The 51,632-nt window shown below is 65.7% G+C and carries 74 protein-coding genes and 1 tRNA gene (2 of these 75 cut by a window edge); 55 read left to right on the top strand and 20 right to left on the bottom strand.

Going from position 1 to position 51,632, the window contains the following annotated elements; all coding sequences use genetic code 11:
* Window positions 1–56, bottom strand: the 5' end (the start) of a protein-coding gene (locus RM463_RS01190; protein ID WP_311428643.1) for a CIA30 family protein. 457 nt of this gene lie to the left of the window's left edge; only the first 56 of its 513 coding nucleotides appear in the window; its start codon is at window positions 54–56; its stop codon lies off the left edge, out of view.
* A gap of 459 nt (window positions 57–515) precedes the next feature.
* On the opposite strand from RM463_RS01190, the gene RM463_RS01185 reads away from it, so the two are divergent.
* Window positions 516–752 (top strand): hypothetical protein, encoded by a 237-nt coding sequence (locus tag RM463_RS01185; protein ID WP_195687121.1) that lies wholly within the window; start codon window positions 516–518, stop codon window positions 750–752.
* A gap of 305 nt (window positions 753–1,057) precedes the next feature.
* Here the strand turns inward: RM463_RS01185 and RM463_RS01180 are convergent, their stop codons facing one another.
* The 6 genes from RM463_RS01180 to RM463_RS01155 all read right to left on the bottom strand — a co-directional run bounded on the left by RM463_RS01180 (window position 1,058) and on the right by RM463_RS01155 (window position 3,820).
* On the bottom strand, window positions 1,058–2,191 hold the full coding sequence (locus RM463_RS01180) for a phage integrase Arm DNA-binding domain-containing protein (RefSeq protein ID WP_311428642.1): 1,134 nt from the start codon (window positions 2,189–2,191) through the stop codon (window positions 1,058–1,060).
* A gap of 4 nt (window positions 2,192–2,195) precedes the next feature.
* On the bottom strand, window positions 2,196–2,393 hold the full coding sequence (locus tag RM463_RS01175; RefSeq protein ID WP_311428641.1) for an excisionase: 198 nt from the start codon (window positions 2,391–2,393) through the stop codon (window positions 2,196–2,198).
* Between the two features lie 2 nt (window positions 2,394–2,395).
* The gene (locus tag RM463_RS01170) at window positions 2,396–2,932 is read right to left on the bottom strand and encodes a hypothetical protein (RefSeq protein WP_311428640.1); all 537 of its coding nucleotides are present in this window, start codon (window positions 2,930–2,932) and stop codon (window positions 2,396–2,398) included.
* A gap of 191 nt (window positions 2,933–3,123) precedes the next feature.
* On the bottom strand, window positions 3,124–3,339 hold the full coding sequence (locus RM463_RS01165; protein WP_311428639.1) for a hypothetical protein: 216 nt from the start codon (window positions 3,337–3,339) through the stop codon (window positions 3,124–3,126).
* Window positions 3,336–3,542, bottom strand: coding sequence for a hypothetical protein (locus RM463_RS01160; protein WP_311428638.1), 207 nt, complete (start codon window positions 3,540–3,542; stop codon window positions 3,336–3,338). The genes RM463_RS01165 and RM463_RS01160 overlap by 4 nt, the downstream gene beginning before the upstream one ends.
* Complete coding sequence (locus tag RM463_RS01155; protein ID WP_311428637.1) at window positions 3,539–3,820, bottom strand: hypothetical protein; 282 nt, start codon at window positions 3,818–3,820, stop codon at window positions 3,539–3,541. Before RM463_RS01155 ends, RM463_RS01160 begins: the two co-directional genes overlap by 4 nt.
* A gap of 316 nt (window positions 3,821–4,136) precedes the next feature.
* Between RM463_RS01155 and RM463_RS01150 the strand changes: the two genes are divergently transcribed.
* Window positions 4,137–4,643 carry a hypothetical protein gene (locus tag RM463_RS01150; protein WP_311428636.1) on the top strand — a complete coding sequence of 169 codons (507 nt, stop codon included), beginning with the start codon at window positions 4,137–4,139 and terminating at the stop codon, window positions 4,641–4,643.
* 28 nt (window positions 4,644–4,671) lie between these two features.
* Here the strand turns inward: RM463_RS01150 and RM463_RS01145 are convergent, their stop codons facing one another.
* From RM463_RS01145 to RM463_RS01110, 8 genes are all read right to left on the bottom strand, one after another.
* Window positions 4,672–4,980 (bottom strand): hypothetical protein, encoded by a 309-nt coding sequence (locus RM463_RS01145; RefSeq protein WP_311428635.1) that lies wholly within the window; start codon window positions 4,978–4,980, stop codon window positions 4,672–4,674.
* Complete coding sequence (locus tag RM463_RS01140; RefSeq protein WP_311428634.1) at window positions 4,977–5,297, bottom strand: hypothetical protein; 321 nt, start codon at window positions 5,295–5,297, stop codon at window positions 4,977–4,979. Before RM463_RS01140 ends, RM463_RS01145 begins: the two co-directional genes overlap by 4 nt.
* A complete protein-coding gene (locus RM463_RS01135) occupies window positions 5,294–5,632 on the bottom strand; it encodes a hypothetical protein (protein WP_311428633.1) in 339 nt (112 codons plus the stop codon). The genes RM463_RS01140 and RM463_RS01135 overlap by 4 nt, the downstream gene beginning before the upstream one ends.
* Window positions 5,629–6,030, bottom strand: coding sequence for a LuxR C-terminal-related transcriptional regulator (locus tag RM463_RS01130; protein ID WP_311428632.1), 402 nt, complete (start codon window positions 6,028–6,030; stop codon window positions 5,629–5,631). Before RM463_RS01130 ends, RM463_RS01135 begins: the two co-directional genes overlap by 4 nt.
* Window positions 6,031–6,388: 358 nt before the next feature.
* Entirely contained in the window at window positions 6,389–7,933 is a 1,545-nt protein-coding gene (locus tag RM463_RS01125; protein WP_311428631.1) for a DUF4041 domain-containing protein, read from the bottom strand.
* 124 nt (window positions 7,934–8,057) lie between these two features.
* Complete coding sequence (locus tag RM463_RS01120; RefSeq protein ID WP_311428630.1) at window positions 8,058–8,888, bottom strand: DUF3037 domain-containing protein; 831 nt, start codon at window positions 8,886–8,888, stop codon at window positions 8,058–8,060.
* Window positions 8,885–9,631, bottom strand: a complete 747-nt coding sequence (locus RM463_RS01115; RefSeq protein ID WP_311428629.1) for a HipA family kinase — start codon at window positions 9,629–9,631, stop codon at window positions 8,885–8,887. The genes RM463_RS01120 and RM463_RS01115 overlap by 4 nt, the downstream gene beginning before the upstream one ends.
* Before the next feature lie 22 nt (window positions 9,632–9,653).
* Window positions 9,654–10,169, bottom strand: coding sequence for a S24 family peptidase (locus tag RM463_RS01110; RefSeq protein ID WP_311428628.1), 516 nt, complete (start codon window positions 10,167–10,169; stop codon window positions 9,654–9,656).
* Window positions 10,170–10,452: 283 nt separating this feature from the next.
* On the opposite strand from RM463_RS01110, the gene RM463_RS01105 reads away from it, so the two are divergent.
* Both RM463_RS01105 and RM463_RS01100 read left to right on the top strand, forming a co-directional pair.
* A complete protein-coding gene (locus RM463_RS01105) occupies window positions 10,453–10,743 on the top strand; it encodes a hypothetical protein (RefSeq protein WP_311428627.1) in 291 nt (96 codons plus the stop codon).
* A 74-nt stretch (window positions 10,744–10,817) separates the two neighbouring features.
* Window positions 10,818–11,117: a hypothetical protein gene (locus tag RM463_RS01100; RefSeq protein ID WP_311428626.1), complete on the top strand. Its 300-nt coding sequence runs from the start codon at window positions 10,818–10,820 to the stop codon at window positions 11,115–11,117.
* A 188-nt stretch (window positions 11,118–11,305) separates the two neighbouring features.
* Here the strand turns inward: RM463_RS01100 and RM463_RS01095 are convergent, their stop codons facing one another.
* Window positions 11,306–11,740 carry a hypothetical protein gene (locus tag RM463_RS01095; protein ID WP_311428625.1) on the bottom strand — a complete coding sequence of 145 codons (435 nt, stop codon included), beginning with the start codon at window positions 11,738–11,740 and terminating at the stop codon, window positions 11,306–11,308.
* 89 nt (window positions 11,741–11,829) lie between these two features.
* Here RM463_RS01095 and RM463_RS01090 point away from each other — a divergent pair, with 89 nt between their 5' ends.
* The 40 genes from RM463_RS01090 to RM463_RS00895 all read left to right on the top strand — a co-directional run bounded on the left by RM463_RS01090 (window position 11,830) and on the right by RM463_RS00895 (window position 40,644).
* Window positions 11,830–12,870, top strand: coding sequence for a DnaT-like ssDNA-binding domain-containing protein (locus RM463_RS01090; RefSeq protein WP_311428624.1), 1,041 nt, complete (start codon window positions 11,830–11,832; stop codon window positions 12,868–12,870).
* A 7-nt stretch (window positions 12,871–12,877) separates the two neighbouring features.
* Window positions 12,878–13,510, top strand: a complete 633-nt coding sequence (locus RM463_RS01085; protein WP_311428623.1) for a replication protein P — start codon at window positions 12,878–12,880, stop codon at window positions 13,508–13,510.
* Between the two features lie 2 nt (window positions 13,511–13,512).
* Window positions 13,513–13,860 (top strand): hypothetical protein, encoded by a 348-nt coding sequence (locus tag RM463_RS01080; RefSeq protein WP_311428622.1) that lies wholly within the window; start codon window positions 13,513–13,515, stop codon window positions 13,858–13,860.
* Window positions 13,853–14,143, top strand: coding sequence for a hypothetical protein (locus RM463_RS01075; RefSeq protein ID WP_311428621.1), 291 nt, complete (start codon window positions 13,853–13,855; stop codon window positions 14,141–14,143). Before RM463_RS01080 ends, RM463_RS01075 begins: the two co-directional genes overlap by 8 nt.
* Window positions 14,143–14,403: a hypothetical protein gene (locus RM463_RS01070; protein ID WP_311428620.1), complete on the top strand. Its 261-nt coding sequence runs from the start codon at window positions 14,143–14,145 to the stop codon at window positions 14,401–14,403. Before RM463_RS01075 ends, RM463_RS01070 begins: the two co-directional genes overlap by 1 nt.
* Complete coding sequence (locus tag RM463_RS01065) at window positions 14,400–14,933, top strand: VRR-NUC domain-containing protein (RefSeq protein WP_311428619.1); 534 nt, start codon at window positions 14,400–14,402, stop codon at window positions 14,931–14,933. Before RM463_RS01070 ends, RM463_RS01065 begins: the two co-directional genes overlap by 4 nt.
* Window positions 14,933–15,469: a hypothetical protein gene (locus RM463_RS01060; protein WP_311428618.1), complete on the top strand. Its 537-nt coding sequence runs from the start codon at window positions 14,933–14,935 to the stop codon at window positions 15,467–15,469. Before RM463_RS01065 ends, RM463_RS01060 begins: the two co-directional genes overlap by 1 nt.
* 89 nt (window positions 15,470–15,558) lie before the next feature.
* Complete coding sequence (locus RM463_RS01055; RefSeq protein WP_311428617.1) at window positions 15,559–15,957, top strand: hypothetical protein; 399 nt, start codon at window positions 15,559–15,561, stop codon at window positions 15,955–15,957.
* Between the two features lie 8 nt (window positions 15,958–15,965).
* Complete coding sequence (locus tag RM463_RS01050) at window positions 15,966–16,322, top strand: D-Ala-D-Ala carboxypeptidase family metallohydrolase (protein ID WP_311428616.1); 357 nt, start codon at window positions 15,966–15,968, stop codon at window positions 16,320–16,322.
* A 90-nt stretch (window positions 16,323–16,412) separates the two neighbouring features.
* Entirely contained in the window at window positions 16,413–16,709 is a 297-nt protein-coding gene (locus RM463_RS01045) for a hypothetical protein (protein WP_311428615.1), read from the top strand.
* Window positions 16,706–17,074, top strand: coding sequence for a hypothetical protein (locus tag RM463_RS01040; RefSeq protein WP_311428614.1), 369 nt, complete (start codon window positions 16,706–16,708; stop codon window positions 17,072–17,074). The genes RM463_RS01045 and RM463_RS01040 overlap by 4 nt, the downstream gene beginning before the upstream one ends.
* A gap of 10 nt (window positions 17,075–17,084) precedes the next feature.
* Entirely contained in the window at window positions 17,085–17,267 is a 183-nt protein-coding gene (locus tag RM463_RS01035) for a hypothetical protein (protein WP_311428613.1), read from the top strand.
* Between the two features lie 119 nt (window positions 17,268–17,386).
* Entirely contained in the window at window positions 17,387–17,905 is a 519-nt protein-coding gene (locus RM463_RS01030; protein WP_311428612.1) for a helix-turn-helix domain-containing protein, read from the top strand.
* Window positions 17,892–19,856, top strand: coding sequence for a phage terminase large subunit family protein (locus RM463_RS01025; protein ID WP_311428611.1), 1,965 nt, complete (start codon window positions 17,892–17,894; stop codon window positions 19,854–19,856). The genes RM463_RS01030 and RM463_RS01025 overlap by 14 nt, the downstream gene beginning before the upstream one ends.
* A gap of 3 nt (window positions 19,857–19,859) precedes the next feature.
* Complete coding sequence (locus tag RM463_RS01020; RefSeq protein WP_311428610.1) at window positions 19,860–20,399, top strand: hypothetical protein; 540 nt, start codon at window positions 19,860–19,862, stop codon at window positions 20,397–20,399.
* The gene (locus RM463_RS01015; RefSeq protein ID WP_311428609.1) at window positions 20,392–21,972 is read left to right on the top strand and encodes a phage portal protein; all 1,581 of its coding nucleotides are present in this window, start codon (window positions 20,392–20,394) and stop codon (window positions 21,970–21,972) included. Before RM463_RS01020 ends, RM463_RS01015 begins: the two co-directional genes overlap by 8 nt.
* Window positions 21,962–24,061 carry a phage major capsid protein gene (locus tag RM463_RS01010; RefSeq protein ID WP_311428608.1) on the top strand — a complete coding sequence of 700 codons (2,100 nt, stop codon included), beginning with the start codon at window positions 21,962–21,964 and terminating at the stop codon, window positions 24,059–24,061. The genes RM463_RS01015 and RM463_RS01010 overlap by 11 nt, the downstream gene beginning before the upstream one ends.
* Window positions 24,062–24,129: 68 nt before the next feature.
* Complete coding sequence (locus RM463_RS01005; RefSeq protein WP_311428607.1) at window positions 24,130–24,441, top strand: Rho termination factor N-terminal domain-containing protein; 312 nt, start codon at window positions 24,130–24,132, stop codon at window positions 24,439–24,441.
* On the top strand, window positions 24,441–24,767 hold the full coding sequence (locus RM463_RS01000) for a hypothetical protein (RefSeq protein WP_311428606.1): 327 nt from the start codon (window positions 24,441–24,443) through the stop codon (window positions 24,765–24,767). The genes RM463_RS01005 and RM463_RS01000 overlap by 1 nt, the downstream gene beginning before the upstream one ends.
* Window positions 24,754–25,329 (top strand): hypothetical protein, encoded by a 576-nt coding sequence (locus tag RM463_RS00995; RefSeq protein WP_311428605.1) that lies wholly within the window; start codon window positions 24,754–24,756, stop codon window positions 25,327–25,329. Before RM463_RS01000 ends, RM463_RS00995 begins: the two co-directional genes overlap by 14 nt.
* On the top strand, window positions 25,326–25,988 hold the full coding sequence (locus RM463_RS00990; protein WP_311428604.1) for a hypothetical protein: 663 nt from the start codon (window positions 25,326–25,328) through the stop codon (window positions 25,986–25,988). The genes RM463_RS00995 and RM463_RS00990 overlap by 4 nt, the downstream gene beginning before the upstream one ends.
* Window positions 25,985–26,677, top strand: a complete 693-nt coding sequence (locus RM463_RS00985) for a phage baseplate assembly protein V (protein WP_311428603.1) — start codon at window positions 25,985–25,987, stop codon at window positions 26,675–26,677. The genes RM463_RS00990 and RM463_RS00985 overlap by 4 nt, the downstream gene beginning before the upstream one ends.
* Window positions 26,678–26,739: 62 nt before the next feature.
* Window positions 26,740–27,069 carry a GPW/gp25 family protein gene (locus RM463_RS00980; protein WP_311428602.1) on the top strand — a complete coding sequence of 110 codons (330 nt, stop codon included), beginning with the start codon at window positions 26,740–26,742 and terminating at the stop codon, window positions 27,067–27,069.
* Window positions 27,069–27,983, top strand: coding sequence for a baseplate J/gp47 family protein (locus tag RM463_RS00975; RefSeq protein WP_311428601.1), 915 nt, complete (start codon window positions 27,069–27,071; stop codon window positions 27,981–27,983). The genes RM463_RS00980 and RM463_RS00975 overlap by 1 nt, the downstream gene beginning before the upstream one ends.
* Window positions 27,976–28,746 (top strand): phage tail protein I, encoded by a 771-nt coding sequence (locus RM463_RS00970; RefSeq protein WP_311428600.1) that lies wholly within the window; start codon window positions 27,976–27,978, stop codon window positions 28,744–28,746. Before RM463_RS00975 ends, RM463_RS00970 begins: the two co-directional genes overlap by 8 nt.
* 4 nt (window positions 28,747–28,750) lie before the next feature.
* Window positions 28,751–29,920, top strand: a complete 1,170-nt coding sequence (locus tag RM463_RS00965; protein ID WP_311428599.1) for a hypothetical protein — start codon at window positions 28,751–28,753, stop codon at window positions 29,918–29,920.
* 59 nt (window positions 29,921–29,979) lie between these two features.
* On the top strand, window positions 29,980–30,354 hold the full coding sequence (gene avd, locus RM463_RS00960) for a diversity-generating retroelement protein Avd (protein WP_311428598.1): 375 nt from the start codon (window positions 29,980–29,982) through the stop codon (window positions 30,352–30,354).
* A gap of 309 nt (window positions 30,355–30,663) precedes the next feature.
* On the top strand, window positions 30,664–31,539 hold the full coding sequence (locus RM463_RS00955) for a reverse transcriptase/maturase family protein (protein ID WP_311428597.1): 876 nt from the start codon (window positions 30,664–30,666) through the stop codon (window positions 31,537–31,539).
* Complete coding sequence (locus RM463_RS00950; RefSeq protein ID WP_311428596.1) at window positions 31,536–31,718, top strand: hypothetical protein; 183 nt, start codon at window positions 31,536–31,538, stop codon at window positions 31,716–31,718. The genes RM463_RS00955 and RM463_RS00950 overlap by 4 nt, the downstream gene beginning before the upstream one ends.
* Window positions 31,706–32,254 carry a hypothetical protein gene (locus RM463_RS00945; protein ID WP_311428595.1) on the top strand — a complete coding sequence of 183 codons (549 nt, stop codon included), beginning with the start codon at window positions 31,706–31,708 and terminating at the stop codon, window positions 32,252–32,254. The genes RM463_RS00950 and RM463_RS00945 overlap by 13 nt, the downstream gene beginning before the upstream one ends.
* A 6-nt stretch (window positions 32,255–32,260) precedes the next feature.
* Window positions 32,261–33,808, top strand: coding sequence for a phage tail protein (locus RM463_RS00940; RefSeq protein ID WP_311428594.1), 1,548 nt, complete (start codon window positions 32,261–32,263; stop codon window positions 33,806–33,808).
* 11 nt (window positions 33,809–33,819) lie between these two features.
* Window positions 33,820–34,122: a hypothetical protein gene (locus tag RM463_RS00935; RefSeq protein ID WP_311428593.1), complete on the top strand. Its 303-nt coding sequence runs from the start codon at window positions 33,820–33,822 to the stop codon at window positions 34,120–34,122.
* A gap of 90 nt (window positions 34,123–34,212) precedes the next feature.
* Window positions 34,213–35,730 carry a phage tail sheath subtilisin-like domain-containing protein gene (locus RM463_RS00930; protein ID WP_311428592.1) on the top strand — a complete coding sequence of 506 codons (1,518 nt, stop codon included), beginning with the start codon at window positions 34,213–34,215 and terminating at the stop codon, window positions 35,728–35,730.
* A complete protein-coding gene (locus RM463_RS00925; protein WP_311428591.1) occupies window positions 35,730–36,236 on the top strand; it encodes a phage major tail tube protein in 507 nt (168 codons plus the stop codon). The genes RM463_RS00930 and RM463_RS00925 overlap by 1 nt, the downstream gene beginning before the upstream one ends.
* 68 nt (window positions 36,237–36,304) lie before the next feature.
* Window positions 36,305–36,595, top strand: a complete 291-nt coding sequence (locus RM463_RS00920; RefSeq protein ID WP_311428590.1) for a phage tail assembly protein — start codon at window positions 36,305–36,307, stop codon at window positions 36,593–36,595.
* 137 nt (window positions 36,596–36,732) lie between these two features.
* Window positions 36,733–38,664, top strand: a complete 1,932-nt coding sequence (locus RM463_RS00915) for a hypothetical protein (RefSeq protein ID WP_311428589.1) — start codon at window positions 36,733–36,735, stop codon at window positions 38,662–38,664.
* A complete protein-coding gene (locus RM463_RS00910; RefSeq protein ID WP_311428588.1) occupies window positions 38,657–39,055 on the top strand; it encodes a phage tail protein in 399 nt (132 codons plus the stop codon). Before RM463_RS00915 ends, RM463_RS00910 begins: the two co-directional genes overlap by 8 nt.
* Window positions 39,039–39,251 carry a tail protein X gene (locus RM463_RS00905; protein WP_311428587.1) on the top strand — a complete coding sequence of 71 codons (213 nt, stop codon included), beginning with the start codon at window positions 39,039–39,041 and terminating at the stop codon, window positions 39,249–39,251. Before RM463_RS00910 ends, RM463_RS00905 begins: the two co-directional genes overlap by 17 nt.
* The gene (locus tag RM463_RS00900) at window positions 39,248–40,261 is read left to right on the top strand and encodes a contractile injection system protein, VgrG/Pvc8 family (RefSeq protein ID WP_311428586.1); all 1,014 of its coding nucleotides are present in this window, start codon (window positions 39,248–39,250) and stop codon (window positions 40,259–40,261) included. Before RM463_RS00905 ends, RM463_RS00900 begins: the two co-directional genes overlap by 4 nt.
* A 32-nt stretch (window positions 40,262–40,293) precedes the next feature.
* Entirely contained in the window at window positions 40,294–40,644 is a 351-nt protein-coding gene (locus tag RM463_RS00895) for a hypothetical protein (RefSeq protein ID WP_311428585.1), read from the top strand.
* 164 nt (window positions 40,645–40,808) lie between these two features.
* Here RM463_RS00895 and RM463_RS00890 read toward each other — a convergent pair.
* Window positions 40,809–40,885, bottom strand: a tRNA-Pro gene (locus tag RM463_RS00890).
* A 210-nt stretch (window positions 40,886–41,095) separates the two neighbouring features.
* Between RM463_RS00890 and RM463_RS00885 the strand changes: the two genes are divergently transcribed.
* Both RM463_RS00885 and RM463_RS00880 read left to right on the top strand, forming a co-directional pair.
* Window positions 41,096–41,455, top strand: coding sequence for a CidA/LrgA family protein (locus RM463_RS00885; protein ID WP_195687120.1), 360 nt, complete (start codon window positions 41,096–41,098; stop codon window positions 41,453–41,455).
* Complete coding sequence (locus tag RM463_RS00880; RefSeq protein WP_311428584.1) at window positions 41,452–42,186, top strand: LrgB family protein; 735 nt, start codon at window positions 41,452–41,454, stop codon at window positions 42,184–42,186. The genes RM463_RS00885 and RM463_RS00880 overlap by 4 nt, the downstream gene beginning before the upstream one ends.
* Before the next feature lie 105 nt (window positions 42,187–42,291).
* On the opposite strand, the gene RM463_RS00875 is transcribed toward RM463_RS00880, so the two are convergent.
* Window positions 42,292–42,621 (bottom strand): hypothetical protein, encoded by a 330-nt coding sequence (locus tag RM463_RS00875; RefSeq protein WP_311428583.1) that lies wholly within the window; start codon window positions 42,619–42,621, stop codon window positions 42,292–42,294.
* A gap of 151 nt (window positions 42,622–42,772) precedes the next feature.
* On the opposite strand from RM463_RS00875, the gene RM463_RS00870 reads away from it, so the two are divergent.
* The 5 genes from RM463_RS00870 (at window position 42,773) to RM463_RS00850 (ending at window position 47,413) form a co-directional block, all read left to right on the top strand.
* Complete coding sequence (locus RM463_RS00870; protein WP_311428582.1) at window positions 42,773–42,946, top strand: DUF2970 domain-containing protein; 174 nt, start codon at window positions 42,773–42,775, stop codon at window positions 42,944–42,946.
* Window positions 42,947–43,098: 152 nt separating this feature from the next.
* Window positions 43,099–44,217 (top strand): cytochrome c oxidase subunit II, encoded by a 1,119-nt coding sequence (coxB, locus tag RM463_RS00865; protein WP_311428581.1) that lies wholly within the window; start codon window positions 43,099–43,101, stop codon window positions 44,215–44,217.
* Window positions 44,218–44,276: 59 nt separating this feature from the next.
* The gene (gene ctaD, locus RM463_RS00860; protein ID WP_195687115.1) at window positions 44,277–45,914 is read left to right on the top strand and encodes a cytochrome c oxidase subunit I; all 1,638 of its coding nucleotides are present in this window, start codon (window positions 44,277–44,279) and stop codon (window positions 45,912–45,914) included.
* 45 nt (window positions 45,915–45,959) lie between these two features.
* Window positions 45,960–46,559, top strand: coding sequence for a cytochrome c oxidase assembly protein (locus RM463_RS00855; protein WP_195687114.1), 600 nt, complete (start codon window positions 45,960–45,962; stop codon window positions 46,557–46,559).
* On the top strand, window positions 46,556–47,413 hold the full coding sequence (locus RM463_RS00850) for a cytochrome c oxidase subunit 3 (RefSeq protein ID WP_311428580.1): 858 nt from the start codon (window positions 46,556–46,558) through the stop codon (window positions 47,411–47,413). Before RM463_RS00855 ends, RM463_RS00850 begins: the two co-directional genes overlap by 4 nt.
* 44 nt (window positions 47,414–47,457) lie before the next feature.
* Here the strand turns inward: RM463_RS00850 and RM463_RS00845 are convergent, their stop codons facing one another.
* Window positions 47,458–47,649, bottom strand: a complete 192-nt coding sequence (locus tag RM463_RS00845; RefSeq protein WP_195687112.1) for a DUF2909 family protein — start codon at window positions 47,647–47,649, stop codon at window positions 47,458–47,460.
* Between RM463_RS00845 and RM463_RS00840 the strand changes: the two genes are divergently transcribed.
* From RM463_RS00840 to cyoE, 4 genes are read left to right on the top strand one after another with little or no spacing between them, the layout of a single operon-like run.
* Entirely contained in the window at window positions 47,648–48,376 is a 729-nt protein-coding gene (locus RM463_RS00840) for an SURF1 family protein (RefSeq protein ID WP_311428579.1), read from the top strand. The genes RM463_RS00845 and RM463_RS00840 overlap by 2 nt on opposite strands.
* Window positions 48,373–48,921, top strand: a complete 549-nt coding sequence (locus tag RM463_RS00835) for a hypothetical protein (RefSeq protein WP_311428578.1) — start codon at window positions 48,373–48,375, stop codon at window positions 48,919–48,921. Before RM463_RS00840 ends, RM463_RS00835 begins: the two co-directional genes overlap by 4 nt.
* Before the next feature lie 27 nt (window positions 48,922–48,948).
* The gene (locus tag RM463_RS00830; protein ID WP_311428577.1) at window positions 48,949–50,016 is read left to right on the top strand and encodes a COX15/CtaA family protein; all 1,068 of its coding nucleotides are present in this window, start codon (window positions 48,949–48,951) and stop codon (window positions 50,014–50,016) included.
* A complete protein-coding gene (gene cyoE, locus RM463_RS00825) occupies window positions 50,009–50,962 on the top strand; it encodes a heme o synthase (protein WP_311428576.1) in 954 nt (317 codons plus the stop codon). The genes RM463_RS00830 and cyoE overlap by 8 nt, the downstream gene beginning before the upstream one ends.
* A 133-nt stretch (window positions 50,963–51,095) precedes the next feature.
* Here cyoE and RM463_RS00820 read toward each other — a convergent pair whose 3' ends face one another.
* Window positions 51,096–51,632, bottom strand: partial view of a DASS family sodium-coupled anion symporter gene (locus tag RM463_RS00820; protein WP_311428575.1) — the 3' portion only. 921 nt of this gene lie beyond the right edge of the window; the window shows 537 of its 1,458 coding nt (coding positions 922–1,458); the start codon falls outside the window, past its right edge — the gene reads right to left on this strand; its stop codon occupies window positions 51,096–51,098.

Genomic DNA, 51,632 nt, shown 5'->3' with positions numbered 1-51,632 from the left:
GCCCGCCAGTGCTTGGCCTCGGCCGCGTTTTTAAAGTCGATCAGGTGTGCCGTCATTGAGGAGCCTCGGGGTCGCGTATCGCCTGATGTCCAGTTTGCCTCTCGAGACACGCACTGTCTTCTTGCGGCGTGACCCTTGCACCGTTGGAAAAGAGAAGCGCTAATGGGGCCGGGCTCGCACCGAGTTTGGCCCTGCGCCACTTGGCGTAGGACAAGAAGAACGGTTCGGTGCGATTGCTGGGCGGAGCAAGTACCGGCAAGACGGTGGTGGCCATGCACCGGGTCAAGTGGCTGGCCGAACATTTCACCATGCGCGCCAATGGTCTGGCCCCTTAGCTTTGCCTGACGTCGGATGGCAATGGCCTTTTACCCATTGCAGTCGGATATCCCTAGATCCTCGCCGAGTCGCTCACCAAGTTATAGACCAGCTGCTACGCCGAGCCGGGGATGCCGTGGTGCAGGCGTTGGGGGTAGAGTAATTCCCCTTACTAACAGCTATTCCGGAGACAGAGCCTCGTGAACACCGAGCCCGAACTCATTCAGAGCCCCCTGAGCCAGGCCATTACCCGTGACGGTCACACCCTGCAGGTTGATATCTACCGCCTGGAGGAAGAGGTCGACTGGCTGCTGGAAGTCGTCAACGAGGATGGCACCTCCCATGTGTGGGATGACCGGTTTCCCACCGACCAGGCCGCCCTGGATGCGGTGCATGAAGCGATCGATGACGAAGGCATCGCGGCCTTCCTGGATTGACGGCCTGGCCTAGAGCAAGCGAAAGAAGAGGATGAAAGGAGAGGGGGAAAGAAATAGGGCGTTGGACGTCCACCTCCCTTGGGTTATTGATCTCGCCTGGAACCCACAACGAAAAACCGCCACCCGGCATGATCCGTAAGTGGCGGTTTTTTGATGTTTCTGGTCGGAGCGACAGGATTCGAACCTGCGACCTTTGCAACCCCATTTTCCCGCCGGGTGGTAGCTAACCCCCTGCTGCCGTTGGGGAAACCGCCCGTTTCAGGGGGCGACCAATACGGCCATCTCGACCAATACAAATCAAGAGGTTATGCGCCGGGTTTTGACAGGAGCTCGGCCATCCCGAGAGCGGTGCCCTGGGCCTGCTGCCAGCGGATGTCGTGACCGTCCAGATAGACCTGGGTCATCTCGGCATCGGCGTGCCCCATCATCACCTGGATGTCGGCGACCTCGGTGCCGCTCAGTTCATGCAGCCGCGAGCCCAGGGCGCGGATCTCGTGGAACGACGGCTTGGCCTTGTCGGGCAGGCGGGCGATGCTCGGCACCAAGTCGCGCAGCCGCTGGAACTCCTTGCTGAGCTGGTCGCCACTGAGCTGGGTCCAGTGGTCCTTGCTGGCGCTGCGCCGCAACAGCACCGGCTCGCGATGCACGATGAACGGCGACATGGGCGGCAGGGCACGGGCCCGGCGCACCAGGTCCTCGATGGGCGGCGTCATGCTGATCGCCACATAGGCGGTTTTGCTGCGCTCCTTGGTCTTCTGGCGGATGTAGTGCAGGCGCCCGCCGCGCACGTCGTCGAAGCGGGCATTGACCGCCTCGGCGCGGCCGAACAGGCAGAGCAGCCCGAGCTCCATGGCGATCTGCATCCACTCGGGGGCGTGGCTGTAGATCACCTGGAACTGCTCGACGGTGAGGCGCCGACGGACTTTCTGGTAGTCGTTGCTCGAGCGGGTCGGCTCTACCGGGTTGGCCGCCAGCCAGCCCTTGGTCTGGGCGAACTGGCACACCTGGGAGAGCACTGCACGATACTGCACGTAGGCGCTGCCCTGGTGGTTGTCGTCCAGGTACTGAGCGCACCAGCGGGTGGTGAGCTGCGTGAGAGGCAGTTCGCCGGCGTCCTTGATCAGTCGGTTGCCGCGCCCGCGCTTGGCCTTCTTGGTCCACTTCGAGAGCTTGCGGTCGGGCTCGACCCACTCTGCCAGCCAGCCTTTCACGGCGGCGCCCAGGGTGTCGCCTTCCTCGCCCATCACTCGGGCCACATGGTCGACGCCGGTCATCAGTCGGGCGTTGAGGATCCGCGCGGCGTCCTGCGCCTGGCCGCGATCCCGGCCCATCCCGTGCCAAGTGCCGGTGTCGGGCCGGCGGTAGGTGTAGTAGCCGTTGCGCTCATAGAGATTGGGCTCGAGTCCCTTGTTCTTGCGCTTCCTGGGCCGTGGCGCCATGTCGTTAGGCCTCCAGCACTATGTCGGCCAGCGGGTTGCCGGTCTGGCGCCGTTCGGCGTCGAGATCGATGTACCAGGTGCCGCCCATTTTCTTGGCCGGCACGTGGCCCTCCCGGCACCAGCGACGCACCGTGGTCATGGAGGGCGGGCTGCCGGCGAAGCGCGCCCGCCGCCACTGGTCGAGATCCATCAGCTTGCTCATAGTCAGTCTCCTGTATACCGTGCGCCGCCCGGGCCATGCCCGCGGCCGTCCCGCCACTTCCGCTCCTGTTCGGCCTGGGCATCGCTGGCCGCCTGCTGGCGCCTGGCGCGCTCTGTTTCCAAGGCCTCAGCCACGCCCGGGGCCTGCATCACCTGGACCAGCCGCCTCTCGACCCCCACCTTGTCTTCCTTCAGTTCCGCAATGATGCGGCCTGCCACTTCGGCCACCTCCCACTCGCCCTTCGGCGTCTCGCCGCCCTCCTTCACGCGCCCCAGGCCGTAGCAGCCGCCGCAGGGGCGATCCTTGCGCTTCTTGATCTGGTCATGGCCTGATCCGTGACAGACAGGGCAGGCGTTGCTGGGGATCTTCTGCCATTCCGACTCCCATAGGCTGATCTCGATATAGTCAGTCGCCGGAGGGTCCATGCCCATGTCGAGGAAGATCACCAGGGTCTGGCCGGCGTGATGGGCCTCGCCCTGGGCGGTACCGATGCGGGCCGCTGGGCCGCCGTGTTGTCTGTGGACGTGGGTCGGCTTCACTCGGCGGTCTCCTCGGCTTCTTTCTTCTCGGCCTCGTCGAGCTCTCTGACGGCGATCCGGGCGCATGCGTGGCAGATAGCTACGTCGCCGCCTTCGCAGGGTCTTGATGCAGCAGCTAAGCGACTGGCCTGGTGCTCACTTATCCCGCAAAAGTCACAACAGATCATTCACCCCTCCCGGCCATCTCGGCCTCATTTCATCCGGTTGAATGCCAGCATGCGCAGCGGCTGCGTATTGCCTGGCTGCCGCTCGTCCAATACCGCCTTGGCCTTTTCCCGGCACATTTCGTAAGCCTCCAGCGGGCGAGGGAGCCAAGACCGTAGGGTCATCACGCCGTACTGCCAGGCTTCTCCTCGGCCGTCTTCCCGCCACCGGGAAGCTGAGTAGAAGTACATGCGCCTGATCATGATGCTTCCAGCTCCTTGGCGGCCTTACGCAGGACGCTGGCGGCCACCTTGCGGCGGCTGGCCTGTCCCTCCTTGCCCTGGAGAGCTTCCAGCAAGTCGAGGGCGGTGCGGGCGGCCTCCGCGGGGCGGCTGGCCAGCATCCCTTCCAGGGTGATCTTGGCGTCGTGTGCGCTGGTGTTGATCAGGCTTCCGATGGTGTTCATGCGGCCTCCTTATGCTGGCGCTGGGCCTGGGCGAACTGCCCCAGGCGATGGGTGGAGAGGATGCCGGCGGTAGAGCGCCGCCAGATGCGATACGCCGCGGCGCGTTCGGCATTGATGTCGATCGAGGTACCGCGCGGGACGAGCAGCGTCATCGAGCGCACGCCAAGAGTGTCGTAGCGATGCCAGATCAAATGGGCGGCCACGCCGGTCTGGCGTGCCAGCTCGTAGACGGTGATCATCTTGCCAGTGCGCGGGTCGAAGATCGGATCGGCGGTCATGCAGTGGCCCTCCTTATGTGTCCAGGGCGAGCGAAGGTGTTCAGGTGCCGGGCAGCCCCGGCGAACTCACCACTACGCAGGTGACGCGTCCTGCTATCACCACAACAGCAGGAAACTCTAAGTGCGCTGTGCTAGCGTGTAGGCACACCACAACAGCGCAGGAATCATTAAATGAGCAAAGAAAAGTCAGGGGGCGGAGCCCCGCGACCCACCCCTCCCTTGCCTGAAAGAGAGCAAAGGAGTCATGTGCCCATTCACCGGGCGCCGCCACCTCCACCGCCAGATCGCAAGGCCTAATAGCCGCTAGGAGAAGGCCATGAGCCCGGAGCGAAACGTGAAAGAGTTCACCGTTTTCAACTCTTTCAATGTGGAAAAATTGACCGAGACCCTGAACGCCCGGGCTGAGCGCCTTTGCACCTTCTTGCTGATTCTTCTGGGCTCGGCTGTTTTCGGTAATCTTGCCAATACCTTCCTGTTGGGCTTTGCTGTTGCCTCTATCGCCGCCCTCCAGTTCGTGTGTCGCTTTGGGGAAGCCGCTGGCGCGGCCAAAGCCCAAAAGCAGCGCTATGCGGCTCTCCTGGGGCGCATGGATGAACTGAGTGACAAATCTCTGATCGAGCAAATGGAGCGCGTGCACGAGCAGGACAGCCGCGCTCTCTCTGCAGTCGAGCTGATTGCATACAACAAGGCTTGCTTGATGCGTGGCCAGCCTGAGCAGATGAAGGCGCTGACCTTGTCGGCTCGCCTGTTGGCGCCGCTGATAGGCGGCCAGCCATGTGAGCCTGCTGCTGCCACGCAACGAGGGCAGGGCACCCCTTCCTGATACCTCTGCAATGTGCATTGCTCGCCCCTCAGAACTGCGCCAGCTGGCGCTGTGAGTTGTAAAGGATTTCTTTACGGCTGCCCGCCGGCTGTACCCTGGGGCAGTCTTCGGCGGCGCGGTTGTCGTAATCGGGATGCCCGGTGCGGCGCTCGGGGGCGATGCCCTGGGCGGCCTCGGCCTGCCATGTCGCCACGCCCTGGCAGTAGGCCTGCACGCTGGCGCGCTCGATCTCGGCGTCGGTCTTGGCGATCCAGCCCATCACGTGGCCGCCAGCGCCCAGGGCTCCAGCCATGGCGGCGATCAGCACCGCCCGGGTGACAATCTCGCGTAGCGTCATGCGATGGCCTCCTGGTCGTACACGCGCGGGTAGAGCGTGATGTTTCCGTTGTGGTGGAGCTGCTGAAGCATCCAGGTCAGGAAGTCGCGAGCGGCGGCGTGGGTGGGGTGGGGCCCGGCGCCCTGGATGATCACCATCTCGCCGCTGCGTGGGGCGAAGAAGGCGGACCAGTAACCACCCCGCGGGCCGTGGCTGGCCGGTACCGCGGTGATCTCCACCTGGGGATCGCTCTCGCCGTGATGCTGCGCGTGCTGGCGCCAGGCCTTGGCCAGATACATCAGCGGGTAGCTGTGGCGGCTCTCTTCGTGCTGATTCATGCTGCGGGCCCCTCCTTCAGCAGCTGGCGAAGCGTGTCGGCGATGCTGCCCAGGTCGTGGGTGGCGAGCTGGCGCTGGCGCTCGTCGCTGTCGCGTGTGGGCAGGGCGGCACCCAGGGTGCGCTGGGCCACCCACATGCCGCCGAGGCGTTCGCAGATGGTGGCCTCGATCAGGTGGTTCTGGCTGTGGTAGGCGACGCTGACCCGATAGCGGTTGTTCAGGCTGATGGCCAGTGCCAGCTCCTGGATCTGCATGATGGGGCCGGCGATGGCGATGCCGATGCCGTGCTCGCGGAAGACGGTGCCGATCTCGGCGGCGGTGGAGGTGATGGTCATGCGTAAACACTCCCGAGGTCGCGCCGGGCAATCCGGCTGGTGGAGGAGACGGGTTGGCGGGTGCACACCGGCTGGCGAACGCGTATCAGTTGGGTGGTGTCCTGGTGCAGGCCGCCGACCATCAGTGCCAGCAGCAGCGGGGCGATCCAGCCGCGGCGGATGGCGCGGGCCACGGCGTCGGTGGCGCGGATGGCGTGCAAGTGGTAATAGAGCGCCTCGGCGGTGCTCTTCACCGTGGCCGGCGAGATGCCGCGCGCCTGTGCGATCTCCTTCTGGGTCATGCCGGAGGCGAGGCCGGCCAGCACCATCACCTGCTTGGCGGTGGGCAGGCCGGAGCCACGGCGGCCGAAGCGGCAGCGGTACCCGGCAAACTCCAGAAACTGCGGTGCGTGGTCCATGTGGTGCCTCCAGCATGTCGTGATGTTGTATGGGTAATAATTACCCATGAGTAAACATCTAGTCAATACCTATGGGTAAATATTTGTCTCGAACGTAGCCACTCCCCCTTGGCAGGCGTCAGGCAGACAGCCGGTATGGCCGATGGATTACGTGATAGGTGGGAGGCAGGGGGCTGTAGAGGTGCCCGAATGGACTATGCTGGGAGTGTGACGCCAGACGAATGCGGCCCATGGGTCGCCGGGACACGCCGCGTCACTGCTCGCGCTTCGCCCTGGCCATGGATGGCCGGGGCGTTTTGCGTTGGGGGAGGGCACAAAAAACCCGCCTCGGTGGGCGGGTTGGATGGTCTGGGGAGGGTCAGGAAACTGCGTGCAGCTGGCGTTCGGCGAGAGCCTTGGATTCGCGGTACTCCCACGCCTCAGCCGCCATGGTCCAGTGGGTCTCGTGTCCCTCTTGCTCGATGGCGTTACGGACTTCAGCTAGCGGAACCTTGAAGAACTCCTTGCGAGGGTTAATGCGGTTGACCTGGTGGTCTGAAAACTGGCGGTGCAGCTCTCGCTCCAGAGTTGGCGCGTCTTCCGAGTAGATCATGGCATGAACATCGAACGAGAAGGGCACACTGGCGTCGCCCAGTTCCTTGACTCGGTCTAGGGGCTCAAGTCGACGAGTCATGCCGATCTTGAACACGTTCTCCCCAAATGAGCCGACGTTGGAGATGATGTAGACATGGCCGCGCTTGGTCTGTTGAGCCATGGAGAGGGCGCGCTGACCGCGTGACTCTGCCTCTTCCAGCTGTTGCTCAAGCTCGGATAGCTTCGCCTGGAACTGGGCGCGCTCTTCTGCGCTGGCGCTCTCCAGCTGCTTGCGTGCCTCGGCCATGGCCTTGGCCAGCATGCGCTCTTCCTTCTCGGCCTGCTTCAATGCCTTTTCAACATCGCGCCGGGCCTTTTCTTCTTCACGCATCTGCTCGCGGATTTCGCGCTGCTCCTCCTGATCGATACGCTTTAGCTCCATGGCGGCCACTGCCCATCTCAGTTCTTCCAGTCGGGCTTGCAGGTAAAGGTCGGTGATGCGGGCGTTCTTGAATGGTTTGCCGTTGTGGTTGACCACGGCGAAGGCGTCGAGAATTGCCTGGCGGAGTTTGCCGTAGTTATCGTGCTTGACCTTGGAAAGGATCGAGTCGACCTTGCCGTTAAAGGCATCGACAGCGAAGTGGATGGCATACTCGCGGCGCACTGCCTCCTTGTAGTCGCAGTCGCCGGCCCGCGCGTTCTTGGCCATATCGCGACTGTGCTTGCGTGCCTGCTTGAGCTTCTCGCCAGCATCCTTGTGGGAGAAGTCTTCGGCCAGGTCATCGAGTAGGCTGGCATTGGGCACGATGTAGTCGTCGTGATAGCCCTCGATGATGTTGCGCATCGCCTTGGCTGTCTGTTCGTACAGCTTGGCATCTTCGACGGCCTTCAACGCATTACCGGCCGTCTCTTCTGCCTGCCTGCGCGCATCATTGATGATCTGGCGGGCCTGATCGTCGGCGTGGGCCATCACTGCTTCAGCTTTCTCCCGGGCCTCTCTGCCCTGGGCGCGCCCCTCACTGAGTATGCGTTGCTTCTCCTGTTCGGCCTCCTGGCGTAGCTGATCGGCGGCCTGCTGGGCCTGTAGCTCGATCTCGGCAACTCGGCGTCGAGTGTTGTGAGCTGACTCTTCTGCCTGGCTAACCAGTTCTCGAGCTTTTTCGCTGGCATCGTGGACTTCTTCATACTGCCACAGGTGCTCTACTGAGTTACGGATATGACTGATCTCTTTGTCTTTTAACTTGACCTTGTGCCGATAACGCAGAGCCACCAGCCAGCCAGACAGAATCAGGGCGAGTATTACTAATAAGACGATAGAGCCTTCAGACATGGCGTTCCCCGTTGTTTCTTTCGTGTTGTTAAACGGTTAGCTTGCCATATTTAGATGCGGTTCTATGTAGGACAGAGCCGACAAAACCCGCCTCGAGGGCGGGTCTGATGGGCGAGGAGGCTGGTCAGTGCAACGCTGGCGCTTCTTCGATGGCCTGCAGTATCCCGGCCTGGCCAAGGGTGTCAGGTACAATCCTGACTAGCCCGGTACCGGTCAGCTCCTGATGGATCTCTCGGTAGGCCTTTAATCGCGGGCCAGACTTCACCTCGGGGGCGCGACACACGAACACGGTATCTGCTGGCGCTTGGTCTGCATTCTTCAAGCGCCGCATTCGTTTCTCCCACTTGTCACCCTTCTCGATGATGCTGCTGGAGTCTTCCAGGTCGAAGCTGATGGGCTTGACGGCCTGCCTGGCGGTGCCGGCTTCCTCCCACACCAGCGGGAACTTCACCTGCAGTAGCTCGCTCCCCAGCGTACGTTCGGCATACAGGCGATTTCTGAAGCTACGCAGCCACTTGGTGACCTGGCTGGTCAGCTGCGCCTCTTCATTTGGCTTCTGGCTGAAGTCGTGGTGCACATAGTTGAGGAACAGCTTCTCCAGGGCGTCTTCTGGCTTGGCCGCGGCGATGACCCCGGGGCGGCTGAAGCGCAGGAGTGACTCGCTCGGTCCGGTCAGATGCTTGAAGACGGAGAGCTGGAGCTCGCTATCGGAAGCGTGCTTCTGCATCACGCTGCTGATCCGTGCCAGTTCGTCGGCTATGCTCCGCCGGGCATTCAGCAGCACCTTCTTGTCCAGCTTGGAGAAGAATTGAGTGATGCGCTTGTAGTGGCGGGTCTCAAGGCGGTACAGGAATGTGCCATCGCTGCAGAGCATGACGATCCCCAGGTTCGCGAACTCACCTGTCTCGGGGTAGGGCTGGAAGCGCAGCACCGCATAGTGGCAGATGGTGCTCATAGGTTCCTCCAGATGTCATCCTCGTTTAGCCGGCTTAGCCACTGACGGCGCGCATCAAGTGTCGGCTGGGATGGCGTCGTGTTGTCGTCTGGATCTCTATAGACCCATTCGTCGGGCAAAAGGTCGATGATCGTATCCCAATCGGCCAAGGCGCTGTCAAGGACCGAGATATGTGACCCCCGCACCACCAGGTCGTCCAGAGCTTTCGTCTGTCCGCTGAAGACGTGGCGGTTCGTCCAGTCCGGTGTCTCGAGCTCCAGCAAGGCGACGTTGTGATCAATGACCGCCAAGTGGTTGTCGGGTGTCATCAAGAGGTTGACGTTGCCACCCAGGTCGGTCAGCTGTCGGTCGCCGTTGTTGACCCATATATCGAACAGTAGCACACGCTGCTGCAGGGGCTCGTCGATGCTAGCCACCTGGGCGAAGCGCAGCTCGGCCGCCTGCTCGATAAGGAGCGAGGCGAAGGCGGGCCCGCCGCCGAGATCGTGCGCTTTTTCCACCCCGCAGTGCGCAATGAGTGCTGGCGAGATCTCCATGATGCCGTAATTGGGGATGGGGAGCTCACAGCGGCTGCCCAGCTCGGCACAGAGCAGCTCCGAGACGAGAGCGGGCCGGCCTGCGCCATCGACCCCCTTGACGACGTAGATGTCGCCTTCCGTGTCACGCACCAGGAAGGGGCAGGAGCGGCCTTGCTCGGCGGGCCTGAGGATCTCCTCGGCTATCAGTGTGCGTTGGATCAACATCCCTGGGGTCCTGCCTCCTTGCTTATAGCCGCGTCTTGGCCTCCACGGCGACGCCGAGGATGCGGCACTTGCCGTTGATGGGAATCAGCGGGTAGGCGGGGTTCAGCGCTCTGAGGTAGCGCCGGCCGCTGTCTTCCACCAGCTGCTTGAAGGTCGCTTCGTTGCTGTCATCCAGCAGGGCGGCCACCAGCTTGCCGGGGGTGGCATCCAGCCCGGTGTCGAACAGCACCAAGGTGCCTTCGGGCACGCTGGGCAGGCTGCCGGCGGGGGCGGTCATCGAGTCGCCCTGCACCTCCAGCCAGAATGCCTTGCCCTGGGCGCGGTAGTCGCTGGCCTCTTCGTGGGGCTCGGCGCCGGGCTCGTAGGGCGTGACGCACTCGGTCCAGGCACCGGCCTGCACGCGGCTGATCACCGGGTAGCGGTGGTAGCGGATCGGGTGGGGCGCGCGCTGCACATTGGCATGGCCGGGAGTTTGGCTGGCGCTTTGCGTCTCGCTTTCGTCGCCTGGGCGATCGAGCCAGCCCCGCGGTAGCGCCAACTTAGCTTCAATGTCTCGGGCAAGCTCTTCGCCTATCCGCTTTTGGTGCTTCCCTTCCGACAAGCACCTCGAGATATAGCCCGCCTGCCTTTCAACAGCATCAGCAAGCCTGACCTGCTTTCCGTCGAAGCGATCCTTGAGTAGCTGGCGCAAGCGCGCCCGGCGGGTGTTGTAGATGTCCATCCCCGAATGATCCCGGCTTGTTATCTAAAGGTAAATCACCTCTAGGTATTGATAAATGTTCACCTATAGGTAAACATTCGGGTAATCAGAGGAGATTGCTATGAAGAAACGACACGACGGACTGCTGGATTGGATCAAGCAGGCTAGTGATGAGCAGATTTCGAGCACCGGCACGACCAGGGCTTATCTGAAGCAAATTGGATACGGCAACAAAGTTGCCTCGCCCCAGATAGCAGTGAAGGTCGAGCTTGCAAGCAGCGGGCGCGTAACCCGGAGAGGCCTGCGTCCAGACGATTGGTATGTGATATGGCCTGAGCTGACTGCATCTGACTCTCCTCCCTCCAACACCCCAAAGCTTACGCCCCGGCAGACACCAGCGACGACCGCCTGACCGGGGTGGATGACCATACAGGACTCAGTACCGCAGCACTGCCCGCCATGCCGGGCCCAGGGAGCGAGGAAGACATGCAGGTGATCCAGGCACTGCCTACCGACGACCCGGCCGCGCATCACGACCTGATCGAGCGCATCACTAGCCTGGCGGTGGACATCAAGGGCGCTGAGCGCGCCGGCAAGCCACTGAGCGAGGCGCTACGGCTGCGCGTTATCTACCACACGGCCTTCGCCGAGCTGCTGGCGCGTACCCGTGCCACGGATGCTGGCGCCCAGGCCGACATCGAGGCCCGCGAGGCCAAGCATAAGCGCCTGGTGGCGAGTTATCGCCAGGAGTTGGCGCAGATGGAAGGGGAGAAGGGCAATGTTTGAGCCACGCGAAGAGCAGCAACAATGGGAGCTGGAGTTGGAGTTGGCTGAGCAGATCGGCGGACTGTTTCGCACTCGTGCCGAGGCGGAGAGCGCTGAGCGCCAGGCTGGGGAGTGTAGAGCCAGAGAGGCCACGCAACGGGCGAGGATCGCGGCAATTCGCCAGAAGCTTGGCCTCCCGGATACAGCGGTTAGTCGCCGTTCGTGGCTTCAGGCTCGTGAGGCTGAAGCATCGGATAAAGCCGCGCTTCGCACAGATCGCCACGACACGCTTCAGCCGCCGGCCGAGGAAGGGTGAAGCCATGCAGCTCTCTATGCAGGACCTTTGCAAGGTCTTCAGTCGTCAGCTTGCCTGCGGCATCCGGCATCAGTCTCAGTTTTTCCATGGCGCTGAAGCGAGCTGCCTCGAGCCCCTCCAGCGGCGCCCAGGGCGTGCCGAGCTCCTGTCGGACATTGTCGGCATAGCAATGCAGCAGGTAGTTGCGAAAGGCTTCTTTCATGGCGCGACTCAGCGCCTCTTCGTCACGTCCTCTATCGCTGAACACCTGGTGCTTTTCAGCCGCCTCCTCTCGGGCCCGTATCCACTCAGTGCGGTATGCCATCGGTTTCATATTCGTTTCGGCCATGGTGATTCTCCATCAGGTGCATTGCGGTGTGTGGAAATTCCTAATGTACCGGAGGTCACCATGGCCCTCTATCAACGCGGAGGTGGCGCATGAGTTGTATTACCGCCGCCATGCTGCCGAGCCTGCTGGGTCGCCCTGTGGCGTATCAGCCGGTGTTTGCCCGCCTGCCTGGGGTTACCGTGCAGGGTGCCATCTTCCTCAGCCAGGCGCTGTTCCTATGCAACACGCCGACGGCTCGCAAGCGCGATGGCTGGTTCTGGAAGGAGCAGCAGGGCGACAGCGACAGCTGGGAAGCCGAGACCGGCATGAGCGCCAAGCAGCAGGTGACTGCCCGGCGTCAACTGGTCGCGATCGGCGTGCTCGAGGAGGTGCGCAAGGGGGTGCCGGCGAAGACCTGGTACCGGGTGAATACCGATGTGCTGGCGCTTCGCCTGGCCGAGGCCTTGAGCGATGAGGAGGTGCCGGAACCGCCTGCAACTCCCGCCACTGCCCACAATCTCCCATCGGGAGAATCTGAAAACTCCCCTTCGGAGAATCAAGAATCGCCAGAAGGGAGTGCACAGAATCTCCCAACCGGAGTTTTCTTACAGAGACTACAACAGAGAGTACCCCCTCTCTCTGATGCGGGCGCGAGCGATGCGCCGAGCGTGTTCGATCGAGCCGCCGAACTGGACGACCAGGGCCAGCCGCTCGACGTGGACGCGCCGGTAACCCCGCACCCCTGTCAGTCGACGACCACCGCGGGCCGCAAGGCGCCGATGACCCTGGAGTGGGAGCCGGACTTGCCGACCTGGCAGCGCGCCTGCTTCGACCGTGGCTTGCCGGTGGACGCCGATGTCTCGATCGCGCTGATCGATTTCCGCGAACACTACGCCGCCCAGCCCGGGCGCACCCACACCCCTGCCGACTGGACTCGCCGCTTCGCCAAGTGGGTCCACGAGAACCTGCAGCGCCAGGCTGCCCGAGCTTCCCAATCTCCCGCCGCTACCGGAGGTGACCATGCAAACCGCCGCCAACGTACTCCAGCACGTCGTCTCACCGCAGCAGAGGCGCGTGCACGTGACCGAGCCGCCCGCGAATCAGGATCCGGGGCCGTCTACGAGGGGGAGCACCACCCCCCTGGTCACTGAGCAGGACATGGATCTGGTGTTCGACGCCCTGGGCGCGATGTACGGGGCCAAGTTCTCGAGCCAGTGGGGCGCCTACGACGAGGGCGGCGTGTGGCTGGCCGAGCTGGCGCACCTGAGCCGGCGGCACCTGGAGCTGGGTATCCATCGCCTGCGTCAGCAGGTTCGTGAGGCCGCGCGCTCCGGTGACGAGGCCTGGCCGCCGCAGCCGGTGGCGTTCGCCGCACTGTGCGAGCCGCGCCCCGAGGATCTCGGCCTGCCGACCACTGCCGAGGCCTGGGCCGAGGTGTGCGCCCACGCTCACGAGCCCCGCGCCCATCGCTGGCGCCACGAGGCGGTGCGCCTGGCCGGCAACCAGGTGGGCTGGTGGGAGCTGACCCACGGGGGTGATGAGGCCAAGGCGGCGCGTCTCGAAAAGGGTTTCGCCAAGCACTACGGCGCCCTGGTCAACCGCGTGATGGCCGGCGAGGACCTCGCCCCACGTGAGCTGCTCGAGCATGACGGTAGCCGCACCCCCGCGGAGCTGGCCGAGCGTGCCGGCCGGGAAGCAGCACAGCAGCAGGCCGAGGCAGCAGGCCTGCCCCACACCATGAATGCCGACCAGGGGCTGCGCAGCCTCCGCGCGGCGCTGAACGGAGCGTGATGATGTCCACTGCACTGATGCAACCCACCAGTAACGAGATCAAGCATGGTGCCCTGATGCATGCCTGTCGCACCGGCCGCACCTCTCGCCAGCAGTTGGCCATCCTGCGTCGCCTGTACTGGCATGGCGCGGGACAGGGCGAGACCCGCCAGGCCCTGGCCGAGGCGCTGCAGATCCCGCTCTCGAGTATCTGCGGCCGCTGCAGTGAGCTCGCCGATCTCGACCTGATCGCGCCGATCGGCACCGAGGGTAAGCCCGCCCGGCAGGTGCTGGGCATCACCGCCAAGGGAATCAGGTGGCTGCAGGCGGCCGACGAGCGCCAACAGGGCGGGGAGGGTGGCCGTGACTGATCAGCAGAAAGGCGGCCAGCAGGCCCGGCGCGCAGCGATGCTGTGCCAGAACCCGCGGTTTCGTCTCTATCTGGATGCTCGCCGCCGTCAGGCCCACGGCCTCGCCTGGTCGGCGCTGCCGGACGGCACCCACAGCGCGCAGGATGCCGCGGACTTCATTCGTAAGAGCTGTGGTGTGACCAGCAGGGCGGGGATCGATCATTGCGACCGGGCGCGCGGGATGCTCGATCGCATCGTGGCGGACTATCAGCGTTGGGAGCGCGGGCAGAGGAGGGCCGGGTAGTGACCGAGATGAAACATCCCAACTGGCTGTGCGCGGAACGCCTGGCGGAGAGCCCGAGGTTCTGCGAGTTCCTCGATGCCACCAGCCGCCACTCCAGCCGCTGGCCGCATAACCGCACCACGGCGGCGAGCTGGCTGCGCGATGCGTGCCAGGTGGAAAGCCTGGGCGCCCTGGGCGTGGATCCGGTGGCAGCTGCTCGTCTGGCCGAGGTCGAGCAGCGCTTCATGCTGTGGGATCAGAACGAGGAGCTGGCGCTGTGACGATCTATCGCAAGAAGCGGATGCCCAGCGTGGCCGAGATCAAGCGCAACCCGCCGACGGGGGCTCGTCAGGCGGCTCGCCGGCGCGCCTCAGGCCACGACTACGAGGGCAGCGAGCAGGAGGCCTTGATCAGCTGGCTGCACGGGGAGTGGCGGCGCGGCACGGAGGTGGGGCAGGCCTACCCGGTGATCTACCACGTGCCCAATGGTGGCCAGCGCAACAAGAAGACCGCCGCCGACCTGAAGCGTCAGGGCGTGAGGGCTGGCGTCAGCGATCTGGTGGTGATGGAGGGGCGCGGCGGGCTGCTGGGTCTCTATCTGGAGTTCAAGGCGACGCCGCCGAGGCATGCGGCGCTGGCCAGGAGTCAGCGCGAGTGGCTGGCGCTGGCCGACGCTCGGGGCTATGGCGCGGTGCTGGCCAGAGGGCTGGAGGAGGCGCGCGAGGTGCTGCGCGAGTATATGGCGCTGCCGGCGACGGAGGTGGTGGGTCCGGTGCGGCGGCTGGAGGCGGGTACCGACTGGAGGTCGTGATGCGGTTGCCGAAGAGCGTGCAGAAGATTGCGGATGTGATCGGGCGTGACCAGGCGCTGCATCTGGTGAGAGAGCTGCCGCCGTGTGGCCGGCGCTCGAGGCGACGCAACATCTATATCCCGACCCCTGCGAACCTTTCCGACGATCACAAGCTGGTGGCGCTGGTGGGCAAGGAGGATGCCGAGGCGCTGGCCGAGGCGCTGGGCGGGCAGTCGATACAGCCGGCGCTGTGTCGCTACATGGAGCGGGCAATGGCCAATCGACGCATCCTGGCGCTGCGCGACCTGGGGCGCTCGGTAGCCGAGATCGCCGTCGAGCTCAAGATGAGCGAGAAGTGGGTGAGCATGGTGGTCGAGGCCCGAGAGATGCATCAGGCTGGCATCGACATCGAGATCATTGCCCACTCGGTGAAGATCAGCCCGCTGACGATTGGCTACATCCTGGGCGTGGATATAGGCGAGGGCCTGGACGATGCGCCGGTCAAGCGTCGTGGCGAGCGCCGGCCACCGGACCCTCAGCTGGGCCTCGATCTATGAAGGCCCGCCAGCGGAGGGGGGTGCGCACACCCCTGCATACTGCCAGGCATGCAGTCACCACCGCGCCTCGCGCGCGGATCGAGACCTTGATGCCCAGCAGAGACGCAGGCCCGGTAATGGCGGAAATGAACGAGCGATTGGCACGAGTGGAAACGCGGCTCGATGGCCAGGGGGAGATTCTGACCCGGCTGGAGCGCCACATGGAGTCGATGAGCGACAGCCACGCCGAGATGGCCAAGGCGGTAGCCCAGATCCCCAACCTGTTCAACCAGATGCTCGACGTCCAGAAGATCACCGCCGACCAGGGCAATCGGCTGACCGCTCTCGAGAAGGAGATGCTTCACGCCCGCCAGCACCGTGAGCACGTGCGCACCGTGGTCGAGCCCAGGGTTCAGCGCAGCCACTTTATCTCGAGCGTGACCGCCTGGGGCGCCGCCCTGGCGGTCACGGCTGTGATCACCGCCGGCACCAAAGGCTGGCTCGAATAGGAGGCACCATGCAGCAGATCGCCCCGCACTTCTCCCGCCATGAGTTCGCGTGTCACTGCGGCTGTGGCTTCGACACCATCGATGCCGACACCCTGCGCATCCTCGAGGCGGTTCGTCAGCACTTCGGCATGCCGGTCACGGTGACCAGCGCGGCGCGATGTCGTTCGCACAATGCCGCCGTGGGCGGCGCCTCTCGCTCCCAGCATATCTATGGCCGGGCGGCTGACATCAAGGTCGCCGGCACGCCTCCGGCCGCGGTTCACGACTGGATCGCCGAGCAGTTTCCTTATGCCAGCCTGGGGCTCTACCAGACGTTCGTTCACGTTGACACCAGGACCGACGGGCCCGCGCGGTGGCCCGGCTGATCACGGCCGGCCTGGCCGCATTTTTTGTTATTACCATGCTGCTCGAGGCTGCACTGCTCGGCATCAAGCGGCGTCACCATCGGAGGCCTTATGCTCGACCAACTGCCCGCCCATCTCGTCCCGCTCGCCATGCTCTCTGGCGGACTGCTGACCCACCTGCTCAAGAAGTTTCTGGAGGTTCGCCAGCAGCTCGAGGCGCTGAGCCTGCCGGCCTACCTCAAGGCTCGGCCGTACAAAAGCGCCCTCGCCGTCATTGGCGCCGGGGTGGGCTACCTGCTGATCGCTGACCCGGGCCCGCCGAGCCTGGTGGCGGCGTTCGGCGTGGGGTATGCCGCCGACAGCATGCTCGAGGTCATCGGCGCGCGCGGCAGGGCGCTGGCCCAGTGATCGGCCTGCTGCGCTCCTGGAGGCTGTGGCTGGCGGTAGGTCTGGCGGCCGGCGCCGCTAGTGTGGTGGCGGTGGGCCTGCACCAGGCCCGCACCATCGGTGAGCAGGAGGCCGAGCTGGCCATCAGGCAGGCCGCCATCGAGGAGCTGGGCAGTCAGCTGGCCCGGCAGCATGAACAGCACCAGGTGGCCATGGCGGCGCGCGACGCCGCCCTGGAGGCCGAGAAGGCCCACGCCCTGGCTGCCCAAAACCGGGCCCGGGGGCTATCTGATGAGATCCGCAATGCGAGGGCAGCCGATGCCGAAATTGATGCCTGTATGGGGGTGCGTCTGCCTGACGGCCTGGCTGAGCGGTTGCGCCAGTGAGCCGGTGGCGGTGGTTGAGGTTCGCCCCCTGCTGCCGCCTGAGGCCTATCTCGAGCCGTGCGAGATCTCGCTGGGCGACCGCACCATCGGCGGCGCCCTCCAAGGGCTGCGGGGTGCGGTGGAGTGCGAGCGCGCCGACAAGGCCGCGCTGCGCGCGTGGCGGGACGAGCATATCGAGGAAGATGGCGGCTAGATCGCAGAACTTTTTAGGTACTCCCGGCGGGGGTGCCGCCTGCGGGTGACAGGACGCGCGGAAGTTGGCATGAGCGAGGCGCCCAGGGGCCGGTTGATTGTTGTTGTTTGAGGAAGCCGATGGCGTTCAAAGGGAAGGGAAGGGCGGTCAATCGCGAAGAGCTCGCCGAGGTGTTCGGCGTGTCGCTCAACACCATCACTGGCTGGATTCGCCGTGGCTGCCCGTTCGAGCAGCGAGGCCGACAGGGCAAGCCGTGGCGCTTCAACACCAAGGACGTCAGCGAGTGGCTGCGTGACGAGGCTCGTGCCGAGGCAGAGTCCGATGCGCCGATGGACGAGTTCGAGCTCAAGCTGCGCAAGTTGGCGGCCGAGACCGCTCAAGCCGAGCTGGATCTTGCAGCGGCGCGCCGGCAGGTGGCGCCGATCGATGAGTTCGAGCGCGCCCGGGCGATGGAGAACGCGGTCGTTCGCGCCAACGTAATGAACGTGCCGAGTCGTGTGGTTAGTCAGCTGATTGGCGAGACCGACGAGGGGCGCTTCAAGGAGGTGCTCAAGGCGGAGTTGGTGCAGGCCCTGGAGGCTGCCGCCGAGTCCGACATCGAGCTGGAAGAGGAAGAGGCTGACGATGCAGACGATTGAGGCGGCCGAGCAGTTCAGCAACAGCGCAGGGGTTCTGCGGGCACTCAAGCGCAGCTCTCGCCACCTGATCCCGCCGGCGCCGCTCAAGCCTAGCGAGTGGGCCGAGCAGAACGTCAGGATTCCGGCAGGAAACGCCATTCCCGGCCCGATCCGCTTTGACAACGCCCCCTACCAGCGTGAGCCGATGGATATGGCCGCCCATCCTGGGTGCTACCGAATCTCGCTAATGTGGGGAGCTCAGGTCGGCAAGACCCAGCTCGCCCTCTGCCTGCAGGGTTATGGCATCGCCCACGAGCCGCGCAGCCAGATGATGATGCAGCCCAGCCAGGGCGATCTGATGACGTGGCTCGAGACCAAGTTCAACCCCATGGTCGCCGCCAACCCGGTGCTTGAGGGGCTGCTGGCCAAGCCGCGCAGCCACGAGGGCGTGAACAACCAGCGCATGAAGAGCTACCCCGGCGGCTTTCTGATGTTCGCCTGGGCCGGATCCACCAAGACCATGCGCGGCCGCTCAGCGCCATGGATCGTGGCCGACGAGGTTGACGGCTACAGCGGCACCGACGAGGGCGACGAGGTCGAGCTGCTGTGGCAGCGCGCCGCCACCTTCGGTGACCAGCGCCTGCTGGTGGAGATTTCGACGCCAACCATCAAGGGTGAGAGCCGCATCGAGGCGGCCTATGAGCTCGGCGATCAGCGCCGCTTCTATGTGGCCTGCCCGCATTGCGATGCCCATCAGGCGCTCGACTGGCACCAGGTCACCTGGGACAAGGACGGCGACGGCACCCATCATCCGGACACCGCCGCCTATATCTGCAAGCACTGCGGCGCCATGTGGAATGACGGCGAGCGAATCGCCGCGATCCGCACCGCCGAAAAGGTCGGCGCTGGCTGGAAGTCCGCCAAGCCCTTCCGGGGGCATGCTAGCTACCACCTCAACGAGCTCTACTCCTGCTTCCGGCGGCTGCGCGACATCGTGCAGAGCTTCCTGGACAAGAAGGCCAAGGGCGACCTGCAGTCGTTCATCAACGTCTCACTGGCCGAGACCTGGGAGGAGCAGGGCGAGCAAGCCGAGCCGCACGTACTGATGGAGCGCGCCGAGAGCTTCCGCGCACCGGTACCGGCGGGCGGTGTGGTGCTGACCGCCGGCATCGACATGCAGCAGGATCGCCTGGAGATGGAGACCGTCGCCTGGGGTTACGGCGACGAGTCGTGGTCCGTGGATTTCACCGTGCTGTGGGGCGACCCGCTCCAGGATGAGGTGTGGCGCGACCTCGATGACTACCTGGCCACCACCTGGACCCACGAGAGCGGCGCCCAGCTAGGCATCATCGCCGCCTGCCTGGATACCGGCGGCAGCGCCGGCTACACCCAGCGGGCCTATGAATACGCCCGGGGCAAGACTGGCCGGCGCCTGTTCGCCATCAAGGGTGTCGGCGGCTGGGATCGTCCCGTCGTCACCGCCCCTTCGCGCAAGCGCACCGGCCGCGGCCAGCGCAAGGTGGACCTGTTCAGCGTCGGCACTGACGAGGGCAAGCTCACCGTGATGCGCCGCCTGGCCGTTACCGAGCCCGGTCCCGGCTACTGCCACTTCCCCGCGGAGCGCGAAGCCGAGTTCTTCCACCAGCTCACCGCCGAGAAGTTGGTCACCAAGTATGTGAAGGGTGTGCCCAAGCGCGAGTGGCACCAGACTCGCCCGCGTAACGAGGCGCTCGACTGCCGCCTCTACGCCTACGCCGCCCTGAAGATCGCCAGTCCCAACATGAAGCGCCACGCCGCCCGTCTGGCCGAGTACGAGAAGCCCGAGGGTGATGATGAGGAGGTCGCGCCGCTTAAGCGCAAGCCTGATGCCGACCCTGCCCCGGAACCACCGCCAGCGGATCCCAAGCCCCGCAAACGCAAGACTAGGCGCAGACGATCACGACCAGGCCAGTCCTGGGTCAACCACTGGTGACGCATGCCCCATATCCCGGACAGCCTCACGGCAGGCACCACGCTGGCGCTCACGGTGGCGCACACCGCCTATCCGCCGCCCGGGTGGTCGCTGACGCTGCTGCTGCGCGGGCCCGATCAGCGCGACCTGTCATCGACGCCCGATGGCACTGTTCACGCCTTCAGCGCGACAGCCGCCGACACCGCTGGCTGGCCGGCCGGTGCCTACTGGTACAGCCTGCGGGCTACCGACGGCACCGAAGTGCACGAGATCGAATCTGGCACGCTGACCGTGGCGCCGGATCTCGCCGCCGTCTCTGCCGATCATGACGGCCGCACCCACGCCGAGAAGGTGCTCGATGCCATCGAGGCAGTCATCGAGGGTCGGGCCAGCAAGGATCAGGACAGCTATCGCATCAACAATCGCGAGCTGCGCCGCACCTCGGTGAGCCAGCTACTCAAGCTGCGCGACGTCTACCGACAGGAGGTGCGGCGCGCCCGGGCAGCCAAGCGCGGCCGCAACACCCTGGGGCGCCAGATTCTAGCGAGGTTCCGCGGTGTTTGAGCTTCTGAAGCGTAAAAAGGTGACTGACGCCGAGCCGTCCGCGCCGCCACAAGCGACTCCAACGCTCTCCCGGTTGCGCCAGATTCCGCGCGCGCTGGCCCGCAACCTGCTGGCTCAGGCCCGGGCCGACCGGCTCTCGAAGGACATGCCCACCACGCCGGTGCCTGCCGACCAGTTTATCGACAAGAATCAGCGCGCCCTGGTGGCTCGCTCTCGCCACCTGGTGATGTCCAACGACTATGCGCGGGGCTTCGTGCGTCAGGTCCGTCAGAACGTCGTGGGTCGGCGCGGCATCCAGCTTCAGGCGCTGGCCAAGGATGCCGATGGCACGCTTGACGAACGCGCCAATGACGCCATCGAGGCCGATTTCGACGCCTGGTGCGATCGCCGCGTCTGTGACGTGACCGGCCGCCGCTCGTTCCGGCAGCTGCTCTCCCGGGCTGCTGAAGACGCCGCTACTAATGGCGAGTTCATGTTCCGTCTTGTCTACGGGCGCGATCACAACCCCTGGGGCGTGGCGCTCCAGGTGCTGGACCCCCAGCGCTGCCCGGTCGAGATCAACGAGGATCGGCTGCCAGGCGGCGAGTTTATTCGACAGGGCATCAAGTACGACCGATGGGGCCGCCCGGTGGGCTACCTGTTCGGCACTCTGGACCCAAGTGAGGGCGACTACCACTTCGGCGGTCGCGCCTTTATCGAGGTGCCCGCCGACGAGCTCATCCATGGCTTTATCGAGGATCTAGTGGGTCAGCGGCGCGGCCTGCCGTGGATGGTCACCGCCGTGCTGCGACTGCACCACCTGGACGGCTTCGAGAAGGCGGCTCTGGTCAACGCGCGCGTCTCCGCCGCCAAGGGTGGCTTCTTCGAGTGGGAGGAGGGCATGGGCCCCGCCGACGAAGAGGACGACAGCGAGCCGCTCTATATGGATGCCGAGCCGGGCAGCTATCAGGAGCTGCCACCCGGCCTCAAGTTCAAGGGGTGGGACCCACAGTTCCCCAATGGCGAGCTCGCCAGCTTCAGCAAGCAGAGCCTGCGCGGCATTTCGGCCGGCCTCGGCGTGGACTACCCGACGCTGGCCAACGACCTGGAGGGCGTGAACTTCAGCAGCTTGCGCCATGGCGTGCTCGGCTCTCGCGACCACTGGATGGAGCTTCAGGAGTGGTTGATCGAGCAGCTGCTCGAGCCGGTTTTTCAGGCCTGGCTGCCGCGGGCCCTGCTCAAGGGTATCGCGGTTCCCGGCACCAGTGGCGCCACTCTGCGACCCGAGCGCATCGAGAAGTATCGCGCCCACGACTGGCAGGCGCGCCGCTGGGATTGGGTTGATCCCGACAAGGACTCCAAGACCGCCGCCCGCGACATCGCCAACAAGATCAAGAGCCCATCTCAAGTGATCCGTGAGCGCGGAGGAGATCCGCGCACCGTGTGGCGGCAGTGGGCCAACGACCGGCAGGCCATGATCGACGCCGGCATCCCCGAGGCCCTGGTCGACGCCACCCTGGGTGATCCCACCATGAACAGCGGTACCAGCACGCCCCAGGGCGAGACCGCAGGAGAGGCGAGCAATGAAGGATAAGCGCGAGACCCGCGACCGACTGCACCGCCCCGGCACCGCCGATCCGCGGCCGGACGTCAGCAAGACCCGCGCGCTGGAGGGCAGCTTCCAGCGGCGCGGCGTTACCGATGAGCAGCTGCGCAAGCTAAAGGCCGAGGGTCTGCGCCGCGACATCGTGGCCGGCGAAGTGCGGGCCATCGATGAAGAGAAACGCACGGTCGAGCTGGCATTTTCCAGCGAGGCCGAGGTGGAGCGGTGGTTCGGCATCGAGGTGCTGGATCACAGCGAAGGCGCCATGCGCACCGAGCGCCTGGAAGATGGTGCGGCCGTTCTGGTCAACCACGACTGGGACGACCAGGTGGGCGTGGTGGAATCTGTCACCGTGGGAGCCGACCGGCGGGGCCGGGCGGTGGTGCGCTTCGGGAAAGGCACCCGTGCTTCCGAGGTGTGGCAGGACGTGGTCGACGGCATCCGTCGGCACGTGTCGGTGGGCTACTCGATCCACAAGGTAGAGGTCGAGGAGCGCGCCGGTCAGGCCGATATGGTGCGCGTCACCGATTGGGAGCCGCACGAGATCAGCATCGTCTCTGTGCCGGCGGACGTTTCGGTGGGCGTGGGGCGCTCACAGGAACCACCGCCAGCGGAGCCGGGTCAGGGCGGCCCTGATACTGCCAGCAACGGCCAAAGCGGCAGCGCTGGCGAGTCAACCACATACCGGAGCAGTGAAATGAACGAGAAGATCCTGCGCGACAAGAAGGGCAACCTGGTTCGCGCCAAGGTCGATGGCGACGGCAATATCCTCGAGGTGCTCGAGATGATCGAGCGCGCCGGCGAGGAGCAAGACAAGGCCCGTCGTGCCGGCGTCCAGGCCGAGCAGCAGCGCGTCAAGGCCATCATGGACATGGGGCGAGAGTATGAGAACACCGAGCTGGCGACCCGCTTCGTCAGCGACGGCAAGAGCCCCGAGGAGTTCCAGCGGGCCCTGCTGGCCGATATGCACAAGCAGCGCTCCAAGGCGATCACCGACCATGGCGGCGGCGAGGGCGAGACCCGCTCCGCCAGCATCGGCATGACCGACACGGACCTGCGGCGCTATTCCATGATGAACGTAGTGCGCGCCCTGGCAAATCCTCAGGACAAACGAGCCCAGGAGGCCGCCAGCTTCGAGCTGGAGCTCTCCCAGGAGGCCGAGCGCCAGTACGGCAAGCAGGCTCGCGGGATCCTGATTCCCGACGATGTTCTGTCGCGCGCCTTCAATGCTGGTGGCGCCGCCAACACGCCGACAGGCGCAACCTCTGGCGAAAACCTGGTTGACTCCCAGTTCATGGCCGGCAGCTTCATCGAGATGCTGCGCAATCGCACGGCCCTGATGCGCCTGGCGACCACCATGAGCGGCCTGGTCGGCAACGTCGAGATCCCCAAGCAGACTGGCGGGGCCACGGCCTACTGGCTGGGTGAGGGCGATGATGCCAGCGAGGAGACGCCGACTATCGGGCAGATCGCGCTCTCCCCGAAGACCGTGGCGGCCTACACTGACATCACGCGGCGGCTGATGCTGCAGTCCACCCCGGACGCCGAGCGCGTCGTGCGCAACGATCTGGCTGCCGCGGTGGCGCAGGCCATCGATGCCGCGGGATTCTACGGTGCAGGCGGCAACGAGCCGACTGGCATCGCCAACGTCAACGGCATCAACGCGGTCAATCTCACCACTACCGGCAAGCCCACCTATGCCGAGGCGGTGCAGATGGAGAGCGAGATCTCGGCGGACAATGCCGACGTCAACTCCATGGCGTATGTCATGGCCTCGGCGATGCGCGGCCACTTCAAGACCACCCAGAAGTTCGATGGCACCAACGGCGCGCCGATCTGGGAGCCAGGCAACACCGTCAACGGCTACGGCACTGAGGTGACCAACCAGATTCAGGCTGGCGATCTTTTCTTCGGCAACTTCGCCGACTTGATCATCGGCATGTGGGGCGGCCTCGATCTGACCGTCGACCCCTATAGCCTGTCGAAGTCGGGAGGTACTCGCCTGGTGGTGTTCCAGGATGTCGATATGGCAATCCGTCGTGTCGAGAGCTTCTGTCTCGGCCGCAACACCGGCGCCTGATCGATAGTGCTGTTCGAGGCCCCGCACGATGCGGGGCCGTTTACCATGGATCTTGAAGAGGCGTCTCCATGAGCAAGAATACCCAGACCGTCGATCTCGAGTGCACCTCTGCCTTCATGGTCAAGGGCAAGATGATCACCCCCAAGCAGGTCGTGCGTGGCGTGCCCGCAGCGGAGGCCGCCAATCTGGTGCGCCGCGGCAAGGCCAAGGTCGTGGCGGCTGCGCCCGCGGAAGACGACGCAGAGGCCCCGGCCCTGGAGGAGCTCAGCGTCGAGGAGCTCAAGGCTACGGCCAAGGAGTACGAGATCGAGGGCGCGGACAAGATGAAGAAGGCCGAGCTGGTCGCCGCCATCGAGGCCGCCGAGGCTGAGGACGAGTAATGCCGGCGCCGGAGTGGGAAGACCTCGACGCCTTCCTCGACGAGGACGAGTTCGCCACGCCGGTGACCGTCACGCGTGAGGATGGCGTCGTGCTCGCCTTCTCCGGCATCTATGAGGATCAGTACCTTGACGCCCAGCTGGGCGAGTACCGCATGGACAGTGAGCGCCCGCGTGTATGGTGCAAGCAGGCCGACGTGCCAGGCGTGTCACGCGGCGACATCTGCGTGGTCGACGGCGCCACCTATGACGTCATGACCAAGCCCCAGGGCGACGGTACCGGCATGGCAATGCTCGACCTTGCGGTGAGGCACGATGCTGGATTTTGATGTCGATGCCGACGAGCTGCGTCGCGTGGTCGAGGAGTTGGGCGCCATGCCCAAGGAGGTCAACGCCTCCTATAATCGCGCACTGACCCGCACCGCGGCCACCCTGCGCCGGCGGTCCAGCAAGGGGCTGCAGAGCGAGCTTGGGCTGCGCCGCGCCAAGGCGATCCGCAAGCGCCTGAAGTCCATCCGCGTAAAGGGCTCGAAGAGCGGCGACTATCGCAAGATGGCCTCCATCCGCCTGTGGTACGGGCTCAACGACATCGCCGTCGCCGAGTTCAAGGGGCGCGTCAGCGAGACCGCTGCTGGCGCGGGCTATTCGGGCCCCGCCGGCAATCATAGCTTTCCTGGCGCCTTTGTCGCTAAGTCGCGGGGCAGCAAACGCCGCACCATCATGCGCCGCAAAGGCCGGCGCCGCCTGCCCGTGCACCAGGAGACGTTGCCGATCAAGGACCAGGCCGACGTCTATGTTGAGGACAACATCTTCGACCAGCTGGAGTCGATTTTCTGGCACCACTTCCGCGACGACCTTGAGCGCCGCGTCGCCTACCTGAGGGCCAAATGAACGCCGACACCGAGATCACCCTCGACGGCCTGCACCAGGCCATCCTCGACGCCATCGCCGACGGATTCCCGTCCATCCAGACCGTGGACGACTACCCTAACGACCGCCAGCGGGTGGCGGTGCCGGCCGCCTTCGTCGAGCTCACCGAGCTGACCGCCGTGCCGGATGATGACCCCGGCACCGGTCAGCTGGCCATGGAGGCGCAGTTCGAGCTGCGCTATCTGCTGGGCTGGCGCGGCACCAACCAGGGCCGCGCCATTCGCGCCCAAGCCGCTGCGCTGGCCCACTTTATCCACCAGCAGCGCTGGGGCCTGCCGGTCGAGCCCGCCCGCGTCCTGGTGGCCGAGCCGGACGAGTTCGACCCCGAGCTCGAGCAGTACCTGGTGTGGCGTATCGAGTGGGCCCAGATCATCCATATCGGCAAGAACGAGTGGCTCGATGACGGCATCCCGCCGCGCGAGGTGTGGGTGGGCGTCGACCCGCGTACCGGACCCGCGCACATCGACGATTATCGGCTGGTCTACTTCGACGACGGCGCCTGGTGGGATCTCTGGCACGACGCCCAGGAGCATGGCGAGGCGTCCACCGCCGAGGCCATGGACGATCTTGCACAGGTGTTGGCCGCCTGGGAACCCGACCCGTGGGAGTCGGTGCGATGAACCAGGCGTGGCGATTGCAGGAGCTGGAACGCCGGCTCAACAGCCTGCTGATGGTCGGCACCATCCTCGAGGTGGACTACGCCGCCGCCCGATGCCGCGTGGAGATCGGCGAGATCCGCACCGCTTGGCTCAAGTGGTTCACCGCCCGCGCGAGCAGCGACCGCAGCTGGTGGGCGCCCGAGGTCGGCGAGCAGGTGATGGTGCTGTCGCCCAGCGGCGAGTTGGCGCAGGGCACCGTGTTGCCGGCCATCTACCAGAGCGCCCACCCCGCCCCGGGCGAGCGCGAGACCCATCGCATCGACGACTACGGCGACGGCACGCGCGTCACCTATGACCGCGAAGCCAGCAGGCTCACCATCGACTGCGTCGGCGACGTGGTGATCGAGAACGCCAACAGCATCACCGTGAACACCGGAACCACGCTGGACATCACCGCCGGAGGAGCTGCCACCCTCAAGACTCCCAGTGTCACCGTCGACAGCCCGCAGAGCACCTTCACCGGGCAGGTCACCATCCAGGGCAAGCTGACGTATCTGGGCGGCATGGCTGGCTCCGGCGGAAGTGGCGCCTCGGCCGCGATCACTGGCGGCGTCAGCGTCACAAGCGGCGACGTCACCGCCGACGGCGTCAGCCTCAAGACCCACACCCATCCGGGCGACTCCGGCGGCACTACCGGCGCTCCGAATTGACTGCGAACCACCGCCAGCGGAGCCCCTAAGCCGGCTGGCGCATCCTCACAGCCATGGACGGCATGAACGCGCAGACCGGGCGCACACTCTCCGGCATCGACCACCTGCGGCAATCGCTGCTCGACATCCTGACCACGCCTATCGGCACCAGGGTGATGCGGCGCGACTATGGTTCGCGCCTCTACGAGCTAGTTGATGCGCCCATGAACAGCGCCACCCTGGTCGCGCTATATGCCGCGACAGCCGAGGCGGTGGCTCGCTGGGAGCCCCGCTTTCGCCTGCAGCGAGTGCGAGTCGCCAATGCTGTGCCTGGCGCCGTCTCGCTCAACCTGCAGGGCATCTATGTGCCGACCGGGCAAACCATCCAACTTGACGGCATCGAGGTGAGCTGATGACCACCGCCATCGACCTTTCCCAGCTCCCCGCGCCGGAGGTCCTCGAGGAGCTCGATTACGAGTCCATTCTCGCCGAGCGCAAGGCCGCGCTAGTCGCGCTTTACTCCAGCGACGAGCAGGCCGGCATCGAGCGCTTGCTTGAAATCGAGAGCGAGCCGCTGACCAAGCTGCTCGAAGAGAGCGCCTACCGCGAGCTACTGCTCCGCCAGCGCATCAACGATGCTGCCCAGGCGGTGATGCTGGCCCATGCCAAGGGCAGCGACCTAGACCAGATCGGTGCCAACTACGGCGTCGAGCGGCTGATGATCGATGCCGGCGACTCCAGCGCCGTGCCGCCGGTGCCGCCCACCTACGAAAGCGACAGCGAGTTTCGCCGCCGCATCCAGCTTTCGCCGGAGGGCTACACCACCGCCGGCAGCGAGCAGAGCTACGTTTACCACGCCCTGAGCGCCGATGCCGACGTGCTCGATGCCAGCGCCGTCACCCCAGCCCCGGGCGCCGTCACGGTCTACGTTCTCTCGCGCACCGGCGATGGGTCTGCGCCCGCCGCCACGCTCAGCGCCGTGGAGGCCGCGGTCAACGACCAGGCCATTCGCCCGATGACCGACAACGTCGTTGTCCAGTCGGCCAGCATCGTCGAGTACGCCATCACCGCCGAGCTGACCATGTTACCGGGCCCCGATGCTGCCGTGGTCCGCGACGCCGCCATCGAGGCGGCCGAGGCTTACGCCGAGCGACAACACGCCATGCGGCGCGACATCACCCTGTCTGGGATCTATGCCGCCCTGCACCAGAGCGGCGTGCAGAACGTCGCGCTCAGCAGCCCAGCCGCCGACATCGTCATCGGTGACGGCGAGGCCAGCTACTGCACCGGCATTACCGTGACTACCGCGGAGAACACCGATGTCTGAGCTGATGCCGCCCAGCGCCACGCAGCTCGAACGCCTGGCCGCGGAGGTGGGCGCCAACGCCACCGACCTGCCGGTGATCCTGCGCGCCCTGTGGCATCCCGAGGACTGCCCCGAGCACCTGCTGCCCTGGCTGGCGTGGACCTGGTCCACCGATAGCTGGAGCGACGCCTGGAGCGCCCGCCAGAAGCGCGACACCATCGCCGCCGCGCTGGACGTGCAGAAGATCAAGGGCACCATCGGCGCTGTGCGTGGCGCCCTGGGCGCCCTCGGCTTCCAGACTCGCGTGCAGGAGTGGCACAAACAGACGCCCGCTGGCGATCCCTACACGTTTCGGCTCTTCCTCGATGTCGACCAGGAGCCCATGGACCAGCGCGGCATCCAGCGCGCCCTGGAGATCGTCGAGCGCACCAAGAGCCTGCGCAGCCACCTCGAGATCGTGATCCAGCAGATCGCCACCCGCACCACCGTGTACCTGGCGGCGGTCGCCAACACCGGCAGCGACGGCGAGGTGGCCTACAGCGGCCTGCAGTACAGCGACGGCGACTACGCCATCGACCTCATGACCGACGCCGCCTACCACGGCGAGGCCAGCACCGTGGCCGGCATCGACCGGCTGCACCTCACGCTACACAGCACGACCTACCGCGACCTGCTGGTCGATGCGCAGCTGTTCAGCCTCACCCGCACCGAGGAGGGCATGGACGACCTCCACGCCCTGGTCGCGCAAACGCTAACGCCCACCTACTGGAACGTGAACTGGTGATCCCATGGCAGACTCCCTGAAATCCCGCGTCGACATCTTCGAAGAGGACGTCGGCCTCGTTCACCAGCTGGTGCATGGCGACCGGCAGACCACCGTCGCCACCGAGACCGGCACCCTCGACAGCTTCGCCAAGCTGCAGTTCGAGCTGCTCGAGAACGCTGACCCCTCCAAGGTCGCCGCCGATGCCGCCGACGCCCTCGCCGCCAAGACCGCCGCCGAGGCCGCGCGCGACGATGCCGTCAATATCGCCGGCGGCGACAGCCAGCCGATCTTCGATGCCTGGGCGGTGGACGTCGAGCGCCGCAAGATCGAGAACGCCACCGGCGGCGCCTGCACGATCGAGCGCACCGCCGGCGGCGTGGCCTGCTACATGTTCGTGATCCCCAAACTCAAGTGGGAGGACCTGGTGCCCTCCGGCGAGCTCGGCACCGGCGTGCACGAGGCCTTCCTCGAAGGGGGTGTCGAGAAGAGCGAGCTGCTGGTCGGCATGCACCTCGCCAGCACCGTCAATGGCGAGCTTGTCAGCCAGGCCAAGAAGGTGCCGCGCCGCTCGATCAACTGGGACAACAGCCGCGCCGAGGCCCAGGCCGCCGGCTTCGACATCATGTCCACCTGGGAGTGGAGCGCGATTGCGTTCTGGTGCATGGCCAACGGCTTCCAGCCGCGCGGCAATACCGACTATGGCCAGAGTCACAGCCACCCCCATGAGCAGGGCATCAACGTCGAATACGACAACACGGCCACCGGCTCGGGGCCCAACACCTGGCGTCACAACGCTGCCGCCAACGGCATCGCCGACCTGGTGGGCAATGTCTGGGAGTGGCAGTGGGGCTTCAAAATGATCGATGGCCGCATCTTCCTCGCCCCTGATAACGACAAGTCGCTGGTCGAATCCAGCTGGGTCGATACCGGCTGGGATATGCCGAGCAATCGCACCTGGTCAAGCGTGGACAGCACCGGCGCCACCCAGGACGTCAAGCGTGCGCTGATCGTGCCCAACGGCGTGGCCGACCCCGACGGTTATCTCTACACCAATGCGAGCGGGGAGCGCTTCCCGTATCGCGGCGGCCACCGCAGCTACGGCGCCAGTGCCGGCCTCGGTGCGCTGTTTCTCCGCGACGAGCGCACGGCTGCGCACACGTCTGTCGGGCTGCGGCTCTCGCGTTTGGTGTAATCCGCAATCGGCAATCCTGTTATCGGCTCGCGCCGCGATAGCGGCGCTAAGGAACGGAGGTGGAAGACCTGAAGATCAAGCTCAAGATCGAGCGCATGATCGCCTACGGCTATGCCGCGCTGCGGCAGTTCCCGAAGAGCGAGAAGCATACCCTGGCGGCGGAGATCCGCCAGTGCATGTATCGGCTGCTGCGGCTGGTGATCGTCACCAACCGCCGCTACCACAAGAAGACCACCAGCCAGGAGATCGATGCCGAGCTCGACCTGCTGCGCAGCCTGGTGCGTGTGGCCATGGATCTCGGCTTTCTGCCCTATCGCCAGTACCGGCTATGGGCCGAGCATCTCCATGAGATCGGCCGCATGGTCGGCGGCTGGCTGCGCTGGATCAAGAGCAACCCGCCCACCCCGCCGGAGCGCACCGCGCTGCCGGCCTGAGTAGGAGGGGTCATGCGTCACCCTGCTTCGCTTCCCGTATCGCGGCGGCAACCGCAACAACGGCGCCAATGCCGGCCTCGGTGCGCTGAATCTCAACAACGAGCGCACGAATGCGAACACGAATATCGGGCTGCGGCTCTCGCGCTTGACCTGGCCAGAAGTGGCGGGCTCACGGGCTCGTCTCCAGTGCCATCAAACGGATGCATGATCCTCGCCCGAGCGGCGAAAAAGCCTCAGCCGGCGACGTGTGGTACCACCGCGGAAGCCCGTCGCCGGCGCCCCTATTTCCCTCACGCACAAGGAGGTGTCGTGGTCACGCATGGATTTCTGTTTGCGCGCTACGCCAACTTCGACGCCCTGCACGCCGGCTATCTTCAGGCGCGCAAGGGCTGCCGCGACAGCCGCGCCTGCATGCGCTTCGAGCAGCGCCTCGAGGAGAACCTGATCGAGCTGCTCAATCACCTGCAGTGGGGCAGCTACCGCACCGGCCCCTATCGCCATTTCTATGTCAACGAGCCCAAGCGCCGGCGCATCACCGCGCTCACCCAGTTTCGCGACCGTGTGTTGCAGCACGCCATGTATGCCGAGCTCGAACCGCTCTGGGAGCGGCGCTTCATCGCCGACAGCTATGCCTGCCGCGTCGACAAGGGCACCCACGCCGCCGCCGACCGCGCCCAGCAGATGCTGCGCGAGTGCCTGCACCGTCATGGCCGCATCTACGTATTGAAGGCCGACATCGCCAAGTATTTCGCCTCGATCGACCATCGCCACGTCAAGCGCCTGATCCGCCGCGTGATTAGGTGTCCGGCCACCCTGGCGCTGCTCGACGAGATGATCGACAGCTACAGCGAGCCCGGCCGGCCCGGCAAGGGCATGCCCATCGGCAACCTCATCTCGCAGCTGCTCGCCAACGTCTATCTCGACGCACTCGATCAGTACGTCAAGTGCCGCCTGGGCGAGCGCTGGTATATCCGCTACATGGATGACTGGCTGATTATCGGCCCCGACAAGCAGCACCTCCACCAGCTGCGCATTCACCTCGAGTGGTGGCTGGCCGAGCACCTCGAGCTTTCCACCAACCACAAGACCGCCGTCTTTCCCGTGCACCCGCGCGAAGGCGGGGCCTGGATTTCGTCGGCTACCACATGTGGCCGCACAAGCGCCGCCTGCGCAAAGGCAGCATGAAGCGATTCAAGCGCCGGGTCCGTCGGCTGCGGCGCGACTACGCCGCCGGCGAGATCGATATGCGCGGCGTGCAACTCCAGCTCAACTCCTGGCTGGCCCACGCCAGCCACGCCAACGCCGAGGGCTTTGTGCGCTCGGTCATCTACGACACGCCCTGGGAGGCACCATGTCACAACTGATCGTTATCGACCGCACCCCCAACGACGCCGACGAGCCGGCCGACATCCAGCTGCCCGAAGGCGCTCTCGCCCTGGGAAGTGCTGCCGGCCTGGCCTGGTACAAGCTGCCTCACGGCGCGCTTGCGCCCTCCGGAAGCCGGGCTCCCACGACTGACGAGCTGGCCGCCGCTCGCCTCGAGCTGCCGGCGGTCATGCGCCTGAAGCAGGCTGCGCGCCGCAAGATCGAGCGCGAGGTGGGCGATCTGCACGAGGTGGTAGCAGACCAGGCTCGCCAGATCGAGGCGCTCACCGCGCTGCTCTGCCGGCTGACCGCCGACCAGCTGGGCGGCACCGCCATGGATGTCGCCACCCGCGACCGCTATCTGGCTCGAGCCGAGAGCGTGGTCGCCGCGCTCGACAGCGGCGAGCTGACCCTGCGCGGCGATGCCGAAGGCACCGACGATATGCTCGCCAAGGTCGTGGCCCGCGCCAATGCCATCAACGAGATCATCACCGCCGAGTACCTGCCGCGCCGCCGAGCCCTGCTGGAGGAGTAAGCCGCCATGTCATTCGCCACCATCCACACCAACGCCGGCCTGATCGCCATGGCCGAGGCCGAGGCCGCCGGCGCTGCCATCAACCTCACCGAGATGACGGTGGGGGATGGCAACGGCAACCCGGTCGAGCCCGACCCCACCCAGGCCCAGCTGGCCCGCGAGCGTTACCGCGCCGCGGTCAACCGCGTCTGGCAGGACCCCGAGAACCCGCAGCGCTTCACCGCCGAGCTGATCGTGCCGGCGGAGGAGGGCGGCTGGACGATGCGCGAGGTGGGCGTGTTCGACCAGGACGGCACCCTGTTCGCCGTCGGCAACCTGCCCGAGGCCTACAAGCCCGCCGAAGGGGAGGGGGCGTTTTCCGATGCGGTGGTGCGCCTCGAGTTCATGGTCGACAATGCCGACGTGATCACCCTGCAGATCGACCCCAATGTCGCCATTGCCACCCAGGCCTGGATCATCAACAACATCACGCCGGCCAGCCTGCTGCCCGGCGGCACCACCGGCCAGCGTCTGGCCAAGGCCAGTAACGCCGACGGCGACGTCGAGTGGGTGGATCTCGATGTCCAGAACGTCACCGTCGACATCATCGACGAACGCCAGACCCTGGCCGACGGCCAGACCCAGGTGGACCTCACCACCTGCACCACCTACGGCCTGGCGATCTATATCGACGGCCTGCGCCTGCTCCAGGGCAGTGGCGCCGACGAGTGGCAGCCTGACATCACCCTCGAGACGCGCCTGGCGCTCGGCAAGAGCTATCCCGCCGGCACCGAGATCTACTGCGTGCAGAACGAGCCCTCCGGCTCCGCCCCCGCGCCCCTGGAGAAGAGCCAGAACCTGGCCGACGTTCCCGACAAGGCGCTGGCCCGCGCGAATCTCGACATCTACAGCCGCGCCCAGGTGCGCCAGATGGCTCCCGCCGGCATGGTTGCCCACTTCGCGCGCAGCACGGCGCCCACCGGCTGGCTCAAGGCCAACGGCGCCGCGGTCAGCCGTAGCGTCTACAGCGAGCTGTTCGCCGCCATCGGCACCAGTTACGGCGAGGGCGACGGCTTCACCACCTTCAACCTGCCCGACCTGCGCGGCGAGTTTCTGCGCGGGTGGGATGACGGGCGCGGCATCGATGGCGGTCGCGCCCTGGGCTCCAGTCAGACCGACGACAACAAGAGCCACGACCACTCGGCCAGCTCCAGCCGTGACGGCAGCCACAGTCACAGCGGTAGCGCGAATGGCGCCGGCGCTCACAGCCACTCGGCGAGCTCAAGCTGGCAGGGTGATCACAGGCATCAGATGCAAGATGCTCACCCCCAGGAGGCTGAGGGCGAAGATGGGCAGGGGGTCGACTCGGGCCCGGTTAACCGGACGACTGGCGCCTACACCAAGCCCGCTGGCGGCCACCGCCACTCCATCTCCATCGGTAACGCCGGCCACCATAGCCACAGCCTAAGCATCAACAGCGCCGGCGCGCACAGCCACGCCATCACCGTGGATGAGGCCGGTGGCGCCGAGTCGCGCCCCCGCAACGTCGCCCTGCTCGCCTGCATCAAGTTCTAGGAGGCACGCCCGTGAGCCAGCCCAGCAAGACCGTCTATCAGTACGACCTCGCCGGCCTCTACCAGGGCGAGACCCAGGCCGATGAATCACCCCTCGAGCCCGGCGTCTATCTGATGCCGGCGCGCACCACCGAGGCGGCGCCTCCTGAAGAGTGGCCAGCGGATCGCTGGCCGCGCTGGAACGGCGGCGAATGGCAGCTCGTCAACCGGCCCAGGCCGCCGGCACCCGAGCCTGAGCCCGACGACCCGGCCCTCAAGCTGAGGCGGTTCCTCGAGGTGAATCCCGATGTGGCGGAGATGGTGGGGGTGAAGTAGAACCACCGCCAGCGGAGCGCCTCCCGCGCGGGCGTCATGCTGTGCCTACCGTCCGGAATTCATACCTGATCAGGCAAGAGGCACACCGCAATGGCGAAATTCCTGCACGGGGTCGAGGTCCTCGAGATCGATACCGGCCCTCGACCCATCCAGACCGTGCGCTCTGGCGTGATCGGCATTGTCGGCACCGCGCCGGATGCCGAGGGCGCCACTGCCGCCACGCTGACGCTGGGCAACGCCCCGGCAAACACCGGCATCACCTATACCGCCACCACGGCCGGCACCGCCGGAAACAACGTGCGCATCCGCTACGTCGACCCGGGCAGCGCATCGGCGACCCTGGCGGTCACGGTCGACGGTAGCGACATCACCGTAACGCTAGCCACCGACGCCGAGGGCGCCATCACCAGCACCGCCGCCGACATCGTCACTGCCGTCAATGGCGAGGCTGAGGCGGCGGCGCTGGTCACCGCTGCGGCAGCCGAAGGCTCTGACGGCACCGGGCTGGCGCGGTCGCGCGGCTATCAGTCGCTCGCCGGCGGCGCCGCTGAGCCGTTCCCGCTTAACCGCCCGACACTGGTGGCCGGCTCGCGCACCGAGGCCGCGCGCCTCGGCGCCGCCGGCACACTGCCGGGCGCCCTCGAGGGCATCTTCGACCAGGTCGGCGCTGTGGTGGTGGTCGTGCGCGTCGAGAAGGCCCAGGACGAGCAGGCCACCACCGCCAATGTGGTCGGCGGCGTGGATGGCGTGACCGGCGAACTGCAGGGCGTGCATGCCCTGGCTGGCGCCGAGAGTGTGATCGGTTTTTCTCCGCGCATCCTGTGCGCGTCTGGCTTTACCCATCAGCGTGAGAGCGGCGCCAGGAATGCCGTGGTAGCCGAGCTGATCGGCATCGCCGAGCGTCTGCGCGCCGTGGTGGTCGCCGACGGCCCCAACACCACCGACGACGCGGCCCAGCAGTACGCCAACGACTGGGGCAGCGCCCGGGTCTACCTGGTCGACCCCTGGGTGCAGGTCATGCAGCGCGACGGCAGCTACAAGAGCGAACCGCCCAGCGCCCGCGTGGCCGGCATCATCGCCAAGGTCGATAACGACCAGGGCTTCTGGTGGTCGCCGTCCAACAAGCCGGTCAACGGCATCGTCGGCACCGCTCGCGCGGTGGACTTCAAGCTCGGTGATGCCAATAGTCGCGCCAACCTGCTGAACGAGGGGCATGTCGCGACCATTATCCGGCAGAACGGTTATCGGTTGTGGGGCAACCGCACGCTGACCGACGACACCAAGTGGCACTTCCTCTCGGTGCGCCGCACCGCTGACATGATCAACGACTCGATCCAGCGCGCCCACCTGTGGGCGGTCGATCGCAACATTACCCGAACCTATGTCGAGGACGTGACCGACGGCGTCAACGCCTACATCGCCAACCTGGTCGCCCAGGGCGCGCTGCTAGGCGGCCGCTGCTGGCCGGATCCGGACCTCAACACGCCAGAAAACATCCAGCTGGGCAAGGTGTACTTCAACTTCGAGTTCACTCCGCCCTATCCGGCCGAGCACATCACGTTCCGGTCGATGCTGGTCAATGACTACGTCGAGGAGGTGTTCGCGTAATGGCCGCTCGCAACATCATCAAGCAGATGACCGTCTCCGTGGATGGTCGCGGATATGCCGGCGAGGTGACCGAGTACACCCCGCCCGTGCTCACCCTGGCCACCGAGGATCACCGCGCCGGCGGCATGGATGCGCCCATTGCGCTCGATATGGGCATGGAGGCGCTCGAGACCTCATTCATCCTGACCGCCTACGACGCCGACGTGCTGGCGCAGTTCGGGGTCAGCGAGGGCAATGCTGTTCCCTTCGTGGGGCGCGGCGCCATGCAGAGCTATGACGGCACCTGGCGACCCACCGTGCATACCATGCGCGGCAAGATCGTCAGCATCGATCGCGGCACCTGGCAGCCCGGGCAGCGCTCGACAATGACCGTGACCCTGCGCCTCGACTACTACCGCGAGGAGCATGACGGCCGCCTGGTGCACGAGATCGACATCGAGAACATGGTGCGCACCGTGGATGGCGTGGACGCCCTTCAGGGGCTGCGCAACTCGCTGCGCCTCTGATCGCGAGGCGGCGTTGAGCCTTGGCCGGCGACTCCTCGCCGGTCCTTTTTCATGAGGAGATAGATCAGATGGATGAGCATGGCACCCCGGAATATCTGACGTATAGCGGCGACGGGCATTGCGACATCGAGCTGGACCGCATGGTCACGCTGGCCAGCGGCGTCGAGGTTGGCGCCTTGCGCATGCGCGAGCCCACCGTCGAGGACCAGGTGCGTCACGACGAGGCCAAGGGCAGCGAAGCCGCCAAGGAGATCGCCACCATGGCGCACCTGTGCGAGATGTCGCCGGATGACATCAAGCGGCTGCCCCTTAAGAGCTACAAGCGCCTCCAGGAGGCCTATCAGGGTTTTTTGCTCTAGCGCCTGATGATGTCAGGCGGCTGGCGCTGGCGCTGGCCTCGCACACCGGGTGGGGGTTGAGTGAAATCATGGCGCTACCGACCAGCCGGTTCCTATGGTGGGCTCAAGGCCTGCCGCGCCAGTAACGAGGGGAGAGCATGGCCAACCAGCGCCTCAACGCAACCATCAGCATCGGCGGCACCGTTGATCGCTCCCTGACCCGTGGCCTCACCAACACCAAGGGGCAGATCGGTGAGCTGCAGGGCGTGATCGGCAAGGCGACGCGCCGACAGGCTACGCTCTCACGCGAGATCGAGCGCATGGGCCGGCAGGGCATGAATGTCGAGCCGCTGCGACGACAGTACGCCCAGCTCGGCGACGAGATCGACCGCGCCCGCCGACGCCAGGCCGCCCTACAGCGCCTGGCCGGAGCCGACGTGGCTGGCAGGTTCCGCACCATGACCAGCGAGGTCGGCCGCCTGGCGCGCCGCACCGCCATGGTCGGCACCGCCGTGGGTGCTGGCATCTTCGGTATCGCCAACAGTACCTCGGAGCTGGGCGACAATGTCGCCAAGACCGCCGACAAGATCGGCATGGGAGTCGAGGAGCTGCAGGCGTACCGCTACGCCGCCGAGCGCTCCGGCATCGCCTCCCAGACCTTCGATATGGCCACCCAGCGCATGGTGCGCCGCGTGGCCGAGGCCGCCCAGAGCAGTGGTGCTGCCAAGGATGCCATCGAGGAGCTGGGGCTCTCGGCTCAAGCGCTCGCCTCGATGACGCCGGACGAGCAGCTCAATGCCTTCGCCGACGCCTTGCAGGGGGTCGAGAACCAGGGCGAGCGAGTGCGCATCGCCATGAAGCTCTTCGATTCCGAAGGCGTGGCAATGGTCAACATGCTGCGCGACGGCTCCGCTGGGCTAAATCAGCTTGCCGACGATGCCCGGCGCACCGGCTATATCCTCAGCGAGCAGGCCGCGCGCGACGCCGAGACCTTCCAGGACAAGCTGCTCGACACCAAGCTCTCCCTCTTTGGTCTCAAGAACATCATCGGCAGCGACCTGATGCCGGTGGTTTCCGAGCTGATGTCGGAGTTCACCGGCTGGCTCTCCGATAATCGCCAGCAAGTGCGCGAATGGTCGGCACTGTTCGCCCAGCGACTCAAGGATGCCGTGCCGGTGATTCGCGATCTGGCCAGCGGCATTGGCACCGTGGCAACCACGGTCGGCAACGCCGTCAAGGCCACGGCCGACCTGGTTGGCGGCTTCGACAATCTCGGCATGATCATCGGCACCGTGATTGCCGGCAAGGCTATCTGGTCGGTGGTCAGCTTCGGTGGCGCCATCTTCCAGGCGGGAAGCGCGCTGCTCTCGCTCTCTGGCGCTCTGCCGCTGGTGGCTGGCGGCATCAAAGCCATCGGCGCGGCGCTGATGGCCAACCCCATCGGCCTGATTGTTGGCGGCATCGCGCTGGCGGCCGGCCTGATCTGGCAGCACTGGGACACCCTCGGCCCGTGGTTCAAGGGGCTGTGGGACGGTATCACCGAAAAGCTTGGCGCTGCCTGGGAGTGGATGAAGGAAACGCTCTCCTGGTCGCCCATCGCAACCGTGGCGGCCGCCTGGGGTGGCCTTCAGGACTGGTTCGCCGGCCTCTGGGATGGCATCACCGGCGCCGCCGAGAAGGCGATGGACTGGATCACCGGGAAGCTCGAGTGGGTCGGCAACGCCTTCAGCACGGTCAAGGGCTGGGTCTCGTGGGGCGATGACGAATCCCCGGAGCAGGCGAGGGCGCAGCTGGGTGGCGGCAATGCTGGTGCGCTCAATCTCGGCAGCATGCGCGAGGCAAGGCAGGAGCAAGAGGAGCGCGGCCGTCAGGCGGCAGAGCTGGCCTATCCGCGCAACCACCCCCGCTACCGGGGAGGCGATGCGCCCGCCAGGCAGGAGGGCGACAAGTCCACCACCATCAACAACCAGATTTCGCTGAACGTGAGTCGCCGCGAGGGCGAGGCCGACGAGGCCTATGCCGAGCGCATCGCCGAAATGGTCACGGAGCAGCTCAACGATCGCCAGCAGGGAGCCCTCTACGATGGCTGACGTGATGCTACAGCTGGGCAACTACGCCTTCAGCATCGACACCGCCGCCTATCAGCGCCTGACGCGCTCCAGTCGCTACACCTGGGCCGCCCAGCGGCGTGTCGGCAACCAGGATGCCCTGCAGTTCACCGGCTTTGGTGCCGACTCGATCACGCTGACCGGGCGCGTCTACCCCGGGTGGCGCTCGGGGCCCTGGCAGATCGACACCATGCGCGAAACGGCCCGCGCCGCCGAGCCGCTGCTGCTGGTGGACGGCCTGGGCTTCGTGCATGGACGGTGGGTTATCGAAAGCATCGAGGAGCAGGCAGACACCTTCGCCCCCGGCGGCACGCCACGCCGGCAGACCTTTACCCTGCAGATGAGGTATTACGACGATGGCGCGCAAGTATAGGACGAGCGAAGGTGAAAGCCTCGACTGGATCTGCTGGCGCGCCTATGGGCGCATCTCTCGAGGGCTGGTCGAGCGAGTGCTCGAGGTCAATAGCGGCCTGGCCGATCTTGGCCCCTCGCTGCCCGCCGGCGTCGCCATTATTCTGCCGGACGTCGAAGAGCCCGCCGTCAATCGGAGGGTCAGGCTGTGGGGGTGAAGCCCGCGTTTCGCATCGTCGCCAACCGCGAGGACATTACCGCTGCCATTCGCGAGCGGTTTCTGTCGCTGACGCTTACCGACAAGGCTGGCGTCGAGTCCGACGAGGTCACGATCACGCTCTCCGATCACGACCCCGCCGCCCCGATCGCCCTGCCGCCCGCCGGCGCCGAGCTCGAGGTGTGGCTCGGGTATGACGGCCAGGCCGAGCAGATGGGCATCTACGTGGTGGACGCCCTCGACATGGAGTGGCCGCCCAATCGCCTGCGCATCACCGCCAAGGCCGCCCCGCTGGCGGCCAGCACCTCCGGGCAGGGCAGCACCCGGCTGATGCTTCAGACCAAGAAGTCGCGCAGCTGGGATGCCGGCACCACCCTCGGCGCCCTGGCGCAAAGCATCGCCCAGGAGCACGGCCTGACCCCCGCGGTGCAGGAGGAGTTGGCAGGCATCGCGATGCCTCACGTCGACCAGGTCAACGAATCCGACATGAACCTGCTTACCCGTCTGGCCCGGGAGCATGACGCCATCGCCAAGCCCGCCGGCGGCGCCCTAGTGCTGGCGCGGCGTGGCAGCTCCACCAGCGCCGGCGGCGAGCCGATCAAGCTGCCCACGGTGACGGTCACGCCTGGCATGGTAACGCGCGGCAAGATGAAGCTCGCCAAGCGAGGGCATGCCGGCAGCGTGGTGGCTCGCTGGCGCGACACCGATGCCGCCGCCACCCTGGAGGTCACCGAGGGGCAGGGCGAGCCCGTTCAGCGCCTGCAGCAGATCCACCCGGACGAAGCCAGCGCCCGCGCCGCCGCTCGCGCCGAGCTGCGCCGCGGCCAGCGTGGCGAGCAAACTCTTGAGCTCACCCTGCCAGGCGATACCAGCCTGATGGCCGAGGGACGCCTATCACTCTCTGGCTTTCGTGAGGGCGCCGATGGCGAGTGGCTGATCACCGAGGTCAAGCACCGTCTCGACGGTGGCGGATTCTCCACCCAAGTGAAAGGCGAGTTGCCTGGAAGCTGAGCAGGCAAACAGCTAGGCTGACTGAGCCACACATGAACAAGGAAGATCGCATGAAGCACATCATCGCCGCCGTCGCTCTTGTCGCCCTGCCGATCGCTGCCCAGGCGCAGCAGCCGCCCCGCTATGACGTCGAAAACCACTGTGAGCAGGTGGCCGGCTTTGGCGGAGAGTTCAGCAACACCATGTACAACAGCTGCATCGACATGGAGCAATCGGCATACAACAACGTGAAGCGGCAGTGGGGCACCCTCCCGGGTAGCATCCAAAACCACTGCCACGAGGTGGCGAGCTTCGGCAGCCCCGGCAGCTACAACATGTTGGAGAGCTGCATCAAGATGGAGATGTCGGCGGCGGATAACCGCAGTGAGTTCAGCTTCGACTGAGTCGCGAGGTCAAGGTGAGAGAGGCGCCCGTAGTGGCGCCTTTTCAATGCGCACAACGCCCGGTTAAGGGCCGCACATTTTGACAGAATATTGACAATATATTGAGCTCAACGAAAAACCGCCACCCGGCATGATCCGTAAGTGGCGGTTTCTCTTACTGTTTCTGGTCGGAGCGACAGGATTCGAACCTGCGACCTTTGCAACCCCATTGCAACGCGCTACCAAGCTGCGCCACGCTCCGACTCGCGTTTTCGGTTTCCTGGCCGTCCGGCCTGTGCCCCGAGAACGAGGCGTATACTAGCGCGTTAGCCGGCAAATGAAAAGCCCCTTTTGCACTTTCTTTTCAGATGCTTGGGTTGGGAGCGCTGGGGCGTGCCGCGATGATGCTCTATGATGTCGGCGGTTTACGCCGCGTATCGGGCGTTGTCGGGGTCGCAGAGGGGGAGTTGCCGTGCCGTTGATCATGGGGATGAGTGTGTTGCTGGCCTGCCAGTTCCTGGGGGAGCTGGTGGCGCGTGGGCTGACGTTGCCGATTCCAGGCCCGGTGATTGGCATGGTGATCCTGCTGATCGGGCTGCTGGTGAATGGCAAGGTGCCCAGGAGCCTGCGCATGGCCGGCGAGGGTCTGCTGCGCTACCTGACCCTGCTGTTCGTTCCGGCGGGGGTGGGACTGATGGTGCACTTCGCCCTGATCGGTCGGGACCTCTGGCCCATCCTGATCACCCTGGTGGTGTCCACGGGACTGACCCTGGCCGCGACCGCCTGGGGACTGGACCGGCTAAACCGGCGCCGGGGAGGGGAGTCGCGATGAGCCTCGCGACGCTGGATCAGCTTTGGGTCTATCTCTCCGGGAACCCGCTGCTCTCGCTGTTGATGACGCTGCTGGTGTTCAGTCTGGCGGTGCGCATCAACACTGCCCTCGGCGGCACGCCATTGCTGCACCCGGTAACGCTCTCCATCGCCATGCTGATCGGCCTGCTGCTGCTGGTGGATATGGATTACGCCACCTACTTCGAGGGGGCGCAGTTCATCCACTTCCTGCTGGGGCCGGCCACCGTGGCACTGGCGATTCCCCTGTATGACCATCGTGAGCGTGTCAGGCGGCTGCTAGTGCCGCTGCTGCTGGCCTGTCTGCTGGGCATCGTCACGGCGGTGGCCAGCACCCTGGGCCTTGCCCTGGCATTGGGAGCGCGGCTTGAAACGGTGCTCTCCCTGGCGCCGCGTTCGGTGACATCCCCGATCGCCATGGGGATAGCCGAGCAGATCGGAGGCATACCTTCGCTGGCGGCGGGACTGGTGCTGCTGACGGGCTCCATCGGATGTGCGCTTTCACCCTGGGTATTCCGTCTGTTGCGGATTAAGGATCCGGCGGTGCAGGGGTTTGCCCTGGGGCTGTCGGCCCATGGCTTCGGCACGGCCCAGGCGTTTGCGCGGATCGGCGCCGTGGCCGGGGCCTTCTCGGGGCTGGCCATGGGGCTGACGGGTCTTCTTACGGCGTTTCTGCTGCCGCTGATCACGCGGCTCTTCGGGCTGGGGATCTAAAAAGGCGCCCGATCAGGGCGCCTGGTTTATCTGGCGATGTCGATCGCTGAAGGATGGCCGGGCTCTGTCCGAAAACTGGCTGCGCTCGCCACTTTTCGGTCGAGCCTAGATTTCCTCCCACAGGCGCTTGTGGAAATCGTGACTGAGCTTGGTGGCATGCTCCAGGCGTTTCATCTGCGCGTTGCTCACCTCCTTCACCAGCCTTTCATAGCAGGCCTGCACCTCTTCCGGGGTCGTGGGCTTTGGTCCGTCGAAGCATTCGGCGATTCTTTCACCGCTCTCGGCGATGGCTTTCAGGAATACGGCTTCAAACTGCAGGGCCTCGGCGAGGCCTTCCATCCAGGCCAGCTGGGTGCGGGCCATGGGGGTGGCACCCTTGGTCCACTGCTGCTGCCACCACTCAAGCATCGGGTTGGAGAAGGGGTTCTGGGACATGACGACCTCCTGGTCACTACGTCAGCGGATGACGGTTGCGGCATACGCCTCGTGATGTTGACTAGAGTATAGGAGACCGTAAGCGGGAGGGCGGGGCCGGGGCGCTGCGTTTGTTGCTTGAATTCAGGATGCATGTCAGGGAGCGAGTGCGATGTGGAGCGTGATCAAGTCGGTACTGGCGGCCTTCTTCGGTGTGCAGAAGGATGCCCAGCGTCGGGAGGACTTCGAGAAGGGGCATCCCGTGGCCTTTATTACCGTGGGAATCCTGATGGGCCTGGTATTGGTGGCGGTCGTGGCGTTTGTCGCCGTGTCGGCGGCCCGTTGAAAAAGGCGTTGGCGGTGGGCGAGGGCGCGACCGTTGGCCGCGGTGTGGGTGGCTACACTGCCTTATAGATATAGCTGAATCGAACGACCACACGCGGCTAGCGCGTGAGACGACAATAACAAGTCACGATAACCAGCAAGGAGGAGGCGCCGATGCGCACGTTCATCGTGTGGACAGCAGGTTGCCTGGTCGTCCCCCTGATGACGACGCTGGCCATGGCCAATGGCTGGAACATGCCGGTAGGGGTGACCGACGTGAGTCGAGAGGTCCACTCCCTGCATATGACCATCTTCTGGATCTGCGTGGTCATCGGCGTGATCGTGTTCGGGGCGATGTTCTACTCCCTGTTCCGCTTTCGGCACTCCAAGGGGGCCAAGGCGGCGCACTTCCATGAGCACCCCCTGGTCGAGGTGATCTGGACGGCGATTCCGCTTTTGATCCTGATCGGCATGGCGGTGCCCGCTACCGCCACCCTCAAGAAGATGTATGACCCCTCCGATGCCGACCTGGATGTGATGATTACCGGCCAGCAGTGGCGCTGGCGCTACGAGTATCTCGGCGAGGATGTCGCCTTCACCTCCAACCTCGGCACCCCCCGCGAGACGATTCGTGGCGAGGGGGAACGAGGCGAGCACTACCTGCTCGAGGTCGATGAACCACTGGTGTTACCCGTTGGCCGCAAGGTGCGCTTCCTGATGACCTCCGACGATGTCATCCACTCCTGGTGGGTGCCGGACCTGGCCGTCAAGCAGGACACCATCCCCGGCTTCGTCAACGAGAACTGGGTGCGGATCAACGAGCCCGGTGTCTATCGCGGCCAGTGTGCCGAGCTATGCGGTATGGATCACGGCTTTATGCCGATCGTGGTGCAGGCGCTGGAGGAGGAGGAGTTCGATGCCTGGCTGGCCGAGCGCAAGGAGGCGGCCGCCCAGGAGGCCTCCGGCGTCGACCGCGAATGGACCCTGGACGAGCTGGTGGCGCGTGGCGAGCAGAGCTACAACGCGGTGTGTGCCTCCTGCCACCAGCCCGATGGGAGCGGTAATGAGCCGGCCTTCCCGGCCCTGGCGGGCAACCAGGCACTGATGGAGGAGCGCGAGCGACATATCGAGACCGTGGTCAACGGGGTCTCGGGCGCCGCCATGCCGGCCTTCCGCAACACCCTGAGCCCGGTGGAGATTGCCGCCGTGATCACCTACGAGCGCAACGCCTGGGGGAACGAGACCGGCGATGTGGTTCAGCCGTCAGAGATTGCCGAGCGGCTGGAGGAGTAGGCCGGCTGCGGCCTTCCCAGGCGATCAGACAAGAACAGCGACAATCAGGGAGATTGACCATGGCGCCCAAGCTGCCCCTGCATCACCCCGTCGAGCAGAGCTCTACCGCCAGTGCCGGCGGCCAGGCGGCGCACCCGGCCCCGCCCCGTGGCCTGATGCGCTGGCTGCTGACCACCAACCACAAGGAGATCGGCAGCCTCTACCTGATCTTCTCCCTGACGATGTTCTTTATCGGTGGTGTCTTTGCGCTGGTGGTGCGCGCCGAGCTGTTCCAGCCCGGGCTGCAGCTGGTGGAGCCGGAGTTCTTCAACCAGATGACCACCATGCATGGCCTGATCATGGTGTTCGGGGCGATCATGCCCTCCTTCGTGGGACTGGCCAACTGGATGATACCGCTGCAGATCGGCGCGCCGGACATGGCCCTGCCGCGCCTGAACAACTTCAGCTTCTGGCTGCTGCCGGTGGCCTTCACGCTTCTGCTGAGCACCCTGCTGATGCCCGGGGGTGGTCCCAACTTCGGCTGGACCTTCTACGCGCCGCTCTCCACCACCTACGCGCCGCCTTCCACCACCTTCTTTATCCTCTCGCTGCATATCGCCGGCATCAGTTCGATCCTCGGCGCCATCAATATCATCGCCACGGTGCTCAACCTGCGCGCGCCGGGCATGCGGATGATGGATATGCCGCTGTTCTGCTGGACCTGGTTGATTACCGCCTTCCTGCTGATCGCGGTGATGCCGGTGCTGGCCGGGGCGGTGACCATGATGCTGATGGATATCAACTTCGGTACCAGCTTCTTCAATGCCGCCGGTGGCGGGGATCCGGTGCTCTTCCAGCATCTGTTCTGGTTCTTCGGGCATCCCGAGGTCTACATCATGATCCTGCCCGCCTTCGGGATCGTCTCGGCGATCATCCCCACCTTCTCCCGCAAGCGGCTGTTCGGCTACGCCTCCATGGTGTATGCCACCGGGGCCATCGCCATCCTGTCGTTCATGGTCTGGGCGCACCATATGTTCACCGTGGGCCTGCCGCTGACCGCCGAGCTGTTTTTCATGTACACCACCATGCTGATCGCGGTGCCCACCGGGGTGAAGGTGTTCAACTGGGTGGCCACCATGTTCCGCGGCTCGATCAGTTTCGAGCCGCCCATGCTGTTTGCCCTGGCCTTCGTGGTGCAGTTCACCATCGGCGGGTTCTCGGGGTTGATGCTGGCCATCTCGCCGGCAGACTTCCAGTATCACGACACCTACTTCGTGGTGGCGCACTTCCACTATGTGCTGGTGCCGGGGGCGCTGTTCGCGATCCTGGCCGCGGCCTACTACTGGCTACCCAAGTGGACCGGCCACTACCCCAATCTGAAGCTGGCCCACTGGCACTTCTGGCTCTCGGTGATCGGCGTCAACCTGGCCTTCTTCCCCATGCACTTCTCGGGGCTGGCCGGCATGCCGCGGCGGATTCCCGACTACGCCCTGCAGTTCGCGGATTTCAACCTGGCATCCAGCCTGGGAGCCTTCCTGTTCGGTGCCTCCCAGCTGCTCTTCGTATGGCTGATCATCAAGTGTGTGCGCGGAGGCGAGAAGGCCCCGGCCAAGGCCTGGGAGGGCGCCGAGGACCTCGAGTGGAGCGTGCCGAGCCCGGCGCCGCTGCACACCTTCGAGCATCCGCCCACCTTTCGTCGTGACGAGAATTCGGCGTGACGAGAAGTAGCAGCGGCGTCTCTAGCGACTAGCGGGGAGAGAACTATGGAGGAGCGTCAGCAGCACGGCAGCCAGAGGGCCCGAGGGGTCAGGCGAACCGTTGCCCGAACCCTCTTCGCCCTGGCCGGCATGTTCGCCTTCGCCTTCGCCCTGGTGCCTCTCTATGACGTCTTCTGCGAAGTGACGGGGCTCAATGGCAAGGTGGACACCCAGGGCCAGGCACTGGTCGCGGAGGAGGTCGATCAGTCCCGCGCGGTGACCGTGCAGTTCGTGACGCGCACCAGTGCCGGCCTGCCATGGAACCTCGAGGTGGAGACGCGTCAGATTCGCGTGCATCCCGGGCAGAGTGCCGAGGTCGGCTTCGCCTTCCACAACACGGCAGACAGCGCCGTCTGGGGGCGGGCCGTGCCCAGCGTGACGCCGGCCCGCGCCAACCTGCATCTGCGCAAGCTGGCGTGCTTCTGCTTCGAGGAGCAGCGCCTGCAGGCGGGGGAGCGTATCGAACTTCCCCTGATCTTCCAGCTGACCCGGGATCTGCCTGCCGACGTCCATACCGTAACCCTGGTCTATACCCTGTATCCGGTTGACCGTGATGAGGCAGCGCTTCAGGCACGCGCGAGCGGCGACATAGGAGGTGAGGCATGAGTGGTGGCAGCTACTACGTTCCCCCAACCAGCAAGTGGCCGGTCCTCGGCTCGCTGGCGCTGGGTCTGATGTTGATCGGTTTCGGGATGATCCTGGTACACGGAATGAGCGGCATCATGATGGCGGTCGGTTTCGTGGCGCTCCTGACCGTGATGGGATTGTGGTTTCTCGACGTGATCAAGGAGTCCCGCGGGGGGCTCTACGATGCCCAGATGGATCGTTCCTTCCGTCAGGGCATGGCCTGGTTCATCTTCTCCGAGGTGATGTTCTTCGCCGCCTTCTTCGGTGCGCTCTTCTATGTGCGTACCTTCGCGCTGCCGTGGCTGGACGGGGAGGGCGCCAAGGGGGTGGCGGCCCTGCTATGGCCGGAGTTCACCGCCAGCTGGCCGTTGATGGAGCCGCCCGGCGATGTGGCGGGGCCGCGGGAGGTGCTGAGCCCCTGGCAGCTGCCGCTGGTCAATACCCTGATCCTGGTGGGGTCCAGCATCACGCTGACCGTGGCCCACGAGGGGTTGAAGGAGGGCATGCGTGAGACCACGCGCAACTGGCTGCTGGTGACCGTGCTGCTGGGCCTGAGCTTTATCACCATTCAGGGGGTCGAGTACTACGAGGCCTATTACCACTACGGGATTACCCTGGAGGCGGGCATCTATGGCTCGACCTTCTTCCTGCTGACCGGCTTCCATGGGGCCCATGTGATCATGGGGGCCACGATCCTGGCGGTGATGCTGTTGCGGATCCTGCGTGGTCACTTCGCCGCGGAGAATCACTTCGGCTTCGAGGCGGCCTGCTGGTACTGGCACTTCGTGGATGTGGTATGGGTCGGTCTCTTCCTGTTCGTCTATGTCTTCTGAGTCTTGTCTTCCTGGCCCTTCAAGGCTAATGGGATTGTCGGGATTCAGCCCAGGTTGCCGGCGTAGAAGCCATAGAAGAGCAGGGCCAGCAGGATGGCGGCGAGGGCCACCCGCAGCTTGAGGGAGACCAGCAGGCGCCGCGAGGCGGCGTCGTCGCGCAGCAGGAAGCCGGCACCGGCGGCGAGGCTGGTCACCATGGCCAGGAACACCAGGGCAATCAGGATCTTGAGCAGCATGGCGCACTCCTTGGATATGAAGATTTCCCAGCATGCCCGCCCAGGACGGTGGCGGCAACGCCTGTGGTGGACGCTCTGGTCCCTGCTGGTCGTGCTGGGGGTGGCGCTGGGGGCGTGGCAGTGGGAGCGTGGCGAGCAGAAACGTGCCTACCTGGTGCGGCTGGAGGCGGCACCGGCGCTTGTCGATCCCCGACAGGTTCCCCCCGAGGGTAGCCGGCTGACGCTGTCCGGCGAGTACCTGGCCGATGAGACCCTGTTTCTGGATAACCGCACCCACGAGGGGCGCTTGGGGGTGGCACCCCTGACGCCGCTGCGTGGCGATGATGGTCGCGTCTGGCTGGTGCAGCGTGGCTTTCTGGAGACCGGGACCAGTCGTGCCGACCCCGAAGTGGCGACACCCAATGGGCGGATCACCCTGCGCGGCCGCTGGCAGGCGGCAGGGGATGGCGCCCCGCTGTTCGGACCCAATCGAGAGGGCGCCAGGCTCCAGCGGATCGAACTCGATGCCTGGTCGCTCGACTTCGCCCACGCCGGCTGGCTGCACCTGGAGGAGGGGCCCGGCGCGCTGCCCGCCTGGTGGTCACCGAGCGTCATGCCGCCGAGTCGCCACATCGGCTATGCCGTGCAATGGTGGGGGCTGGCGCTGGCGGCGCTGGTGGTGATGGTGCTCGGTGGCCGGCGCATGGGGCGGCATCCCGATGAGATACCCACGGAGGATCGATCATGACGATGTCCCATGCCACCCCCTATGGACGGCTCAAGCTGGCGGCGCTGCTGCTGTTTCTCTCGCTGCCGGTGCTGGTGGCCACGGTGATGGCGCTATGGCGTATCGGTATTCCCGAGGGGCGCACCGCGCATGGTGAACTGGCACCAGGCGTGCCGGAGCTGGCCGAGTGGCCACTGACCACGTCGATGGCACCCGCGGTCTCCGGTGACTGGGTCCTGGCGTTCGACTGCGGCGAGCGCTGTAAAGAGCTCAGCGATCAGTGGTGGCGCCTGCATCGGGCACTGGGCAGCGACGCACCGAGGGTCAGCCGGCTTCGCGTGGGTGGCGTTGATGATGCGCTGCCCGGGGCGGTGGTCGGGCAGTGGGCCGAGCGCCCCGCCTGGCTCGAGCCGGGCCGGCTGTGGGTGATCGATCCTCGCGGTCAGGTGGTGCTCGGCTATGAACCCGAGGCCGACCCCTATGCGGTCAAGGCAGACCTGGGGCGCCTGCTGCGCATGAACCCGGAGGCACCCTGGCAGGCTGGCCAGGAGCTGGCGGGTCATTGAACCCGCACGCATAGAGGAGGTGTGGCGATGCATGCAGCACGTCGGCGGTTTGCACTGCTCAAGGCGTTGAGTCTGGCGGGAGTGGTGTTCACGGTGGGGGTGATCCTGCTGGGCGCCTGGACGCGTCTGGTGGATGCCGGGCTGGGCTGTCCGGACTGGCCGGGCTGCTACGGCGCCCTGGTGGTGCCCGATGAGGGACGAGCCCTGGCGCATAGCCCGGACTCGCCCCTGGAGAGCGCCAAGGCGTGGATGGAGATGATCCATCGCTATGTGGCCTCCGCCCTGGGCCTGCTGGTGATCGCCCTGGTGGTGCTGGGCTGGCCACTGCGGCGCCATGCCGACTACCCCTGGCGGCTCTCCCTGGGGCTGCTTGGGCTGATCATGGTGCAGGGGGCGTTCGGTGCCTTCACCGTGACGCTGAAGCTGTGGCCCCAGGTGGTGGCGCTGCATCTGTTCGGCGGGCTTGGCGTGATGCTGGTGTTTCTGTGGCTGCATCTGCGCCTGCGCCGCTGTGCCAGCGGGAATCTGACCCTGGGGGGCGTGGCGCCGCCCCGTCGTCGTCTCACCCCGTTATGGGGACTGACCGCGGTGCTGCTAGTGATCCAGCTGGCCCTGGGGGGCTGGGTCTCGAGCAACTATGCCGGCATCGCCTGCCAGGGCTTTCCCACTTGTAACTCCCAGTGGTGGCCGGCCCTGGACTGGAGCGAGGGGTTTCATCTGACCCAGAGCGTCGGGCCCAACTACCTACATGGTCAGCTGCATGCCGAGGCACGCAGCGCCATCCAGGTGGGGCACCGTCTGGGTGCGCTGGCGCTGGGTCTCGCCATTCTGGGACTGTGGGCCGGCTGCCGGCGCGAGAGGGCGCTGCGTGGTCCCCTGCTGACGCTGGTGCTGGCCTACGCCGTGCAGTTCTCCCTGGGAGTCGCCAATGTACTGCTGTGGCTGCCGCTATGGCTGGCGCTGCTGCATACCGCGGGGGCCGTGGGGCTGGTCTTGAGCCTGGCGCTGGCTGCCTGGCGGTGGCGCTCTCTCGAAGCATCCCCGAGCAGATCACAACCCAGAACGCAGCAGAAGAAGGAGTGGGTCCATGTCTGATTCACTGACCACCGAGATCCGCATCTCCGAGCTCGCACCCCCTTCGCTGGGCAGTTGGGGCTGGCGAGACCTGGTTACCCTGTGCAAGCCACGCGTGGTGCTGGTGATGCTGGTGTGTGCCCTGGTCGGCATGGCGCTGGCGCGGCCGGTGTTACCCTCGCTTGGGGTCGTCTTCTTCGGCCTGGCGGGCATCGGCCTGACCGCCTGCGGGGCCGCGGCCTTCAACCATGTGGTCGACAGGCGACTCGATGCCATGATGCTGCGCACCGCGCGGCGGCCACTCGCCACCCGACGCATGCCCGGCAGCATCGCCCTGGCCTGGGCCACGCTGCTGTCGCTGGCCGGCCTCGGGCTGCTGGTGTGGCAGGTCAATGGGTTGACGGCCTGGCTGACCCTGGGGTCACTGATCGGCTATGCGCTGGTCTACACGACCTTCCTCAAGCATGCCACGCCCCAGAATATCGTGATCGGTGGGCTGGCCGGTGCCGCACCGCCACTGCTGGGCTGGACGTCAGTCACCGGCCAGGTGGGACCCGAGCCACTGCTGCTGGTGTTGATCATCTTCGCCTGGACGCCACCGCATTTCTGGGCGCTGGCGCTGCACAAGCGTGATGAGTACGCCCGTGCCGGAGTGCCGATGCTGCCCGTGACCCACGGCGTGGCCTTCACCCGCCTGCAGGTATGGCTCTACGGCTGGCTGACCGTGGCGGTGACGCTGCTGCCATTCGTGATCGGCATGAGTGGTGCGGTCTATCTGGTCGGGGTGATGGCGCTCAATGCGCGCTTCATGTTCTGGAACTACCGCGTCTGGCGGGGGCAGGACCCCAGGGCGCCCTTGGCCGCCTTCTGGTTCTCGATCCGCTATATCCTGGGGCTGTTCGGCGTGCTGCTGCTGGACCATTATGCCCAGGCCTGGACGCTGTGGCTGGCGCCGGCGATCCAGTAAGTGGGGGAGTAACGCCGGCGAGAGCGCACGCCCCCGAGAAACGACACGGCCCGGCGATTGCCGGGCCGTGTCGTGCTGGTCTGCTGCCTGTTTGTCAGATCAGGTTTATCAGAGCGGGGCTATCAGAACAGGGCTACCAGAGCAGGACGACCAGCAGGTAGGCCATTACGGTGACCACCACGCTGCCGGCCAGGTTCAGGGCGAAGCCGGCTCGGATCATCGATTGTATCTTCATATGCCCGGTGCCGAAGACGATGGCATTGGGCGGCGTGGCCACCGGCATCATGAAGGCACAGCTGGCGGCGATGGCGGCCGGCACGGTGACCAGCAGCGGCGAGATATCCAGCGATAGTGCCAGGGCGCCCAGCAGCGGCAGGAAGGCCGCGGCGGTGGCGGTGTTGGAGGTCACTTCGGTCAGGAAGATGATCACCAGCACCACGATGCCGATCATGGCCAGCAGCGGCAGGGTACCGAAGATGCCCAGCTGGCCGGCGATCCACTCCGCCAGGCCGGTACGGGTGATGGTGCCGGCCAGGGCCAGGCCGCCTCCGAACAGCAGCAGGATGCCCCAGGGCACCTGCTGGGCATCGCCCCAGGCCAGGAGGCGTTCGCGGGATTGCCCCCCGCTCGGGATCAGAAACAGCGCAATGCCGGCCGCGATGGCGATGCC

The organism is Halomonas sp. LES1 (genome assembly GCF_031846005.1).
GTDB lineage: Bacteria > Pseudomonadota > Gammaproteobacteria > Pseudomonadales > Halomonadaceae > Halomonas.
This window is presented reverse-complemented; position numbering and strand designations above follow the sequence as displayed.

Bases quoted from the DNA above. Each gene is read 5' to 3' on its own strand.
- RM463_RS01180 (WP_311428642.1), bottom strand. From the start codon at position 2,191: ATGGCGCCACGGCCCAGGAAGCGCAAGAACAAGGGACTCGAGCCCAAT.
- RM463_RS01175 (WP_311428641.1), bottom strand. From the start codon at position 2,393: ATGAGCAAGCTGATGGATCTCGACCAGTGGCGGCGGGCGCGCTTCGCC.
- RM463_RS01165 (WP_311428639.1), bottom strand. From the start codon at position 3,339: ATGATCAGGCGCATGTACTTCTACTCAGCTTCCCGGTGGCGGGAAGAC.
- RM463_RS01160 (WP_311428638.1), bottom strand. From the start codon at position 3,542: ATGAACACCATCGGAAGCCTGATCAACACCAGCGCACACGACGCCAAG.
- RM463_RS01155 (WP_311428637.1), bottom strand. From the start codon at position 3,820: ATGACCGCCGATCCGATCTTCGACCCGCGCACTGGCAAGATGATCACC.
- RM463_RS01150 (WP_311428636.1), top strand. From the start codon at position 4,137: ATGAGCCCGGAGCGAAACGTGAAAGAGTTCACCGTTTTCAACTCTTTC.
- RM463_RS01145 (WP_311428635.1), bottom strand. From the start codon at position 4,980: ATGACGCTACGCGAGATTGTCACCCGGGCGGTGCTGATCGCCGCCATG.
- RM463_RS01140 (WP_311428634.1), bottom strand. From the start codon at position 5,297: ATGAATCAGCACGAAGAGAGCCGCCACAGCTACCCGCTGATGTATCTG.
- RM463_RS01135 (WP_311428633.1), bottom strand. From the start codon at position 5,632: ATGACCATCACCTCCACCGCCGCCGAGATCGGCACCGTCTTCCGCGAG.
- RM463_RS01130 (WP_311428632.1), bottom strand. From the start codon at position 6,030: ATGGACCACGCACCGCAGTTTCTGGAGTTTGCCGGGTACCGCTGCCGC.
- RM463_RS01125 (WP_311428631.1), bottom strand. From the start codon at position 7,933: ATGTCTGAAGGCTCTATCGTCTTATTAGTAATACTCGCCCTGATTCTG.
- RM463_RS01120 (WP_311428630.1), bottom strand. From the start codon at position 8,888: ATGAGCACCATCTGCCACTATGCGGTGCTGCGCTTCCAGCCCTACCCC.
- RM463_RS01115 (WP_311428629.1), bottom strand. From the start codon at position 9,631: ATGTTGATCCAACGCACACTGATAGCCGAGGAGATCCTCAGGCCCGCC.
- RM463_RS01105 (WP_311428627.1), top strand. From the start codon at position 10,453: ATGAAGAAACGACACGACGGACTGCTGGATTGGATCAAGCAGGCTAGT.
- RM463_RS01100 (WP_311428626.1), top strand. From the start codon at position 10,818: ATGCAGGTGATCCAGGCACTGCCTACCGACGACCCGGCCGCGCATCAC.
- RM463_RS01095 (WP_311428625.1), bottom strand. From the start codon at position 11,740: ATGGCCGAAACGAATATGAAACCGATGGCATACCGCACTGAGTGGATA.
- RM463_RS01090 (WP_311428624.1), top strand. From the start codon at position 11,830: ATGAGTTGTATTACCGCCGCCATGCTGCCGAGCCTGCTGGGTCGCCCT.
- RM463_RS01085 (WP_311428623.1), top strand. From the start codon at position 12,878: ATGGATCTGGTGTTCGACGCCCTGGGCGCGATGTACGGGGCCAAGTTC.
- RM463_RS01080 (WP_311428622.1), top strand. From the start codon at position 13,513: ATGTCCACTGCACTGATGCAACCCACCAGTAACGAGATCAAGCATGGT.
- RM463_RS01060 (WP_311428618.1), top strand. From the start codon at position 14,933: ATGCGGTTGCCGAAGAGCGTGCAGAAGATTGCGGATGTGATCGGGCGT.
- RM463_RS01055 (WP_311428617.1), top strand. From the start codon at position 15,559: ATGCCCAGCAGAGACGCAGGCCCGGTAATGGCGGAAATGAACGAGCGA.
- RM463_RS01050 (WP_311428616.1), top strand. From the start codon at position 15,966: ATGCAGCAGATCGCCCCGCACTTCTCCCGCCATGAGTTCGCGTGTCAC.
- RM463_RS01045 (WP_311428615.1), top strand. From the start codon at position 16,413: ATGCTCGACCAACTGCCCGCCCATCTCGTCCCGCTCGCCATGCTCTCT.
- RM463_RS01030 (WP_311428612.1), top strand. From the start codon at position 17,387: ATGGCGTTCAAAGGGAAGGGAAGGGCGGTCAATCGCGAAGAGCTCGCC.
- RM463_RS01025 (WP_311428611.1), top strand. From the start codon at position 17,892: ATGCAGACGATTGAGGCGGCCGAGCAGTTCAGCAACAGCGCAGGGGTT.
- RM463_RS01020 (WP_311428610.1), top strand. From the start codon at position 19,860: ATGCCCCATATCCCGGACAGCCTCACGGCAGGCACCACGCTGGCGCTC.
- RM463_RS01010 (WP_311428608.1), top strand. From the start codon at position 21,962: ATGAAGGATAAGCGCGAGACCCGCGACCGACTGCACCGCCCCGGCACC.
- RM463_RS01005 (WP_311428607.1), top strand. From the start codon at position 24,130: ATGAGCAAGAATACCCAGACCGTCGATCTCGAGTGCACCTCTGCCTTC.
- RM463_RS01000 (WP_311428606.1), top strand. From the start codon at position 24,441: ATGCCGGCGCCGGAGTGGGAAGACCTCGACGCCTTCCTCGACGAGGAC.
- RM463_RS00995 (WP_311428605.1), top strand. From the start codon at position 24,754: ATGCTGGATTTTGATGTCGATGCCGACGAGCTGCGTCGCGTGGTCGAG.
- RM463_RS00990 (WP_311428604.1), top strand. From the start codon at position 25,326: ATGAACGCCGACACCGAGATCACCCTCGACGGCCTGCACCAGGCCATC.
- RM463_RS00985 (WP_311428603.1), top strand. From the start codon at position 25,985: ATGAACCAGGCGTGGCGATTGCAGGAGCTGGAACGCCGGCTCAACAGC.
- RM463_RS00980 (WP_311428602.1), top strand. From the start codon at position 26,740: ATGAACGCGCAGACCGGGCGCACACTCTCCGGCATCGACCACCTGCGG.
- RM463_RS00975 (WP_311428601.1), top strand. From the start codon at position 27,069: ATGACCACCGCCATCGACCTTTCCCAGCTCCCCGCGCCGGAGGTCCTC.
- RM463_RS00970 (WP_311428600.1), top strand. From the start codon at position 27,976: ATGTCTGAGCTGATGCCGCCCAGCGCCACGCAGCTCGAACGCCTGGCC.
- RM463_RS00965 (WP_311428599.1), top strand. From the start codon at position 28,751: ATGGCAGACTCCCTGAAATCCCGCGTCGACATCTTCGAAGAGGACGTC.
- RM463_RS00950 (WP_311428596.1), top strand. From the start codon at position 31,536: ATGAAGCGATTCAAGCGCCGGGTCCGTCGGCTGCGGCGCGACTACGCC.
- RM463_RS00945 (WP_311428595.1), top strand. From the start codon at position 31,706: ATGTCACAACTGATCGTTATCGACCGCACCCCCAACGACGCCGACGAG.
- RM463_RS00940 (WP_311428594.1), top strand. From the start codon at position 32,261: ATGTCATTCGCCACCATCCACACCAACGCCGGCCTGATCGCCATGGCC.
- RM463_RS00930 (WP_311428592.1), top strand. From the start codon at position 34,213: ATGGCGAAATTCCTGCACGGGGTCGAGGTCCTCGAGATCGATACCGGC.
- RM463_RS00925 (WP_311428591.1), top strand. From the start codon at position 35,730: ATGGCCGCTCGCAACATCATCAAGCAGATGACCGTCTCCGTGGATGGT.
- RM463_RS00920 (WP_311428590.1), top strand. From the start codon at position 36,305: ATGGATGAGCATGGCACCCCGGAATATCTGACGTATAGCGGCGACGGG.
- RM463_RS00915 (WP_311428589.1), top strand. From the start codon at position 36,733: ATGGCCAACCAGCGCCTCAACGCAACCATCAGCATCGGCGGCACCGTT.
- RM463_RS00910 (WP_311428588.1), top strand. From the start codon at position 38,657: ATGGCTGACGTGATGCTACAGCTGGGCAACTACGCCTTCAGCATCGAC.
- RM463_RS00905 (WP_311428587.1), top strand. From the start codon at position 39,039: ATGGCGCGCAAGTATAGGACGAGCGAAGGTGAAAGCCTCGACTGGATC.
- RM463_RS00895 (WP_311428585.1), top strand. From the start codon at position 40,294: ATGAACAAGGAAGATCGCATGAAGCACATCATCGCCGCCGTCGCTCTT.
- RM463_RS00880 (WP_311428584.1), top strand. From the start codon at position 41,452: ATGAGCCTCGCGACGCTGGATCAGCTTTGGGTCTATCTCTCCGGGAAC.
- RM463_RS00875 (WP_311428583.1), bottom strand. From the start codon at position 42,621: ATGTCCCAGAACCCCTTCTCCAACCCGATGCTTGAGTGGTGGCAGCAG.
- RM463_RS00870 (WP_311428582.1), top strand. From the start codon at position 42,773: ATGTGGAGCGTGATCAAGTCGGTACTGGCGGCCTTCTTCGGTGTGCAG.
- coxB (WP_311428581.1), top strand. From the start codon at position 43,099: ATGCGCACGTTCATCGTGTGGACAGCAGGTTGCCTGGTCGTCCCCCTG.
- ctaD (WP_195687115.1), top strand. From the start codon at position 44,277: ATGGCGCCCAAGCTGCCCCTGCATCACCCCGTCGAGCAGAGCTCTACC.
- RM463_RS00855 (WP_195687114.1), top strand. From the start codon at position 45,960: ATGGAGGAGCGTCAGCAGCACGGCAGCCAGAGGGCCCGAGGGGTCAGG.
- RM463_RS00850 (WP_311428580.1), top strand. From the start codon at position 46,556: ATGAGTGGTGGCAGCTACTACGTTCCCCCAACCAGCAAGTGGCCGGTC.
- RM463_RS00840 (WP_311428579.1), top strand. From the start codon at position 47,648: ATGGCGCACTCCTTGGATATGAAGATTTCCCAGCATGCCCGCCCAGGA.
- RM463_RS00845 (WP_195687112.1), bottom strand. From the start codon at position 47,649: ATGCTGCTCAAGATCCTGATTGCCCTGGTGTTCCTGGCCATGGTGACC.
- RM463_RS00835 (WP_311428578.1), top strand. From the start codon at position 48,373: ATGACGATGTCCCATGCCACCCCCTATGGACGGCTCAAGCTGGCGGCG.
- RM463_RS00830 (WP_311428577.1), top strand. From the start codon at position 48,949: ATGCATGCAGCACGTCGGCGGTTTGCACTGCTCAAGGCGTTGAGTCTG.
- cyoE (WP_311428576.1), top strand. From the start codon at position 50,009: ATGTCTGATTCACTGACCACCGAGATCCGCATCTCCGAGCTCGCACCC.